59 protein-coding genes and 1 pseudogene are annotated in these 54,790 nt (G+C 67.5%); 33 read left to right on the forward strand and 27 right to left on the reverse strand.

Annotation, left to right across the window (positions count from 1 at the left end):
• The first annotated feature begins 2 nt into the window (after window positions 1–2).
• Complete coding sequence (gene msrA, locus J1M43_RS01840) at window positions 3–548, forward strand: peptide-methionine (S)-S-oxide reductase MsrA (RefSeq protein ID WP_084595680.1); 546 nt, start codon at window positions 3–5, stop codon at window positions 546–548.
• 25 nt (window positions 549–573) lie between these two features.
• Here the strand turns inward: msrA and J1M43_RS01845 are convergent, their stop codons facing one another.
• The 5 genes from J1M43_RS01845 to J1M43_RS01865 are packed head-to-tail and all read right to left on the reverse strand — an operon-like array spanning window position 574 to window position 5,600.
• On the reverse strand, window positions 574–1,548 hold the full coding sequence (locus J1M43_RS01845; protein WP_206475547.1) for a glycoside hydrolase family 130 protein: 975 nt from the start codon (window positions 1,546–1,548) through the stop codon (window positions 574–576).
• A 15-nt stretch (window positions 1,549–1,563) separates the two neighbouring features.
• Entirely contained in the window at window positions 1,564–2,406 is an 843-nt protein-coding gene (locus J1M43_RS01850; protein WP_206475548.1) for a carbohydrate ABC transporter permease, read from the reverse strand.
• Window positions 2,403–3,299: a carbohydrate ABC transporter permease gene (locus J1M43_RS01855; protein WP_206475549.1), complete on the reverse strand. Its 897-nt coding sequence runs from the start codon at window positions 3,297–3,299 to the stop codon at window positions 2,403–2,405. Before J1M43_RS01855 ends, J1M43_RS01850 begins: the two co-directional genes overlap by 4 nt.
• Window positions 3,300–3,303: 4 nt before the next feature.
• A complete protein-coding gene (locus J1M43_RS01860) occupies window positions 3,304–4,572 on the reverse strand; it encodes an extracellular solute-binding protein (protein WP_206475550.1) in 1,269 nt (422 codons plus the stop codon).
• Between the two features lie 23 nt (window positions 4,573–4,595).
• Window positions 4,596–5,600 (reverse strand): LacI family DNA-binding transcriptional regulator, encoded by a 1,005-nt coding sequence (locus J1M43_RS01865; RefSeq protein ID WP_206475551.1) that lies wholly within the window; start codon window positions 5,598–5,600, stop codon window positions 4,596–4,598.
• A gap of 186 nt (window positions 5,601–5,786) precedes the next feature.
• Here J1M43_RS01865 and J1M43_RS01870 point away from each other — a divergent pair, with 186 nt between their 5' ends.
• On the forward strand, window positions 5,787–6,281 hold the full coding sequence (locus tag J1M43_RS01870; RefSeq protein WP_206475552.1) for a hypothetical protein: 495 nt from the start codon (window positions 5,787–5,789) through the stop codon (window positions 6,279–6,281).
• A 28-nt stretch (window positions 6,282–6,309) separates the two neighbouring features.
• Here the strand turns inward: J1M43_RS01870 and J1M43_RS01875 are convergent, their stop codons facing one another.
• From J1M43_RS01875 to J1M43_RS01885, 3 genes are read right to left on the reverse strand one after another with little or no spacing between them, the layout of a single operon-like run.
• The gene (locus J1M43_RS01875; protein WP_206475553.1) at window positions 6,310–7,359 is read right to left on the reverse strand and encodes an NAD(P)-dependent alcohol dehydrogenase; all 1,050 of its coding nucleotides are present in this window, start codon (window positions 7,357–7,359) and stop codon (window positions 6,310–6,312) included.
• 52 nt (window positions 7,360–7,411) lie between these two features.
• On the reverse strand, window positions 7,412–8,218 hold the full coding sequence (locus J1M43_RS01880) for an alpha/beta hydrolase (protein ID WP_307823195.1): 807 nt from the start codon (window positions 8,216–8,218) through the stop codon (window positions 7,412–7,414).
• Between the two features lie 45 nt (window positions 8,219–8,263).
• A complete protein-coding gene (locus J1M43_RS01885) occupies window positions 8,264–8,812 on the reverse strand; it encodes a MarR family transcriptional regulator (RefSeq protein WP_307823196.1) in 549 nt (182 codons plus the stop codon).
• 66 nt (window positions 8,813–8,878) lie between these two features.
• Here J1M43_RS01885 and idi point away from each other — a divergent pair, with 66 nt between their 5' ends.
• The 13 genes and pseudogenes from idi (at window position 8,879) to J1M43_RS01945 (ending at window position 19,825) form a co-directional block, all read left to right on the forward strand.
• The gene (gene idi / locus J1M43_RS01890) at window positions 8,879–9,415 is read left to right on the forward strand and encodes an isopentenyl-diphosphate Delta-isomerase (protein WP_274607426.1); all 537 of its coding nucleotides are present in this window, start codon (window positions 8,879–8,881) and stop codon (window positions 9,413–9,415) included.
• Window positions 9,408–10,466, forward strand: coding sequence for a polyprenyl synthetase family protein (locus tag J1M43_RS01895; protein WP_206475554.1), 1,059 nt, complete (start codon window positions 9,408–9,410; stop codon window positions 10,464–10,466). The genes idi and J1M43_RS01895 overlap by 8 nt, the downstream gene beginning before the upstream one ends.
• The gene (locus J1M43_RS01900) at window positions 10,463–11,344 is read left to right on the forward strand and encodes a phytoene/squalene synthase family protein (RefSeq protein ID WP_206475555.1); all 882 of its coding nucleotides are present in this window, start codon (window positions 10,463–10,465) and stop codon (window positions 11,342–11,344) included. The genes J1M43_RS01895 and J1M43_RS01900 overlap by 4 nt, the downstream gene beginning before the upstream one ends.
• A pseudogene (locus J1M43_RS17135) lies at window positions 11,317–11,388 on the forward strand (hypothetical protein); the annotation flags it as partial. The gene J1M43_RS01900 and the pseudogene J1M43_RS17135, both read left to right, overlap by 28 nt.
• Window positions 11,377–12,900 (forward strand): phytoene desaturase family protein, encoded by a 1,524-nt coding sequence (gene crtI / locus J1M43_RS01905; protein ID WP_327036968.1) that lies wholly within the window; start codon window positions 11,377–11,379, stop codon window positions 12,898–12,900. The pseudogene J1M43_RS17135 and the gene crtI, both read left to right, overlap by 12 nt.
• Window positions 12,897–13,229 (forward strand): lycopene cyclase domain-containing protein, encoded by a 333-nt coding sequence (locus tag J1M43_RS01910; protein ID WP_206475556.1) that lies wholly within the window; start codon window positions 12,897–12,899, stop codon window positions 13,227–13,229. The genes crtI and J1M43_RS01910 overlap by 4 nt, the downstream gene beginning before the upstream one ends.
• Complete coding sequence (locus J1M43_RS01915) at window positions 13,226–13,585, forward strand: lycopene cyclase domain-containing protein (RefSeq protein ID WP_033105677.1); 360 nt, start codon at window positions 13,226–13,228, stop codon at window positions 13,583–13,585. Before J1M43_RS01910 ends, J1M43_RS01915 begins: the two co-directional genes overlap by 4 nt.
• Complete coding sequence (locus tag J1M43_RS01920; protein WP_152594840.1) at window positions 13,578–14,468, forward strand: prenyltransferase; 891 nt, start codon at window positions 13,578–13,580, stop codon at window positions 14,466–14,468. The genes J1M43_RS01915 and J1M43_RS01920 overlap by 8 nt, the downstream gene beginning before the upstream one ends.
• Window positions 14,465–15,967: an SDR family oxidoreductase gene (locus J1M43_RS01925; RefSeq protein WP_033105678.1), complete on the forward strand. Its 1,503-nt coding sequence runs from the start codon at window positions 14,465–14,467 to the stop codon at window positions 15,965–15,967. The genes J1M43_RS01920 and J1M43_RS01925 overlap by 4 nt, the downstream gene beginning before the upstream one ends.
• Window positions 15,964–16,443, forward strand: coding sequence for a pyrimidine dimer DNA glycosylase/endonuclease V (locus J1M43_RS01930; protein WP_206475557.1), 480 nt, complete (start codon window positions 15,964–15,966; stop codon window positions 16,441–16,443). Before J1M43_RS01925 ends, J1M43_RS01930 begins: the two co-directional genes overlap by 4 nt.
• Complete coding sequence (locus J1M43_RS01935) at window positions 16,440–17,699, forward strand: ferrochelatase (protein WP_206475558.1); 1,260 nt, start codon at window positions 16,440–16,442, stop codon at window positions 17,697–17,699. Before J1M43_RS01930 ends, J1M43_RS01935 begins: the two co-directional genes overlap by 4 nt.
• Before the next feature lie 140 nt (window positions 17,700–17,839).
• The gene (locus J1M43_RS01940) at window positions 17,840–18,220 is read left to right on the forward strand and encodes a hypothetical protein (protein WP_033105680.1); all 381 of its coding nucleotides are present in this window, start codon (window positions 17,840–17,842) and stop codon (window positions 18,218–18,220) included.
• A gap of 132 nt (window positions 18,221–18,352) precedes the next feature.
• A complete protein-coding gene (locus J1M43_RS01945) occupies window positions 18,353–19,825 on the forward strand; it encodes an MATE family efflux transporter (RefSeq protein WP_033105681.1) in 1,473 nt (490 codons plus the stop codon).
• Between the two features lie 114 nt (window positions 19,826–19,939).
• Here the strand turns inward: J1M43_RS01945 and J1M43_RS01950 are convergent, their stop codons facing one another.
• Complete coding sequence (locus J1M43_RS01950; protein WP_206475559.1) at window positions 19,940–20,404, reverse strand: Lrp/AsnC family transcriptional regulator; 465 nt, start codon at window positions 20,402–20,404, stop codon at window positions 19,940–19,942.
• 112 nt (window positions 20,405–20,516) lie between these two features.
• Here J1M43_RS01950 and J1M43_RS01955 point away from each other — a divergent pair, with 112 nt between their 5' ends.
• Entirely contained in the window at window positions 20,517–21,743 is a 1,227-nt protein-coding gene (locus J1M43_RS01955; RefSeq protein WP_206475560.1) for a PLP-dependent aspartate aminotransferase family protein, read from the forward strand.
• Here the strand turns inward: J1M43_RS01955 and J1M43_RS01960 are convergent.
• From J1M43_RS01960 to J1M43_RS01970, 3 genes are read right to left on the reverse strand one after another with little or no spacing between them, the layout of a single operon-like run.
• Window positions 21,694–22,557 (reverse strand): metal ABC transporter permease, encoded by an 864-nt coding sequence (locus J1M43_RS01960; protein WP_206475561.1) that lies wholly within the window; start codon window positions 22,555–22,557, stop codon window positions 21,694–21,696. The genes J1M43_RS01955 and J1M43_RS01960 overlap by 50 nt on opposite strands.
• Window positions 22,554–23,306 carry a metal ABC transporter ATP-binding protein gene (locus J1M43_RS01965; protein WP_206475562.1) on the reverse strand — a complete coding sequence of 251 codons (753 nt, stop codon included), beginning with the start codon at window positions 23,304–23,306 and terminating at the stop codon, window positions 22,554–22,556. Before J1M43_RS01965 ends, J1M43_RS01960 begins: the two co-directional genes overlap by 4 nt.
• Entirely contained in the window at window positions 23,303–24,256 is a 954-nt protein-coding gene (locus tag J1M43_RS01970) for a metal ABC transporter substrate-binding protein (RefSeq protein WP_374058506.1), read from the reverse strand. The genes J1M43_RS01965 and J1M43_RS01970 overlap by 4 nt, the downstream gene beginning before the upstream one ends.
• Window positions 24,257–24,477: 221 nt before the next feature.
• Between J1M43_RS01970 and J1M43_RS01975 the strand changes: the two genes are divergently transcribed.
• The 3 genes from J1M43_RS01975 to J1M43_RS01985 all read left to right on the forward strand — a co-directional run bounded on the left by J1M43_RS01975 (window position 24,478) and on the right by J1M43_RS01985 (window position 27,689).
• On the forward strand, window positions 24,478–26,283 hold the full coding sequence (locus J1M43_RS01975; RefSeq protein ID WP_206475563.1) for a hypothetical protein: 1,806 nt from the start codon (window positions 24,478–24,480) through the stop codon (window positions 26,281–26,283).
• 156 nt (window positions 26,284–26,439) lie between these two features.
• Entirely contained in the window at window positions 26,440–27,084 is a 645-nt protein-coding gene (locus J1M43_RS01980; protein WP_206475564.1) for a ClpP family protease, read from the forward strand.
• Window positions 27,085–27,098: 14 nt separating this feature from the next.
• Entirely contained in the window at window positions 27,099–27,689 is a 591-nt protein-coding gene (locus J1M43_RS01985; RefSeq protein WP_206477287.1) for a ClpP family protease, read from the forward strand.
• 8 nt (window positions 27,690–27,697) lie between these two features.
• On the opposite strand, the gene J1M43_RS01990 is transcribed toward J1M43_RS01985, so the two are convergent.
• From J1M43_RS01990 to J1M43_RS02005, 4 genes are all read right to left on the reverse strand, one after another.
• Entirely contained in the window at window positions 27,698–28,183 is a 486-nt protein-coding gene (locus J1M43_RS01990; protein WP_206475565.1) for a hypothetical protein, read from the reverse strand.
• A 99-nt stretch (window positions 28,184–28,282) separates the two neighbouring features.
• Window positions 28,283–28,645, reverse strand: a complete 363-nt coding sequence (locus J1M43_RS01995) for a helix-turn-helix domain-containing protein (RefSeq protein ID WP_206475566.1) — start codon at window positions 28,643–28,645, stop codon at window positions 28,283–28,285.
• A 72-nt stretch (window positions 28,646–28,717) separates the two neighbouring features.
• Complete coding sequence (locus J1M43_RS02000; protein ID WP_206475567.1) at window positions 28,718–29,188, reverse strand: acyl-CoA thioesterase; 471 nt, start codon at window positions 29,186–29,188, stop codon at window positions 28,718–28,720.
• A 58-nt stretch (window positions 29,189–29,246) separates the two neighbouring features.
• A complete protein-coding gene (locus J1M43_RS02005) occupies window positions 29,247–30,122 on the reverse strand; it encodes a helix-turn-helix transcriptional regulator (RefSeq protein ID WP_206475568.1) in 876 nt (291 codons plus the stop codon).
• A 100-nt stretch (window positions 30,123–30,222) separates the two neighbouring features.
• Between J1M43_RS02005 and J1M43_RS02010 the strand changes: the two genes are divergently transcribed.
• The 6 genes from J1M43_RS02010 to J1M43_RS02035 are packed head-to-tail and all read left to right on the forward strand — an operon-like array spanning window position 30,223 to window position 35,303.
• On the forward strand, window positions 30,223–31,704 hold the full coding sequence (locus J1M43_RS02010) for an MFS transporter (RefSeq protein ID WP_206475569.1): 1,482 nt from the start codon (window positions 30,223–30,225) through the stop codon (window positions 31,702–31,704).
• Between the two features lie 2 nt (window positions 31,705–31,706).
• Window positions 31,707–32,579, forward strand: coding sequence for an aldo/keto reductase (locus J1M43_RS02015; protein WP_206477288.1), 873 nt, complete (start codon window positions 31,707–31,709; stop codon window positions 32,577–32,579).
• Between the two features lie 5 nt (window positions 32,580–32,584).
• Window positions 32,585–33,043, forward strand: coding sequence for a hypothetical protein (locus J1M43_RS02020; protein WP_206475570.1), 459 nt, complete (start codon window positions 32,585–32,587; stop codon window positions 33,041–33,043).
• Window positions 33,044–33,060: 17 nt separating this feature from the next.
• Window positions 33,061–33,819 carry an SDR family oxidoreductase gene (locus J1M43_RS02025; RefSeq protein WP_206475571.1) on the forward strand — a complete coding sequence of 253 codons (759 nt, stop codon included), beginning with the start codon at window positions 33,061–33,063 and terminating at the stop codon, window positions 33,817–33,819.
• A 50-nt stretch (window positions 33,820–33,869) separates the two neighbouring features.
• Window positions 33,870–34,889 carry a zinc-dependent alcohol dehydrogenase family protein gene (locus tag J1M43_RS02030; RefSeq protein ID WP_206475572.1) on the forward strand — a complete coding sequence of 340 codons (1,020 nt, stop codon included), beginning with the start codon at window positions 33,870–33,872 and terminating at the stop codon, window positions 34,887–34,889.
• 12 nt (window positions 34,890–34,901) lie between these two features.
• Window positions 34,902–35,303, forward strand: coding sequence for a cupin domain-containing protein (locus J1M43_RS02035; RefSeq protein WP_206475573.1), 402 nt, complete (start codon window positions 34,902–34,904; stop codon window positions 35,301–35,303).
• A gap of 22 nt (window positions 35,304–35,325) precedes the next feature.
• Here J1M43_RS02035 and J1M43_RS02040 read toward each other — a convergent pair whose 3' ends face one another.
• Window positions 35,326–36,297, reverse strand: coding sequence for an acetylxylan esterase (locus J1M43_RS02040; RefSeq protein ID WP_206475574.1), 972 nt, complete (start codon window positions 36,295–36,297; stop codon window positions 35,326–35,328).
• Window positions 36,298–36,543: 246 nt separating this feature from the next.
• Here J1M43_RS02040 and J1M43_RS02045 point away from each other — a divergent pair, with 246 nt between their 5' ends.
• Window positions 36,544–37,944, forward strand: a complete 1,401-nt coding sequence (locus J1M43_RS02045) for a cell division initiation protein (RefSeq protein WP_234001052.1) — start codon at window positions 36,544–36,546, stop codon at window positions 37,942–37,944.
• Window positions 37,945–38,188: 244 nt separating this feature from the next.
• Entirely contained in the window at window positions 38,189–39,031 is an 843-nt protein-coding gene (locus J1M43_RS02050) for a sulfurtransferase (RefSeq protein WP_033105694.1), read from the forward strand.
• Between the two features lie 39 nt (window positions 39,032–39,070).
• Here the strand turns inward: J1M43_RS02050 and J1M43_RS02055 are convergent, their stop codons facing one another.
• The 7 genes from J1M43_RS02055 to J1M43_RS02085 form a co-directional block, all read right to left on the reverse strand.
• Complete coding sequence (locus J1M43_RS02055) at window positions 39,071–40,549, reverse strand: HNH endonuclease signature motif containing protein (protein WP_033105695.1); 1,479 nt, start codon at window positions 40,547–40,549, stop codon at window positions 39,071–39,073.
• Window positions 40,550–40,648: 99 nt separating this feature from the next.
• Window positions 40,649–41,587 carry a carbohydrate ABC transporter permease gene (locus J1M43_RS02060; RefSeq protein ID WP_200880970.1) on the reverse strand — a complete coding sequence of 313 codons (939 nt, stop codon included), beginning with the start codon at window positions 41,585–41,587 and terminating at the stop codon, window positions 40,649–40,651.
• Complete coding sequence (locus tag J1M43_RS02065; RefSeq protein WP_084595693.1) at window positions 41,577–42,551, reverse strand: carbohydrate ABC transporter permease; 975 nt, start codon at window positions 42,549–42,551, stop codon at window positions 41,577–41,579. Before J1M43_RS02065 ends, J1M43_RS02060 begins: the two co-directional genes overlap by 11 nt.
• 6 nt (window positions 42,552–42,557) lie before the next feature.
• Window positions 42,558–43,865: a sugar ABC transporter substrate-binding protein gene (locus J1M43_RS02070; protein ID WP_052166838.1), complete on the reverse strand. Its 1,308-nt coding sequence runs from the start codon at window positions 43,863–43,865 to the stop codon at window positions 42,558–42,560.
• A gap of 48 nt (window positions 43,866–43,913) precedes the next feature.
• The gene (locus J1M43_RS02075; protein ID WP_206475575.1) at window positions 43,914–45,539 is read right to left on the reverse strand and encodes an FAD-dependent oxidoreductase; all 1,626 of its coding nucleotides are present in this window, start codon (window positions 45,537–45,539) and stop codon (window positions 43,914–43,916) included.
• The gene (locus tag J1M43_RS02080) at window positions 45,526–46,671 is read right to left on the reverse strand and encodes a LacI family DNA-binding transcriptional regulator (RefSeq protein WP_206475576.1); all 1,146 of its coding nucleotides are present in this window, start codon (window positions 46,669–46,671) and stop codon (window positions 45,526–45,528) included. Before J1M43_RS02080 ends, J1M43_RS02075 begins: the two co-directional genes overlap by 14 nt.
• 197 nt (window positions 46,672–46,868) lie before the next feature.
• Entirely contained in the window at window positions 46,869–47,771 is a 903-nt protein-coding gene (locus tag J1M43_RS02085; protein ID WP_241245172.1) for a hypothetical protein, read from the reverse strand.
• Window positions 47,772–48,068: 297 nt separating this feature from the next.
• Here J1M43_RS02085 and J1M43_RS02090 point away from each other — a divergent pair, with 297 nt between their 5' ends.
• Both J1M43_RS02090 and J1M43_RS02095 read left to right on the forward strand, forming a co-directional pair.
• On the forward strand, window positions 48,069–48,728 hold the full coding sequence (locus tag J1M43_RS02090; RefSeq protein ID WP_033105697.1) for an acyl-CoA synthetase: 660 nt from the start codon (window positions 48,069–48,071) through the stop codon (window positions 48,726–48,728).
• Window positions 48,725–49,102 (forward strand): hypothetical protein, encoded by a 378-nt coding sequence (locus J1M43_RS02095; RefSeq protein ID WP_033105698.1) that lies wholly within the window; start codon window positions 48,725–48,727, stop codon window positions 49,100–49,102. The genes J1M43_RS02090 and J1M43_RS02095 overlap by 4 nt, the downstream gene beginning before the upstream one ends.
• A 23-nt stretch (window positions 49,103–49,125) precedes the next feature.
• On the opposite strand, the gene purB is transcribed toward J1M43_RS02095, so the two are convergent.
• Both purB and J1M43_RS02105 read right to left on the reverse strand, forming a co-directional pair.
• Window positions 49,126–50,508 (reverse strand): adenylosuccinate lyase, encoded by a 1,383-nt coding sequence (gene purB / locus J1M43_RS02100; protein ID WP_206477289.1) that lies wholly within the window; start codon window positions 50,506–50,508, stop codon window positions 49,126–49,128.
• 23 nt (window positions 50,509–50,531) lie between these two features.
• Window positions 50,532–51,068, reverse strand: a complete 537-nt coding sequence (locus tag J1M43_RS02105; RefSeq protein ID WP_206475578.1) for a low molecular weight protein-tyrosine-phosphatase — start codon at window positions 51,066–51,068, stop codon at window positions 50,532–50,534.
• A 129-nt stretch (window positions 51,069–51,197) separates the two neighbouring features.
• Between J1M43_RS02105 and J1M43_RS02110 the strand changes: the two genes are divergently transcribed.
• Window positions 51,198–51,461, forward strand: coding sequence for a hypothetical protein (locus tag J1M43_RS02110; RefSeq protein ID WP_206475579.1), 264 nt, complete (start codon window positions 51,198–51,200; stop codon window positions 51,459–51,461).
• On the forward strand, window positions 51,458–52,744 hold the full coding sequence (locus J1M43_RS02115) for a hypothetical protein (protein WP_033105702.1): 1,287 nt from the start codon (window positions 51,458–51,460) through the stop codon (window positions 52,742–52,744). Before J1M43_RS02110 ends, J1M43_RS02115 begins: the two co-directional genes overlap by 4 nt.
• Before the next feature lie 10 nt (window positions 52,745–52,754).
• Here J1M43_RS02115 and J1M43_RS02120 read toward each other — a convergent pair whose 3' ends face one another.
• Window positions 52,755–53,156, reverse strand: a complete 402-nt coding sequence (locus J1M43_RS02120; RefSeq protein ID WP_206475580.1) for a phage holin family protein — start codon at window positions 53,154–53,156, stop codon at window positions 52,755–52,757.
• A gap of 94 nt (window positions 53,157–53,250) precedes the next feature.
• Here J1M43_RS02120 and rhuM point away from each other — a divergent pair, with 94 nt between their 5' ends.
• Window positions 53,251–53,625 carry a RhuM family protein gene (rhuM, locus tag J1M43_RS02125; RefSeq protein WP_206475581.1) on the forward strand — a complete coding sequence of 125 codons (375 nt, stop codon included), beginning with the start codon at window positions 53,251–53,253 and terminating at the stop codon, window positions 53,623–53,625.
• A 17-nt stretch (window positions 53,626–53,642) separates the two neighbouring features.
• The gene (locus J1M43_RS02130) at window positions 53,643–54,710 is read left to right on the forward strand and encodes a histidinol-phosphate transaminase (RefSeq protein ID WP_206475582.1); all 1,068 of its coding nucleotides are present in this window, start codon (window positions 53,643–53,645) and stop codon (window positions 54,708–54,710) included.
• Window positions 54,711–54,790 lie beyond the last annotated feature (80 nt).

Below are 54,790 nucleotides of genomic sequence, written 5' to 3' on the forward strand. Positions count from 1 at the left end.
TCATGACCGATACCGGAACCATCACCCGCACACCAGGCACCGAGACGGCGGTCCTCGCCGGCGGATGCTTCTGGGGCATGGAAGACCTCGTCCGTCGCCAGCCCGGCGTGCTCGACACCAGAGTCGGCTACACCGGCGGCGAGAACGCCTACGCGACCTACCGCAATCACCCCGGTCACGCCGAAGCCCTGGAGGTCGTGTTCGATCCCACGAAGACGACGTACCGCGACGTCCTCGCGTTCTTCTTCCAGATCCACGACCCCTCGACGCTGAACCGTCAGGGCAACGACATCGGCACGAGCTACCGTTCGGCGATCTTCCCGTTGAGCCCCGAGCAGGAGCAGATCGCCCGTGAGACGATCGCCGACGTCGATGCATCCGGGCTGTGGCCGGCCAAGGCGGTCACGACGATCGAGCCGGAAGGTCCGTTCTGGGAGGCCGAACCCGAGCACCAGGACTATCTGATCACATACCCGAACGGGTACACCTGCCATTTCCCGCGCGCGGGATGGGTGCTGCCGAAGCGCGAACAGGCCGCGAGCGCCTGACCGGCCTCACCCCGCGCGACCGGCCTCACGCCGTGCGCAGCGCACGCCCCCACGGCTGAGCCGGGTCGTGGATCGCGACGGCCAGAGTCGTGTCGGACTGGCCGTAGTACGCGAACCATCGATCCTTGAACTTCACCAGCCCCTCCACGAACGTCACGTTCGAGACGAGACCGTTGGTGTCCTCGAACGTCTGCGGACGCAGCCATGGTTCCTGAAGCCGGGCGATCACCTTCGTCGGCTCATCGGGGTCGATGGCGATCTGGCCGCATCGGTAGTCGACGTCGACCGAGCCGTCGTCATTGACCGTGCGCGTCGCACCGTTGGTGAGGAAGACCAGCAGTCCGTTGTCGGCCAGCACGGGCGAGGTGCCGATCTCGACCAGGGCCTCGTCCCATGTGCCGGGAGTCGGGGAGTACATCGGATCGGTGTCGGCGGTGCCTGGCGTCCAGTGGATCAGATCGTCGCTGGTCGCCCAGTAGATCGCGCCCTCGCCGAAGTACATCCACCACTTGCCGTGCATCTTCACCGGCACGATCACGCCGGCCTTCGACCAGTTGAACCCGCGTGGATCCATCGTCTTGAACGTGTCGAAGCCCTCGAACAGCGGACCGTGCTTGGTCCAGGTGCGCAGGTCCGTCGACGTCGCGAGGCACAACTGTGCGCTGTGGCGATCCCAGCCGGTGTAGGTGAGGTAGTAGGTCCCGTCGATCAGCGCGATCCGCGGATCCTCGCACCCGAAGCGCTCGTAGTCCTCGGAGGGGGAGAGGATCGGCGCATCCTCGCGAGTGAAGTTCACGCCGTCGGCGGATCGGGCCATGCCGATGTGCGACACGATGTCGTCGGCGTGCGCGCGGTAGAGCAGCACGACCTCGTCGCCGTCGACGAGCGCGGCCGGGTTGTAGAGGTTGGCCGATTCCCAGCTGTCACCGCGCGGACGCAGGATCGGGTTGCCCTCGTACGGGGTGAACGGGCCGAGGGGGAAGGAGGCTCCGGTGAACATGGATTCCCTTTCTGGTCAGCCTTTGACGGCTGCTCCGAGGTCGGTGGCTTTGAAGAACCGCTGGAAGACGATGAACAGGATCACGACGGGGAACGCGAGCGCCGTGGCGCCGGCGAGGATCGCGCCGTTCGGGTTCGCAGTGGACTGCGCGACATTGGAGATGTAGTTCGCGAGCGACACCGCGAGTGGTTGGAGCGAGGCGTCCTTCGTGATGAGGAACGGCCAGAGGAATTCGTTCCACGGGCCTATGAAGGTGACGAGGATCACTGTCACGAGTACGGGACGGATGAGCGGGATCGCCACCGATGTCAGCAGTCGGATCTCGCCTGCACCGTCGATCCGCGCCGCTTCGAAGATCTCCACCGGCAGCGCCTTGAAGAACTGCACGAAGATGAACACCGCCGTCGTGTTGATGAGGAACGGCAGGATCATTCCGAGGTGCGAGTCACCCAGTCCGTAGTTGCGGGTGATCTGGACGTAGAGCGGGATCATCAGGAGCTGGAACGGCACCATCTGCACGAGCAGCATCAGCACCCAGATCACTCCTCGGCCGCGGAAGTCGAGGCGCGCGATGGCGTAGCCGGCCAGCAGCCCGAACACCACCGTGCCCAGCAGCACGCCCGCGGTGAAGATCAGCGAGTTGAGGAGCGATCCGGCGAGATCGATCCGCGAGTCGATCGCGACGAAGTTGTCCACTGTCCAGCCGCCGGTCGGGAACAGCTCGTCCGGCGCATTGGTCGGGTTCGTCTGGAACGCGCCGACCAGCATGAAGTAGAACGGGAAGGCGAAGGCGATTGCTGCGATCGTGAGCAGGATGATGCTCAGGATGCGGGGCGCCTTGCGTGTGCGCTTCATCATCTCTCCTTCGTGGCATGGTTGGCTGCCAGCGACAGCATCCCGACAAGGATCACGAGGATCATGCCGATCGCAGCCGCCGTGTCCGGGTTCTGCTGCTGGATGCCGAGCTGGTAGATGAGCAGCACCGGCGTGGAGGAAGCCCCGTCGGGGCCGCCACCGTTGGTCAGCAGGTACGGCTCGGTGAACAGGTTCGCGCCGGTGATGATCGACAGGATCAGCACGAGCGTGGTCGCGCTTCGCACACCGGGAACCGTCACGTGCAGGAAGCGTTTGAACGCTCCGGCGCCGTCGGTCTCAGCCGATTCGTAGAGCTCCTTCGGCACGTTCTGCAGCGCCGCCAGATACAGCAGGATGTAGAAGCCCAACTGCTTCCAGGTCACGTACAGCGCGATCATCGGCATCGCCAGCGCACCGTTCACGAGCCAGGACGGATCGGGTGCGAGCGGGCCGAGGATCGTGTTGATCAGCCCGTTGCCGGAGAACAGCAGCATCCATACGCCGACGAGGGACACGCTCGCCGTCAGATAAGGGACGTAGAACGCGACGCGATACGCGGCCACCCAGCGGATGCCGGTGTTCAGTGCCGCCGCGAGTACGAGCGAGAGCACGGCGGTCAGAGGAACGTTGATGACCAGGAAGATCAGCGTGTTCCGGAACGATCCGAGCACACGCGGGTCGGTCAGCACGGTGACGAAGTTGTCGAAGCCGACGAACGGGCGGTCGACCTCGGCGCCGGGGGCGGTGAAGAAGTAGTCGTGGAAGGCGATGTAGACCGCGAAGGCGAGCGGGTACGCGAAGATCGCGATCACGAAGACGAAGTACGGCAGCGCGAAGAGGCCGCCGATCGGCTGCGCGCCCAACCATCGGGCGCGCAGCCGCCGGTTGTCGGTCATGAGGTCACTCGGCGACGAGGTCGTCGATCTTCGCCGCTGCGTTCTTCAGGAAGTCGTCGATCGAGTTCTTGCCGAAGATCACGGCTGCCGAGTACTCGTCGCGGAACGCCTGCCACGCCTCCACCGAGTTCGGGATGCTGGGCACGTCGGCGGTCGACTCCGCCTGCTCGGCGAACGCCACGTAGTTCGGGTTCGCCTCGAAGTAGTCGGCATAGGTGTCCGTGAGGTCGGTGCGCATCGGCATCTGTCCGGTGAGTTCGAGCAGCTGCCCGTCGCTTTCCTCGCTGGTCGAGAACTTGAGGAACTCCCATGCAGTGGCCTGGTTCTCGCACGCGGTGAACATCGAGACGCTCTTGGAGTCGGCGAAGGTCACCGGATTCTCGCGCCCGTCGCTGGTCGGCACCGGCATGAAGCCCACGTCGACGGTCTCCGCGTAGGACGGGATCGCCCATGGGCCAGCGAGCTGCATGGCAGTGGTCCCGGCCGACATCGCGTCGTCGGTCGACGCCTCGTTGGGGGACAGCTTCTCCTCGTAGAACGTCGCCCAGAACTCGGCGACGGCTCGTCCCTCATCCGAATCGAAAGTGGACGTGCCGTCTTCGACGAGCATCGTCCCGTCGGTCTCGGCGAGATAGAGCGGGTAGAAGTCGAACCACGGCTGGAAGAACTCGCTCGTCGGTGCAGGCCAGATGGCGCTCTGCACGCCGGAGTCGACGATCGCTCGAGACTTCTCCAGGAACGCATCGTGGGATTCCATCTGCGGGTCCTCAGGGTCGATGCCCGCTGCCTCGAACAGCGCCTTGTTGTACATCACCATGACGGGATTCGACTTCCACGGCAGTTGATGGAAACTTCCGTCGCTCGAGTATGCCTCGACGTCTCCGCCCCGCTCACTGATGTAGTCGCTGCCGCCTTCGATGGCGCTGAGATCGACCAGTCCGCCCTGCTTGACCCAGCCGGAGACGGCGGCCGGAGCGACGTTGTACACGAGGCAAGGGGCGGTGCCGGCGGTGATCGCTGCCGTGATCGCCTCTTCCGAGGACGATCCGGCCGGGATCTCCTGCGCCGTCACCTTCTCGTCGGGATGCTCGGCGTTCCAGGCCTCGACCACGGCTGTGCCCCAGGCGACCTCCTGCTCGTTGTTCGACAGCCAGATGTCGATGGGGCCCGTGCCCTCGGCACCGCCCTCGCCACCTCCGCCGCCGCCGGACGAACATCCGGTCGCGACGAGTGCGACGGCGGCGATGACTGCTGCTGCGCGTGTCTTCTTCATGGTGTCCTCCTTGACACTTCGGGTTATGCGGGTGATGCAGGCTCGGTGCTCTCTCGGAAATGGACGACGTTGCAGTCGACGATCTCGGTGCGAGGCTCGGCGCCGAGGATGTCCTCCCGCAGAAGGCGGGCGGCCGCGCGGCCGCGAGCGGCGGGGTCGGACGACACGCTGGTCAACGCCGGCGAGAGGTGGGCGGACAGGTGGTCGTCGTCGAATCCGGAGATCGCGAGATCACGCGGGATCGAGAGGCCCTGCGAGCGGGCATAGGACAACCCGGCGATCGCCATGGTGTCGTTCGCATAGAGAATCGCGGATGGCCGATTCGGCGGGGCGAGCAGCTCGGCGGTGAGCCTGCGGCCGCTCGCAGCGGTGAAGTCGCCCTCGCGAAGCAGATCGCCGCCGCCCATCGCGTCTGTGTAGGCGTCTGCGCGCGCCTTCGAATGCACGTAGTCGAGCGGTCCGGACACGTGGGCGATGCGTTCATGCCCGTCGGCGCGGAGCTTGTCGATGATCTCCCGAATCGGCGCGGCATCGTCGGTGCGCACGCAGGAGAACCTGGTCGGCCGATCGTACGCGCCGACCAGCACGGTCGGCAGGTTCAGCCCGTCGAGGAGCGAGACGCGCCAATCGTCGGTGCGCAGGTCGAGCAGGAGCGCCCCGTCTGCCCGGCCGCGGCTGAGTGCGCGATACGCGCGTTCCTCCGCCGCGCGGTCGGGAACGACCTGGAGGATCAGTGCCGTCTCTGTCGGGGCGAGCACCGATTCCACACCGGCGATGAATGCGGGGAAGTACGAGTCGTTGGCGATGACTTCAGGGTCACGCGCCAGGACGACGGCGATCGCATTGGCCCGCCGGGTCGCCAGCGCGCGGGCACTCTGGCTCGGCACCCAGTTGAGGCGCTCCGCCGCCGCGAGCACCCTGTCGCGCGTCTCGGTCGAGATCGGCCGATTCCCGCTGAGAGCATGCGAGACGGTGGCTTTCGTGACCCCGGCCTCGCGGGCCACGTCTGCGATCGTCGTGCGAGTCATGCCACCTCCTCGTAGCTGTCGTCGGAGCACCCGAGTAAACTCGCGTGAACCGGTTTGACGAAAGTGTAAACCGGTTTGACTGCATGTGTCAACGGGATGCTGGGCACGGCAGATCGCACCGCCGATGGTTCATGCTGGACGAGAGCCGGCCCGCCGGCGACACTTGCAGCACGACGAACGGATGACATGACTCGAACTTCACGCGCGTGGGGTGTGATCGCAGTGGCCATCCTGCTCATCGGCTGCGCCCCGCAGCCGCTCGCACCCGGCCAGGCATCAACTCCCACACCGACCGTCGCGTGCCCTCAGGTGGAAGGTGCCGAGCTACCCGCGGAGTGCGCACCGTACGATCCAGATCAGGCGATGGCGCAGAACGAACGACATCGCGATCGGATGGAGATGTCAGCGGAGGCGGCCGCGGCGGCCGAGGCGCTCGCCGCACCGCTTCGTCAGGTCCTCGAGGAGCTTCGGGCGTCGGGCGGCGTCAGTGTCGACGCCGTCACACAGGCGATCGCAGCTGCCGGACTCGAGCTTCCACAGGTGCGCGAGGATCACGGCGACGTCCTGTTCGGCGTCGACGGACCGGAGGGCGGTTGCGTGTTCGGCGTCGTCACTGCGGCGGCGGTGTCCGTGGAGGTCGGCGGATACATCAAGGACGGCGGCTGCCTTCCTGCGCAGTGACCGTGCGGCGAACGCGGCCGCAGCCGCGTCAGCCCTTCAGGGTCTCGATGTCGATCACGAACCGGTAGCGCACATCGGATGACAGTACGCGGGCCCAGGCCTCATTGACCTGGTCGGCCGACGTGATCTCGATGTCGGGTGCGATGCCGTGCTCGGCGCAGAAGTCGAGCATCTCCTGTGTCTCCGCGATGCCACCGATGTTCGATCCGGCGAACGAGCGTCGCCCGCCGATCAGCGTGCCGGCGTTGACGGCCATCGGCTCTGCCGGTGCGCCCACGTTGACGAGTGTGCCGTTCATGGCCAGCAGGTTCAGGTGCGAGTTGATGTCGATCGCCGCGGACACGGAGTTGATGATCAGATCGAAGCTCGAGCGCAGCGAACGGAACGTCTCCCGATCCTCGGTGGCGAAGTAGTGGTCGGCGCCGAGTGCCAGCGCGTCGTCCTTCTTGCTCAGCGAGCGCGACAGCACGGTGACGTCGGCGCCCATGGCGTGCGCGATCTTGACGGCCATGTGGCCGAGCCCGCCGAGGCCGACGACGGCGACCCGCTTTCCGGGGCCGGCGTTCCAGTGCCGCAGCGGCGAGTACGTGGTGATGCCGGCGCACAGCAGGGGAGCCGCCTTCTCATAGGGGATCGCCTCGGGCACGCGCAGCACGAAGTCCTCGGTGACGACGACGCCGGTGGAATAGCCGCCCTGCGTGATCGTGCCGTCGACGTCGGTCGCGGCGTACGTGCCGATCGCACCATTCAGGCAGTGCTGCTCGTTGCCCGACGCACAGTTCTCGCACTCACCGCAGGAGTTCACGAGGCATCCGACGCCGACGCGGTCGCCGACCGCGAACTTCGTCACCTCGGAGCCCACCTCGGCAACGGTGCCGACGATCTCGTGGCCGACCGTCAGCGGGTACTGCTGCGTCCCCCAGTCGCCCTGCACCGTGTGGATGTCGGAGTGGCAGATGCCCGCCCAGCGGATGTCGATGCGCACGTCCTTCGCGCCGACGTCGCGACGTTCGATCGTGCCGAGGAAGAGCGGCTCTGTGGCGGAGGGCGCGACGATGGCGGGGATCACAGTGGTCATGATCCGAGCGTAGACCGGAAGCCGAGACGGTGGCGACTGCGCGGCTTCGAGGTCAGTCCGCGGCTTCGCCGAGGAACTCCAGCGCCGCATCCTTGAACGCACGAGAGCCCGGCGCGTTGAAGTGATTCCGATCCGGTATCTCGAAGAACCGGCCCTGCGGCGCGGCATCCGCGAGCGCACGCGAGCCCTCGATGATCGCATCCTTCGACCCTGTCGCGAACAGGATGGGGCTGGTGGGCGCGTTGGACGGATCGGGGTCGACCGTCCGCGTGAGGCGCATCCCCTCCGCCAACGCCAGGAGCGAGTTCAGGTCGTTGCCTGCGACGCGTTCGGTCAGGGCGATGTAGTTCCTGGTCGTCTGGTCCTGCACCGGCTCACCGCGATCGACATACGCACGCACCTGATCGATGTCGAGACGCTCGAGCGGGATGCCGTCCGGCACGCCGCCGAGCACGGCCCTGGTGATCCGCTGCGGAAGATCACGCACGACCTCCCAGCCCACCCTGGCGCCGAGCGAGTATCCGACGTAGACCGCCTCCTCGACGAGGTAGACGTCCATGACCGTCTCCACATCGGTGGCCAGCGTGCGGATCGCGTACGCCGACGCTTCGTGGGGCTTGTCACTGGCCCCGTGGCCGCGCTGATCGATCGCCAGCACGCGATAGCCGGCGCCGGTGAGATCGCGCACCCACCCGGTGAGCACCCAGTTGTCGCGCGCGTTCGAAGCGAAGCCGTGCACGATGACGACGACAGGGGCGTCGATGTCGCCCCAGGTGTAGGTCGCGAGCCGCGTGCCGTCAGCGGCGTACACGAGCTGTGGATTCGGCATCCGGGTCAGTTCAGCGAGAGGGGCAGCCACTCCTCCATCATGGCACCCGAGGCTCCACCGGGGCCCGGCTGCGCGTCAGGCGAGCTCGCCCTGCGGCTCGTCGGCCTCGGTGAGCGCCGTGAGGAAGCGGATCACCGCTTCGCGGTCGCCGGGAGGCATTGCGGCGGCGGCGGCGAATCGACGTGCGTGCTGGCGCCCGATGGTCTCGTGCGCCGAGATCCGCGTGGATTCCGTGACCTCGATGCAGACCGTTCGACGGTCACTCGGATGCTGCGCGCGAACGAGGTGACCACCGGCGACGAGCCGATCGACCAGTTTCGTCGTGGATGCGCTGGAGATCCCGACCTCGCGGGCGATGTCCTTCGGGGTGACCACGCGCCCCTGCTGCTGTGCCCGGATGATCATGCGGATCGCGCGCATGTCGCTCTCGTTGAGCTTCATGTACTTCTTCGACGCCTCGGAGAGCGTGCGGGCGGCCTCCTGCCAACCACGCAGCGCCTCCATGACCCTCACGCACTGGTCGATGTCGGCTTCGGTGAGATCCGAACGGTCGACAAGGTCCGAGTCGCGGGAGAAGTAGCGCATGCCAGCGTCATCGTAGACGTCGCGCTTCGGATCTGGCACTGTCTCAGCATACAGTTCTTATGATAAGTTGAACTCTCGCTTAGCTAACGAAATGAGGTGCGTGCGATGGAGATGGTCGTTCTGGTCGACGACGCGGGCACTCCGGTCGGCACGCGCAGCAAGGCGACGACGCACGGGCCTGCGACTCCTCGACACCTGGCGTTCTCGTGCCATGTCATCGACGGCGATGGTCGCCTTCTCGTCACGAGGCGGGCCCTGACGAAGCAGACCTGGCCGGGTGTGTGGACGAACTCGTTCTGCGGTCATCCGGCACCGGACGAGAGCCTCGAGGATGCCGTGCGACGCCGCGCGGCCTTCGAACTCGGCCTCGCGGTCGATGCGATCGAGTGCGTCGCACCGGAGTTCAGTTACGTCGCCCGCGATGCGTCCGGCATCCAGGAGAACGAGTACTGCCCGGTCTTCATCGCCACCGCCGCGTCCGCACTGTCTCCGAATCCCGACGAGGTCGCCGAAGCGCGCTGGACCACGGCGTCCGAACTGGCACTCGCTGCCGGTGCGGTCCCGTGGGCGTTCAGCCCCTGGCTCGTGGAGCACCTCCCGCAGGTGCTTCCGCATCTTCCCGGCGGGAACGAGCATGCGTGACCCAGCCGTCGATGGCGCCGTCGCCGTGTTCGACGCGAGACTCACCGAGATCCTCGCTCTCAGGAGGGAACGGTCTCGAGCGTTCTCCGCGACGTACGAGCAGTTGTGGGATGCCCTCGAGCGACTGGCGTCGGGCGGCAAGAAGGTGCGGCCGCGACTGCTGCTGGACGCGTACGCGGCCCTCGGGGGCACGGATGAACGCGCGGCCGTCGACGCCGCCTGCGCGATCGAACTGCTGCACGTCGCGCTCGTGATCCATGACGACGTGATCGACCGTGACCTGGTCCGCCGCGGCGAGATGAACATCACCGGTCGATTCGCATCCGAGGCGCTGCTGCGCGGAGCGCCGAGACGAGAGGCACACGCGTGGGGAGAAGCATCCTCCCTGCTCGCCGGTGATCTCATGCTCACACTCGCGCATTCCGTGCTCGCCAGGCTCGACGTGGACGAGTCGCGCCGGCAGGCCGTGCTCGACATCTTCGACGACACCGTCTTCGAGAGCGCAGCGGGCGAGCACCACGACGTATGGCTCAGCCTGCATCTCGAATCGGCGACGGCCGACGATGTGCTGGCCATGGTCGATCAGAAGACCGCCGCCTACTCGTTCCAGGCCCCGCTCACCCTCGCTGCGGTGCTCGCCGGCGCGCCGTCGAGCCTCCTCGAGGAGCTGACGCTGATCGCTCGTCGCATCGGCGTGATCTACCAGCTCAGAGACGATGTCCTCGGGGTGTTCGGCGACGAACGCGAGACCGGCAAGTCCGCTCTCGGCGACCTGCGGGAGGGAAAGGAAACTCTCCTCGTGTCGTATGCGCGCGCGGACCCGGCCTGGGCCACCGTCGAGCCGTACTTCGGTGACGAGGGGATGAGCGCCTCGGAGGGGGAGAGCCTTCGGCGCGTCATCGAGGAGTCGGGTGCCTTGCTGTTCGTCGAGTCGCTCATCTCCGAACGCTGCACGGAGGTGCATGCACTCATCCGGGAGTCGCACCTGCCCGCGCCGATGGTCGAGCAGCTGATCGACCTCGTCTCGACCTGCGGCACGCGCACGTCATGAAGTCGACCGACCTCGCCCTCTACACCGCGACCGCTGACGCCAGCGCCCGCGTCGTCATCCGCCGCTACTCGACGTCGTTCGGGTGGGCGAGCCGACTCCTCTCCGGATCGATGCGCGACCACATCGCCCGCATCTACGCACTCGTGCGCATCGCCGACGAACTGGTCGACGGTCCCGCCGAGGCCGCTGGCGTCGACCGCGAGAACCGCGCGGAGATGCTGGACGACCTGGAGGCCGAGACGGCGCGGGCACTGAGGCTGGGCTTCAGCACGAACCTCGTCGTGCATGCCTTCGCTGCGACCGCCCGTGCGCACGGGATCGGCATGGACCTGTGCGAGCCGTTCTTCGCGTCGATGCGCCGAGACCTCGATGCGACCGTGTTCGACGACGCAGAGCTCGACGAGTACATCCACGGATCAGCCGAGGTCGTCGGACTCATGTGCCTCGCGGTCTTCGAGGCCGGGGCCGTCCGCGACGTCAGCGAGCGCGAACAGCTCCAGGAGGGTGCGCGCCGCCTCGGAGCGGCGTTTCAGAAGGTCAACTTCCTGCGCGACTTCGCCGGCGATCACGACGATCTCGGACGCACCTATCTCCCGGCCGTGGCTCCGACGAGCCCTGCACCGGCACTCACCGAGGCATCCAAGTCCGAGGCTGTCACGTCCATCCGCGAGGATCTCCGCGTGGCCGATGAAGCCATCCCGCTTCTCGACCCCGCGTGCCGACCTGCAGTCTGGGCCGCCAGGGCGATGTTCGGCGAGCTCACCGACCGCCTCGATGCGGCACCCGCGTCGGCGCTGATGACCACCAGAGTCAGGGTGCCAGACCCTGTCAAAGCCAGGATCCTGGTGCGCGCCCTGGCGATGAAGGCGCGTCCGTGAGCGGCAAGAGGGTCGTCGTCGTCGGAGGCGGCGTGAGCGGCCTGGCCACCGCATGCCTGCTCGCACGCGACGGGCACGAGGTGACGGTCCTCGAGAAGAACGGTGCGTTCGGCGGACGGGCAGGCGTCTGGGAGAGGGACGGGTTCACGTTCGACACCGGGCCGTCGTGGTACCTCATGCCCGAGGTGTTCGAGCACTTCTACCGGATGATGGGCACCACGACCGCGGAGCAGCTCGACCTCGTGACGCTGCAGCCGGGGTATCGCATCTACGGCGAACCTACGGAGGCCGAACCGGAGGCGCCCATCGATGTGCCGGCGGGCGAGCGTGCCGTCGCCGCTCTCTTCGAGAGCCGCGAGAGCGGCGCCGGAGGACGGATCAGCGCGTATGTCGCATCCGCCACGAAGACGTACCGCGCGGCGGTGCGCTCGTTCCTCTACAACCCGTTCTCGTCCTGGCGGGATTTCACCTCGCGAGCTGTGCTGACTGCCGCGCCCGCCGTGCTGCCGCTGCTGTTCCGGTCGCTGTGGTCGTTCGCCGCGCGCCGCTTCCAGGACCTGCGGCTGCGGCAGATCCTCGCGTACCCCGCCGTGTTCCTCGGCACTTCACCGTTCGACGCTCCGGCGCTCTATCACCTGATGAGCCACATGGATCTCATCGACGGCGTGAAGTACCCGCGGGGAGGATTCCGCGCGTTCGTCACCTCACTCGTCGACATCGCGCGAGAGAACGGCGTCGAGCTTCTCGCCGACAGCGATGTGCGGGCGATCTCCAGTGCGAACGGTGCCGTGCGGTCGGTCGAGTTCACCCGCAACGGCGAGGCGCACCGGCTCTACGCCGACGTCGTCGTCTCGGCGATCGACGAGCATCACACCGAGACAGTCCTGCTCGAACCAGCCGACCGCTCGTATCCGCAGAAGCGCTGGGACGCGCAGGTCTCAGGGCCCAGCGCCGTGCTCGTCATGCTCGGCGTGCGAGGCGCCCTGCCGCAGCTGCGTCACCACACGCTGTTCTTCTCGAACGACTGGCACGACAACTTCGACGCGATCTTCGGCTCGCCGACCCGCATCCCTGAAGCGCCGTCGCTGTACGTGTGCAAACCGAGCGCGACCGATGATGACGTGGCACCCGAGGGGCACGAGAACCTGTTCGTGCTCGTGCCGCTCCCGGCCGACACGGAGATCGGGCGCGGCGGCGTGGACGGTTCAGGCGATGAGCTCGTCCGCCTGGTCGCCGACAGAGCGATCGCGCAGATCGGCGCATGGGCGGGTATCGACGATCTGGAGTCGAGGATCGTCGTGCAGCGCACTTTCGGACCGGCCGACTTCGAGGCGGAGTTCAACACCTTCCGCGGCAGCGCACTGGGGCCCGCGCACATCCTCGCCCAGAGCGCCTTCTTCCGCGGGGTGACGCGGTCGCGCAGAGTCGACGGTCTCTACTACACGGGCGCGACGTCGGTGCCCGGCGTCGGACTGCCCATGTGCCTCATCAGCGCCGAACTCGTGCTCAAGCACGTGAGGGGCGAGCATTCCCCAGGCCCGCTGGAGGAACCGTGAATCTCGTCTACGCGGCGTCCTTGTTGCTGACCCTCGCGTGCCTCGTCCTGCTCGATGTGCGCTTCCGGCTCGTGTTCGCACGCACACCGGCGCGCTCCGCGGTCGTGCTGCTCGCCGGGCTGGCGTTCTTCACCGTCTGGGATGCGGTCGGCATCGGCCTTGGTGTGTTCCGTCATGTCGACTCGCGGTGGGCCACCGGCATCCTGCTCGCCCCGCAGTTCCCGATCGAGGAGCTGCTCTTCCTCGTCTTCCTCTGCTACCTCACGCTCGTGCTGCTCAGCGGGTTGCGGCATCTGCGGAACCGGCACGCGAAGCGGAGGAGCCGATGACCTACCTGCTCATGTCGCTGCCCTTCATCGTCGTCGCCCTGCTGGTGTTCGTACTCGGTGCTGTGCACGCGAGGCGACACGGGTCGTTCGCCGGCTACCTGTCGGCCTGGGCAGTGGCCACGGCATCCCTCGTCGTCCTCACTGTCATCTTCGACAACGTGATGATGGCGGCCGGCTTCTTCGACTACGGCGTCGCGCAGATCTCCGGCGTGCGCCTCGGACTGATACCGATCGAGGATCTGCTGTACCCGATCGCCGGCGCCCTGCTGCTCAGCGGCGCGTGGCAGATGCTCGGCGGCGAGGGCGGCACCCGCCGGACTCGTAACGCTCACCGCGAGGAGAGCCGCGGTGTCTGAGATCCTCTCGACGAGCCGCACGCTGCTCACGGCCTCGCGCCCGTTGAGCTGGATCAACACGGCTTACCCGTTCGCCGCCGTCTACCTGATCACGACCGGACGCGTGGATGTCGCGCTGGCGATCGGGACCCTGTTCTTCCTCGTGCCCTACAACCTGGCGATGTACGGCATCAACGACGTCTTCGACTACGAGTCCGACCTCGCCAACCCCCGCAAGGGCGGAGCAGAAGGGGCGAAGCTGCCGCCTCGGCTGCACCGCGTCACTCTGCTCGCCTCCGGTCTGCTCGCCGCACCCTTCGTGATCGCACTGCTGATCCTCGGGGCGCATCGGCCGATGTCGTGGGCGGTGCTCGCGGTGAGCCTGTTCGCGGTCGTCGCCTACTCCGTGCGCGGCCTGCGGTTCAAGGAGATTCCGTTCCTCGACTCGATCACCTCCAGCACGCACTTCGTGACGCCCGCCCTGTACGCCATGGCGCTCGCCGGCACCGACGTCACTCCGCCGATCGTCGTGACGATGATCGCGTTCTTCTGCTGGGGGATGGCGAGCCACGCGTTCGGCGCCGTGCAGGACATCGTGCCCGATCGTGAGGCCGGTATCGGGTCGATCGCGACGGTGCTCGGCGCATCGAAGACCGTCTGGTTCGCGTTCGCGCTGTGGGTCGTCGCCGGCGTGCTCATGCTCCTCGTGCCGTGGCCGGCGAACCTCGCGGCGCTCGCCGCGCTGCCGTACCTGCTAAGCGCGGCGCCGTACCTTCGCGTGGACGACGCGCGCTCCGGAGACGTCAACCGCGCGTGGCGGCGTTTCCTGTTCATCAACTACGCCGTGGGGTTCGCGATCACCCTGCTGCTCATTCTCTGCACGACGAGAGGATTGTTCGCATGACCCGTGTGCTCGTCACCGGCGCGACCGGATACATCGGCGGCCGCCTCGTTCCCCAGCTCCTCGCCGCAGGTCACGAGGTGAGCGTGTACGTGCGCTCGCCATGGAAGCTGCGCGACGTGCCGTGGCGGCAGCAGGTCACGGTCTTCAAGGGCGACTTCTCGGATGCCGTCGCCACCCGCCGCGCGCTGAACGGTGTGGACACGGCGTTCTACCTGGTGCACTCGATGAGTGCCGGTCGGGCTTTCGTGGATGCCGAGAAGCGCGACGCAGAGCAGTTCGCCGAGGTCGCCACGGCTGCGAAGGTGGGCAGGATCGTCTACCTCGGCGGCTTGCACCCCGACGGTGCGCAGCTGTCGAAGCACCTCTCGTCGCGGGCCGCCGTCGGCCAGACCTTCCTCGACAGCGAGGTGCCGGCCATCGTCTTCCAGGCAGGCATCGTGATCGGCTCCGGGTCGGCGTCGTTCGAGATGATCCGCCACCTCACCGAGGTGCTGCCGTACATGCCTGCGCCCCGCTGGGTGCGCAATCATGTGCAGCCCATCGCCATCCGCGACGTGCTGCGATACCTGGTGCGAGCCGTCGACCTACCGGACGGCCTGAACCGCACCTTCGATATCGGAGGGCCCGATGTACTGCGCTACGGCCAGATGATGAACGGATACGCGGTCGAGGCGGGGCTCCCGCAGCGCGGGATCGCCGCGCTGCCGGTGCTCACGCCGTGGCTCGCGTCGCAGTGGGTGAGCCTGGTGAGCCCCGTTCCGCGTTCGATCGCGGTGCCGATCATCGCCTCGCTGCAGAACGACTGCGTCATGAGTGAGCACGACATCGACGAGCACATCGAACCACCAGAGGGAGGGCTGCTGCCGTACCGGACGGCCGTGCGGCTGGCGCTGAAGCGCGAGGAGGAGGGCCAGGTCGAGACGAGCTGGCAGAGCGCCACAGTGCCCGGCGCGCCGAGCGACCCCCTCCCGAGCGATCCGGACTGGGCAGGGCACACCGTGTTCACCGACCTGCGCGAGCGGCGCACCGCCGCCTCCACGGCAGCCGTGTGGGACGTGATCGAGTCGATCGGCGGCGAGAAGGGCTGGTATTCCTTCCCGCTGGCGTGGGCCGCGCGTGGCTGGATAGATCGGCTCGTCGGCGGCGTCGGAATGCGGCGGGGCCGCCGGCATCCGACCCGGTTGCACACCGGCGACGTGATCGACGTCTGGCGGGTGGAGGCGGTCGAGCACGGGCGCACACTGCGCCTTCGAGCGGAGATGCGGATGCCGGGGCGAGGGTGGCTCGAACTCGGCGTCGAGCCGGCCGACGGCGGGAGCCTCTACCGCCAGCGCGCCGTGTACTTCCCGAAAGGGCTGACGGGCCGGTTGTACTGGGCGATGCTGCTGCCCTTCCACGGCGTGATCTTCAACGGCATGGCGCAGAGCATCCTGCGGGCGGCCGAGCGCACTCCGGCCGAGCGTGCGACGGCGGAGCGCACTCCGGGGGAGGCGGCATGAGGCTCTGGTCGGTGCATCCGAAGTACTTCGACCGCCAGGCGCTCACGGCGTGCTGGCGCGAGGGTCTGCTCGCGCAGGCCGTGATCTCCGAACCGGGCAAGGGCTACTCCCGGCATCCGCAGCTGAGAAGGTTCCAGGAGACCGACGAGCCGCGTACGGCCATCGGCGACTACCTCAGTGCCATCGTCGACGAGGCGGATGCGCGCGGGTACCGCTTCGCCAGGGACAAGATCCGCGCCACCGGGTACGGCAGGGCGCTGCCCGTGAACGACGGCCAGCTCGCCTACGAATGGACGCACCTACTGGCGAAGCTCGAGAGGCGCAGTCCGTCGGTGTGGGAGCGATGGCGCGGGGTGCCGATCCCCGACCCGCATCCGGGCTTCACGGTCGTCAGCGGTCCGATCGCCGAGTGGGAGAAGGTCGCGATGGCAGACCCCGGTCGCAGCAGCACAGGTCAACAGGAGGCAGGGACATGAGCACCGAATCAGAGCAGCAGTACGATCCTTACGCCGAGGCGGTCGAGTCCGCAGCATCCGGCCGTCGCGAGCTCAAGCCCCCGAAGGCGTCGGGAGTGCATCTCGAGCAAGGCGCGAAGGTGCCGTCCGCATCCCCGGCGGCGCAGTCCGGGCCGGAGCATGTCGTCGAACCGGTCGCCTATGACGCGATCCTGCTGTCGGGTTTCGGCGGCCCGGAGGGACAGGACGACGTGCTGCCCTTCCTCCGCAATGTGACACGGGGACGCGGCATCTCGGACGAGCGCCTGGAAGAGGTCGCCCACCATTACCGCCGGTTCGGCGGAGTGAGCCCGATCAACGACCAGAACCGCCTTCTTCGCCAGGGGCTGAAGGCCGCTCTCGCGGAAGCCGGCCTGGATCTGCCCGTCTACTGGGGCAACCGCAACTGGGCGCCGTACCTGGATGAGGCGCTCGAGAGCGCGGCGGACGACGGCATCCGCCGGATGATCGCGATCCCGACCAGCGCGTACTCGTCGTACTCGTCGTGCCGGCAGTACCGCGAGGACTGGGCCGACGCGCTCGAGGCGAGTGGCACGCAGGGGATCATCCAGATCGACAAGGTCAGGCAGTTCTTCTCGCATCCCGGCTTCATCCAGCCCTTCATCGAGGGTGTGCGCGACGGCATCGCGGCCGCGGCGCAGGCCGGGCATGACGCATCGAACGTCGAGGTGCTGTTCTCCACGCACAGCATCCCCACTCAGGATGCGGAGCTGTCGGGTGCGGGCCTGTTCACCGATGTCGACGGCGGAGGCTACGCCGCGCAGCACCTGGCCGTCGCCGAGGAGGTCATGGCCGCCGCCGCACCGGGCGTCTCGTGGCAGCTCGTCTACCAGTCGCGGTCCGGCCCGCCTTCTCAGCCGTGGCTCGAGCCAGACATCAACGACGCGCTCGAGGCGCTCGAACACCGCAGCGCGGTGCTGATCGTGCCGCTCGGATTCGTGAGCGACCACATGGAGGTCATCTGGGATCTCGACACCGAGGCGATCGAGACGGCGGACCGCCTCGGTCTGTGGAGCCTTCGAACCGCGACGCCGGGCACGCATCCGGCGTTCGTCGGCGCGCTCGTCGATCTCGTGCAGGAGCGCATCGTCGGACGGCCGGTCGAGGCTCGCGCGAACGCGACGACGCTGGGGCCGTGGTTCGATGTCTGCCGACCCGGATGCTGCGCGAACAAGCGGCTCGGATTCTCTCCGGCGATCGCGGGTCTGCAGCCCTGACCTCGAACGGAGCACGACCCGGGTGTCGCCGGGACCGATTGAGTAACATCATCCTCGAGATGGATGCGGGCGCCGCGGAAGCTCCGTATCTTTGGAACATACGGAGGCTGAACCGGGGGGGTTTGGACGATATGTCGTCAATGAGTGCGTTACGTGAACTGGCAGCTTTCTTCCTGCCGGTCGGATTCGTCGGAGCGGGCATCGCCGTTCTCTGCGCGATCATCGCCGGAGTCGCGCTCGCGCGCGGAGCGGTGGGGTTGAGCGGCGGGGCGACTGCCGTCTGGATCGTCGGAATGATGCTCAGCGTCGCTGCGGGTTTCTCCGGGCAGTGGATCCCGACCGCCGCCGCAGGCGGGGCATTGGTCGCGGCGCTCGTGATCGGAGCGCTCGTGCGGCTGGTGCTGGACCGGCGGCCGGCCCGGCCCGAACGTCCGGAGTCGGCTGCTCCGACTCCCGCTCGCCCGCGCCGCGCAGAGGGCATCGGCGGCGCAGGCCTCGGCACGGTTCTCGTTCAGCGCTAGACCGAAGGTGCGCAGGCGGCGTCTTCTTTCACGAAGGTCTTCCGTTGCCGAATCGATTCGATAAGCTGGTCGCTTCGCCGTTCCCGGCATCCGATCCCCCATCCTCCCCGCGTTCCGGAAGTTCTTCTCCGCATGGCCACCTCCCTCACCACGGGCCGCCCCTGGCGTGTCATCCTGTCGTTCTCCGTCCCGCTGCTCATCGGCAACGTCGTGCAGCAGCTCTACCAGGTCGTCGACACGATCGTGGTCGGCCGCGAGCTCGGCGTGAACTCGCTCGCCGCCGTCGGAGCGACCGGGAGTCTGCTGTTCCTGCTGCTCGGCTTCGCCTGGGGCATGACGAGCGGGTTCGCGATCCCGACGGCGCAGGCGTACGGTGCGAAGGACCATGCGGCCGTCAGGCGTTCGGTCGCCACCGGCACGCTGCTGTCGGCGGCGGCCAGCATCCTCATCACGATCGGCGGACCACTGCTCGCCGAGCCGGTGCTGGTGCTCATGCAGACGCCACCCGAACTTCTCGCCGAGGCCACGCTGTTCACGCAGGTGAGCTTCCTCGGCGGCGGCGCGACGATGTTCTTCAACTACCTCTCCGCGATCATCCGCGCGATCGGCGACTCGAAGACGCCGCTGGTGTTCCTCACGATCGCGTGCGCGCTGAACGTCGTGCTCGTCATCGTGCTCGTCGGCCCCGTGGGCTGGGGCGTCGCGGGCGCCGCGCTGGCGACCGTCGTGTCGCAGGCGGTGTCGGTGGTGCTGTGCCTCGAGTTCGTCAGGCGCCGGATGCCGATGCTGCACGTGCGGCGCGCGGACTGGAAGGTCACCCGCGACGACATCGCCGATCACCTCCGGCTCGGCCTGCCCATGGGTTTCCAGGCCTCGATCATCGCGATCGGCACGCTGGTCGTGCAGGTGGCGCTGAACATGCTGGGGGCGGAGGCTGTCGCGGCGTACACGACCGCGAGCCGCGTCGACAGTCTCGCGACGGCGCTGCTCGCCTCGCTGGGCCTCGCCGTGTCGATGTACGTGGCGCAGAACTTCGGCGGTCGCCGGCCCGACCGCATCCGCGCCGGCGTGAAGCAGGCGACCTGGATGGCCGTCATCGCGTCGGTGATCCTCGGCGTCGTGCTCATTGCGTTCGGAACCCGCCTCGTGCGGCTGTTCGTCGGCGAGGGGTCGGACGAGGTGGTCGAGCTCGCGCACCTGATGCTCATCATCAACGGTTCTTCGTACGCGCTGCTGGGCGTACTGTTCGTTCTGCGCGGCGCTCTGCAGGGACTCGGGCAGGCGATGATCCCGACGATCACCGGCATCGTCGAACTGTTCATGCGCGTCGGCGCAGCCGTCGTGCTCGGTGCCGTCTTCGGCTTCGGCGGCGTCGCGGCGAGCAACCCGCTGGCGTGGGTCGGCGCGGTGGTGATCCTGATCCCGGCCTATGTGAAGGCGCACCGCGCGCTGGCGAAGATGCCTGTGGATCCCCTCGAGCCGACGCTCACCACGCCCATCGCGCTCGTGGGACCGGACAACAGCTCGCTGACCGTGGATGCCGTGGTCACCCAGCCCGTGCCGATCGTCGTGCAGCGGCGATGGAAGAAGCTGCTGCGCCGCTGACCCGGCTTCGGAATCCCGGGTGGGCGCGGGCTGCGGGTCGTTGAGCGACACTTCGACTCGCTTCGCTCGCTCAGTGCGGGTCTCCGCGAGACGAACGGGTCGAGCCCGCGTCCGCTACCCGAGCACCCCGCGGCCGTCGCGCAGCTCGAAGACCAGCTGAGTCTCCGTGCCTCGTACGACCGGATGCACGGTGATGTGCTCGAGGACGATGTCGCGGAGGGCCACGGCATCGCGCACCGCGACGTGCACGAGGAAGTCGTCGACGCCCGCGACGTGGAACACCTGCTGCACCTGCGGCGTCGCGACGAGCGCGTCGAACAGGGCGTTGACCTTCTCGCCGGTGTGGTTCGCGAGGCGCACTTTGATGATCGCCTCGAGCGGGTAGCCGAGCGCAGCCGCATCGAGTCGGACGCGGGTGTCACGGATGATCCCGCGATCACGCAGGCTCCGCACCCGGTGCGCACAGGTCGATTCCGCGAGCCCCAGCTGCTGCGCGAGCGCCTTGTTCGTGAGGTCGGCGCGGGCGCTGAGCGCCGCGAGGATCTCCAGGTCGACCTCGTCGAGTTGTGCTTTCGTCAACTCGGCCTCCTCTTCACCGCACCCGTTTGCTGGAAATTGTGGATTCTGCCGCATCGTCGGCGGATGCTGTCGAATTCTCCCATTTCAATTGGGATTCGGGCAACGTGGAAGCATGACCGACCAGCAGCTGCATCCAGACACCGTGGCCGTGCACAGCGGCAGAGCCGGCCTCACCGAGCTCGGCGTGCACGCCCTGCCGATCGACCTGTCGACGACGAATCCGTTGCCGGACATCGAGCGCGGCGGCGACTCGTACGAGGCGATGGCGACGGGCGGTCGCCCGATCGAGGGCGGCAGCATGGTCTACGCGAGACTGTGGAACCCGACCGTCGCCCGCTTCGAGGATGCTCTTGCCGAGACGGAGCACGCCGCAGCCGCGGTCGCGTTCTCGTCGGGGATGGCGGCGATGACCGCGGTGATCCTCGCCCACACGAGTGCGACGGGCAAGCATCACGTCGTCGCAGTGCGACCGCTCTACGGGGGCACCGACCATCTGCTCGGCTCCGGCCTGCTCGGCACCGAGACCTCTTACTGCCATCCGTCCGAGGTGCGATCGGTGCTGCGGGCGGACACCGGGCTCGTCGTCGTGGAGACCCCGGCCAACCCCACCCTCGAGCTCGTGGACATCGCCGAGATCGTCGCTGCGGCAGGGGAGGTGCCGGTGGTCGTCGACAACACGTTCGCGACTCCGCTGCTGCAGAATCCGCTCGATCACGGCGCCGCGATGTCGCTGCACAGCGCGACCAAGTACCTTGGCGGCCACGGTGATGTGATCGCCGGCGTCGTGGCGTGCAGCGAGCAGACCGCCGAGGCACTGCGCCGTGTGCGGGCGGTGACCGGTGGACTGCTGCATCCGCTCGGCGCTTATCTGCTGCACCGAGGGCTCACCACGCTTCCGGTCAGGATGCGCCAGCAGCAGCAGAACGCGAAGCAGATCGTGCAGTGGCTGATCGATCAGCCCGAGATCGACGAGGTGTTCTTCCCCGGGCTGGACGGCGACCCGCAGGGCATCCTGGAACGCCAGATGCGCGGCCCAGGGGCGATGGTCGCGATGCGGATGAGCGGCGGATACGCCGCGGCGAGCGCCGTCGCCTCGTCGGTGACGCTGTTCACGCACGCCGTGTCACTGGGCGGAGTCGACTCGCTCATCCAGCATCCGGCCGCGCTCACGCACCGACCGGTGCCGGCTGACGCGCGTCCGGACGCCGATGTGCTTCGGTTGTCGATCGGACTGGAGTACGCGGGCGACCTCATCGCCGATCTCGCCCAGGCGTTCGCGGCGTCGACCGTTATGCGGCCGCACCGACCGGCGAACGCCGCCGCAGCCTCTTCCCGATGACCCCCTGGCGCGGGCTGAAGAGGTAGACCAGGGCGAACACGCACCCCTGCACGACGACGACGAGACCTCCGGATGCCGCGTCGATCCAGTAGCTGAGGTAGATCCCGATCACGCTGCACACCGCCGACATCACGGGTGCGATCACCAGCATCCGTCCGAAGCGGTCCGTCAGCAGATACGCTGTCGCGCCGGGGATGATCAGCATCGCCACCACCAGCACCACGCCGACGACCTGCAGAGCGACGACCGAAGTCAGCGCGAGCACGCCGAGCAGCAGGGCGCCCAGCAGGCGAGGCGAGAGCCCGATCGCGAACGCATGCGTCGGATCGAACGCGTACAGGGTGAGGTCTCGGCGCTTGATGATCAGCACGCCGAACGCGATCACCGCGAGCACGGCGATCTGCAGCAGGTCACCCTCGGAGACACCGAGAATGTTGCCGAAGATGATGTGGTTGAGATCGGTCTGACTGGGAGTGACCGAGATCAGCACGAGCCCGAGCGCGAACAGCGTCGTGAAGACGATGCCGATCGCGGCATCCTCTTTGACCCTGCTCGTGCCGCGGATGAGGCCGATCAGGCCGACGGCGAGAAGCCCGAAGACCAGGGCGCCCAACGCGAACGGCGCTCCGAAGATGTACGCGAGCACGACCCCGGGCAGCACCGCGTGCGAGACCGCATCGCCCATCAGCGACCAGCGCACCAGCACCAGCCAGCACGACAGCACCGCGCACACGACAGCGGCGACGGCGGTGGTGACGAGCGCCCGCACCATGAAGTCGTACTGCAGCGGCTCGAGGATCCAATCCCAGATCATGGCGCCTCCTCCTGATTGGCATCGCTCTCCAGCCCGAACGCGCGCGCGAGATTTCCGGGTTCGAGCGCCTCTGAGACAGAACCGTGGAAGAGCACCCGTCGCAGCAGCAGCACGGCCTCGTCTGCGAGAGAGGGGAGCGCATGCAGGTCGTGGGTCGAGACGAGCACCGTGCTGCCGGCCGCTGCGAGCTCACGCAGCAGCCGCACGATCGTGGCCTCGCTGCGCTTGTCGACGCCGGCGAACGGCTCGTCGAGAAGCAGGATGCCGGCGCGCTCTGCCAAACCCTGGGAGATGCCGCGGGCGACGAAGGCGCGCTTGCGCTGCCCCCCGGAGAGCTGCCCGATCTGCCGGTCGGCGAGGTCAGTCAGCTCGACGCGCTCCAGCGCTTCGTCGACGGCATCCCTGTCCGCAGCACGCGCTCGCCGCAGCAGACCCTGCTGTCCGTAACGGCCCATCATCACGACGTCGCGCACCGATACGGGGAAGGTCCAGTCGACGTCCTCGCTCTGCGGCACGTAGCCGATGAGCCCGCGCCGACGAGCGGACGCCGGATCCGCTCCCTCCAGTCGCACCTGTCCTGCGGCCGGTCGCACGAGGCCGATGATCGACTTGAACAGTGTCGACTTCCCCGATCCGTTCATGCCGATCAGTCCGGTCACGCGTCCGGGCTCCACCGTGAGCGAGACATCGTCGAGTGCGAGCACGTCGCCGTACCGCACGGTGATACCGCTGACGTCGATAGAGCTCATGATCCGCTCCCCGTCAAGCCTGCGACGATCAGGTCGGCGTCGTGGCGGATCAGATCCAGATACGTCGGCACCGGGCCGTCGGCCTCGGACAGCGAGTCGACGTAGAGCGTTCCGCCGAAGCTCGTACCCGTCGCCTGCACCACCTGCTGCATCGCCTTGTCGGACACGGTCGATTCGCAGAACACCGCCGGCACCTCGTTGTCGTCCACGAACTCGATCGCGGCGGCGATCTGACGCGGCGTCGCCTGCTGCTCGGCGTTCACGGCCCAGATGTACGCCTCGGTGAGGCCGGCATCTCTGGCGAGGTAGGAGAACGCACCCTCGCAGGTGACCAGGGCGCGTTCGTTCTCGGGCAGCGCCGCGAGTTCGTCGGTCAGATCGTCCTGCACCTGCTGCAGCTCTGCCTTGTATGCGCCGGCGTTCGCGGCGAAGTCATCGGCGTGCGCGGGGTCGAGGTCGCTGAACGCCGAGACCATGTTGTCGACGTAGAGCTGCGCGTTCGCCGGACTCATCCAGGCGTGCGGGTTGGGCTTGCCGGCGTACGCGTCTTCCGTGATGTCGATCACGTCGATGCCGTCCGAGACCACCACGTGCGGCACCTCGACCGATTCGACGAACTGCGCGAACCACACCTCGAGATTGAGCCCGTTGTCGAGGATCAGATCGGCGTCCGCAGCCTTGCGCACGTCGCCCGGCGTCGGCTCGTAGCCGTGGATCTCGGCGCCCGGCTTCGTGATCGATTCCACGCGCAGGTGGTCGCCCGCCACGTTCTCGGCGATGTCGGCGAGCACCGTGAAAGTGGTCAGCACGACCGGGCGGTCATCGTCTGACACGGCATCCGGACCCGCGCAGCCGGACAGCGCGAGGGTGACACCGGCGGCGAGTGCCACGGCGCGCGCGACCGACCCGGCAGACGGCGCGGCACTGACGACGCTGCGAGATTTAGGCACACCGAAAACCTACCTTTTAGGCACACCGAAAACAAGCGCGCACCGATAGGCGGCCGGAACTATTGTTGACTCCAGGTCAATGGGTTCTGTCGAGTCGCCACAGAAGACCGAGTATCGCGACCACTGAAACTTGGTTTCAATGATCAAAGTAAGCGAAGGCGCAAGGACGACGTACTTACACTGCGGGTGGCAACGACGCCACTGACCCTGGAGCCCCAATGATGAGTTCTACGACCCACGCGCACGGCCGAGGCATGCGCATCACCGTCATCGTCCTCAGCCTGCTGCTGACCGCGATGGTGATTCTGTTCTTCCTGACGACAGGCAAGATCTCCGCAGGTGCAGCCGAGCTGTCCGACGGCACACTGACGGCAAAGGACGGCTCGACCCAGCTCGCCGCCGGCGCAGCCGATCTCTCCACCGGAGCCGGCACGCTGGCCGACGGCACCGAGAAGCTCGCCGAGGGCGCAGCGAGTGCGCATGCCGGCTCGCAGAAACTCGCCACCGGCGCGCAGAGCGCATCGACAGGTGCAGCCTCGCTGGCGGCGGGCGCGGACGCGTTGGCTGCCGGCGCATCGGATGCGGCAGCGGGAGCAGGGAAGCTGAGCGAGGGCGCACTGAATGCGCTGGTCGGCGCTCAGAAGCTCACCGCCGGGCTGGCGTCGGCTGACTCGGGTGCGCAAGCCGCGCTGAACGGTGCGCAGAGCCTGTCGACCGGTGCGGCGCAGGTCGACGCCGGTGCGCAGGCGGTGCTCGATGGCGCGACCCGGCTTTCCACCGGAACCCAGCAGGTGGATGCCGGTGCGCAGAAGGCGTTGGAAGGCGCACAGCTCCTGTCTGCCGGCGCACAGCAGACGGATGCCGGGGCGCAGGCAGTGCTCGACGGCGTGACCGGCCTTGCCGCCGGGGTCGCCGGAGCCCACCAGGTCGCCGGACAGGTGCTCGCCGGCGCCGGTCAGCTCAACGCCGGCCTCGCGGCAGCCGTCACCCCCGAGCTGCAGTTCCTCGCCAGCGAGGGGACCGCTGCAGCCATCACCGCCGCGGCCGGCAGCGCGCCGGGCAACTCGCAGCAGTTGGCCGATGCACTCGCGCAGCTCGCCGCCGCCAATCCCGACAACGCGCAGTTCCAGCAGCTCGCGGCACTCTCGGCGGGCGTCGACGCACAGGTCGACGGCATCGCCGGCGCGGCTGCTGCCGCACCCGCGCTCGCCGCAGGAACGCTGAACGCCGCAACCGCGGCCGGACAGGTGGCGGCCGGTGCCAACGCGCTGGTCAACGGCAATGCCGCGCAGGGGTGGCCGGGGACGGTGGCTCTCGTCGATGCGGAGAGAGGGGCACCCGCTCTGCTCGTCGGCACGCAGGCGCTGAAGGCCGGTACCGCGCAGGTCTCCACCGGCGCTTCCGACCTCGCCGCAGGGATCGTCCCCTTGACGGATGGCACGACGCAACTCGCCGCCGGTGCATCGCAGCTCGCAGACGGCGCGCAGCCGCTCAAGGAGGGAACCGCTCAGGTCGCCACCGGTGCGCAGCAGCTCTCCACCGGTCTGCAGCCGCTGAAGGACGGCACGGCTGAACTGGCCGCCGGTGCGGACACTCTCGCCGGGGGCATGGACACCCTCGCTGCGGGTGCGACTTCGCTGCACGCCGGTTCGATCAGGATCGATTCCGGCGCGACCAGCCTCGACGAGGGCGCAGCGGCACTCGCGACAGGCACGGCGACGCTGGCCACCGGCGCCTCGACGCTCGACACCGGCGTCGGCGCGCTCTCAGACGGAGCGGCCACGATCTCGGACGGATCGGGCGAGATCGCAGACGGCGGCGAGACTCTCGCGGCCGGTGCTGCCGACCTCGCGGCGGGCAACGGTCTCATCGCCGACGGCTCCGGCACGCTGGCCACAGCTACGGCCGGAGCGGCACCCTCGATGCTGCCGTGGATGCTCGGCGCAGTCCTGGTCGGCCTGATCGCGATCGGCTTCTGGATCGGTCACCGCGTGCAGCACCGTCGGTCTCTCGCACTGGCGGCCTGAGGCCCTGAACGACTGAACCGCCCCGGCGCATCGCTCGCGCCGGGGTGGTTCGCTGTCGGGGCGGCGGTGGGCGGGACTGGAGTCTCTCTGCCCACGGCAGAACCGCCGTGAGCGGATTCCCGCGCCGGCTACGCTCCCACCGCGCAGGCTGAACTCATGAGCGAAGAGACCCCCATCCCGCAGTTCGGCCCAGAGGCCAGACGCGCACTGTTCCACGACCGCATCCTGGTGCTCGACGGCGCCCTCGACGACGACAACGGCACGCTGCTGATGACGCAGCTGCTCACGCTCTCCGCTGAGGATCCGGCCGCCGACATCGCCCTGTGGATCCACTCGCCCGGTGGTTCTGTGCCGTCAATGCTGGCGATCCGCGACATCATGCGCCTCATCCCGAACGATGTCGCCACCCTCGCCCTCGGGACAGCGGCCAGTGCGGGGCAGTTCCTGCTCTCCGCCGGCACGAAGGGCAAGCGACGAGCACTGCCGCACGCCCGCATCCTCATGCATCAGGGGTCGGCGGGCATCGGCGGGTCCGCCGTCGAGATCGAGGTGCAGGCCGATGACCTGCGGCAGATGCGCGACACCGTGCTCGGGCTCATCTCCGATGACACCGGGCAGCCGGCCGAGCGCATCTTCGAGGACTCGCTGCACGACCGCTGGTACACGACCGCCCAGGCGCAGGAATACGGATTCATCGACGCGATCGTCAGTTCGGTCGCTGAGGTCATGCCGCGTCGGCGTGCGCGGGTCGGGCTGGGGACGGATGCCGCGGCATCCGCTCAGGAAGGAGCACGCTCATGAACGACTACAAGGCCATGAGCAGTTACACGATCCCGAACGTCATCGCGCAGCATCCGCGGGGTGAGCGCGTCATGGACGTCTACTCGCACCTGCTCGCGGAGCGCGTGATCTACCTCGGCACCGGAATCGACGCCGGGGTCGCGAACGCCCTGATCGCGCAGCTGCTGCATCTCGACGCGGACAGTCCGGAGACCGGCATCCAGTTCTACATCAACAGCGAGGGCGGCGACCCCGGTGCGGCGCTCGCGATCTACGACACGATGCAGCACATCCGCCCCGCCATCGCGACGACGGTCGTCGGCCAGGCGATCGGCCCTGCCGCCCTCCTCTCGGCAGCCGGCGCGCCGGAGCAGCGCGCCGCGCTCGAGCATGCGCGCATCGTGCTGCACCAGCCCGCAGGCCAGTCCCGCGGGGCGATCCCCGACCTCATCCTCGCTGCCGACGAGGTGGTCAGGGTGCGCGCCGACATGGAGGCCGTGCTCGCCAGGCACACGGGTCGCACCGTCGAGGCGCTGCGCGCCGACACCGACCGCGATCGGGTGTTCACGGCATCCGCCGCTCTGGAGTACGGGCTGATCGACACCGTGCTGGGGGAGCGAGGGTAGGGCTGCCGTCACCCACGACGCGGGACGCCGCGCCGCGACCTGAGGCTCGCGATGAGCAGCAGTGTGGCGGGAACCAACAGCAGCAGGAAGCCGCTCGGGCCGACCATCCAGACGCACAGGAGCGCCCAGACGCCGAGGACGATCGGGACGTGGATCGGCACGTTGTCGCCGCGGCGGCCGGCCCGGAGGATGAGCAGCGCGAGAAGCACTCCGGGAACGACGAAGCCGCCTGGAAGTGCCCAGAACTGCACCGCCGCATCCGCCGGCAGCTGGGCGGTTCGGAACGGTCCGGCCATCCAGGGGCCCCACCATGGGTGGAGGGTGAACACCAGGGTGTGCAGCACCGAGATCGTCAGCAGGGCGATCGCGCCCGAGACAGTGAGCCTGTTGGGACGGATGGGTGCGTCGCGCTGGTCTCGCTGATTGCGCTCGTCTCGCTGATCGACTGCGGGTTCGGCGGAGCGGATCGATGCGGCGGGGTCGGAATGAGTCATGCCTCCAGCCTGAGACGGTTCCGAGCTGCGGCCATCCCTCCGCAGGGCGAACCCTCTCACCCGGGTGGGTGAGACGCGCGACTCCGGCGAGAAAGCGTGTCAGGCGGCGAGGGCGAACGCCCCGCGGATGCCTGCCGACACGAGCGCGGATGCCGGTGCCGAGGCCATGCGCAGTTCGTCGGCCACGCTGCTGGCGAGTTCGATGAGCGTCGTGTCGAGGGCTCCGGCGACCGCGGCGATCATCTCGCTGGACGGCTCCTTGAGTCCTCGCTCGATCTCGGAGAGGTACTGCGGTGAGACACCGGCCTTGTCGGCAGTCTCAGTGAGTGTCTCTTCACGCTCGTGCCGCCGACGCCGGAGCTGATCGCCGAGCAGATCGCGCCAGAGCGGCTCGGGTCCGTTCTGCGGGCGCGGAGCGCGGGGCGAGTGAGGCGTGCGGGGGAACGGGACGATCTCGGCCATGGTTCACGGTAACCCCGCCGTTCGCCGGTGTCACCGCTGTTCTGCTCAGAGCAGAACGCGCCCGACCCGATGTCAGGCGGATGGGAGCCTGATCGTCCCGGTGCCCGGGTGCTCGTGCGGCATGCGGTCACGGTCATAGGTGATGTCCGAATAGCCGTGCGGCACGGGATGGCCATCTTCATCGAGACTGACGAAGACGATCTTCTCGATCGTGAGGATGCGCTTGCGCGTGATCATGTTGCGCACCACAGCGCGCATCGTGAGCGACGTGCGCCCGAAGTGCGTCGCGGTGAGACCCATCTCGATGAGATCTCCCTGCAGGGCGGAGGCCTCGAAGTTGATCTCCGAGATGAGCTTGGTCACCACGCGGTAATTGCCGAGTTGCACGATCGCGTAGATCGCGGCCTCCTCGTCGATCCACTTCAGCAGGCTTCCGCCGAACAGCGACCCGTTCGCGTTGAGGTCCTCCGGGCGCACCCATTTGCGGGTGTGAAAGTTGATGCCGTCGTCAGAGGGGTTCCAACCGGATGCGTGCTTCGCCATTCCTCGACCGTAGAAGGTCGATGATTCCAGAATGTTTCGCGGTTGGGACTGCTCACGCTCACGCCTCCGGACGCACCGGCACCTCTTCCGCGGCATCCGTCGCCGCCCAACTGGCGAGCATCTTCAGCTTCTCCTCGGACGGCGTGCCGAGCTCAGCGGTGTAGGTCGACAGCTGCAGTCCAGGGTCTGCGGGCAGTTCGAATGCTTCGTACGTCAGCTCGAACTCACCGAACGTCGGGTGATTGATCCGCTTCACCCCGGTGCGGTGATACCGAACATTGTGCGCAGCCCACAGGGTGCGGAATCGCTCGCTGCGGGTGGAGAGTTCGCCGACCAGATCGGTGAGTCGCTTGTCGTACGGGTTACGACCGGCCTCGCCGCGCATCGTGGCCACGAGTTCCTGAGTGTTTCGCTCCCAGTCGGGGTAGAAGTCCTGCGCCGCAGGATTCAGGAACGCGAAGCGCGCGCTGTTGGGCGCGTGCTCGGCGAACACCGGTGCGTAGAGTGCGCGGCCGAGCGCGTTCGCGCCGAGATAGTCGAAGTAGTTGTTGCGCACGAGCGCGGGCGCGCCCGTCATCGCATCGAGCAGACGCTGGATGCTGGGGCGCAGACCGTCCGCCTTCTTGCGGGGCTTGCGCCCCACCGGCGACGCCTTCGCCGTGCGGGCGAGATCGAACAGGTGCGCGGTCTCGGCGTCGTCGAGCTGCAACGCCCTGGCGAGCGCATCGAGCACGCTGTCGGATGCTCCGGAGAGATCGCCCCGCTCGAGCCGGGTGTAGTAGTCGACGCTGACCCCTGCGAGCATCGCGACCTCTTCACGCCGGAGGCCCGGCACCCGGCGGTTGCCGCCGTATGCGGGCAGTCCTGCCTGGTCGGGGGTGATGCGTGCGCGCCTCGTGGAGAGGAACTCGCGCACTTCGCTACGGGTGTCCATGCTCCGAAGGTACGCCGTCCCGCCGCGATGAGGGAGGCACTGGCAGTACTGGGAACACGCGCCACTGCCTGGAATGTGCGGGCGCGAGTGGAATGGATCCATGACCAGAACGCGGAACCCCGGCACCAAGAACGCCGGCTCGAGGAACACTGCAGCGATCCTGACGATCATCCTCGTCAGCTACTTCATGATCCTGCTCGACAACTCGGTGATCTTCACCGCGCTGCCCTCCCTGGCAGTCGACCTCGCTCTCGCACCCGCGGAGCTCGCGTGGGTGCAGGACGCCTACACGCTCGTCTTCGGCGGGCTTCTGCTGCTCGGCGCCAGGGCCGGCGACATCCTCGGTCGCCGTCGGGTCTTCGTCTTCGGCCTGGCCGTCTTCTCGATCGCATCCCTGCTGATCGCCCTCGCCCCGATGGCGTGGTTGCTCATCGCTGCTCGTGCGTTGCAGGGAGTGGGTGCGGCGATCGTCGCTCCTTCGGCACTGTCGCTTCTCACCGCGAGTTTCGAGGGGGCGGCACGTGACAGGTCGGTCGCCTGGTACGCGGCCACTGCCGGAATCGGTGCAAGCCTCGGGATGTTGGTGGGCGGTGCCGCCGCGACGTTACTGAGCTGGCGCGCTGGATTCTGGATCAACGTGCCCATCGGGATCGCGATGATCGTGCTCGCCCCTCGGTTCCTGCCCGAGACGCGGACATCTCCCGGTCGTTTCGATGCCACCGGCGCCATCACCTCCACACTCGGCATCGGCGGGCTGGTGTTCGCTCTGCTGCGTGGGGCAGAGGCAGGCTGGGGCGACCCGCTCACGCTCGCGTCGTTCGCTGCGGCGACGGCGCTCATCATCGTCTTCGTTCTGGCTGAATCGCGCGCCGCCCAGCCGATCATGCCGCTGCGCCTGTTCCGCAGCCGCATCCGCATCCGCACCGGTGCCTACCTCGTGCGCCTGACATATCTCGGCGCGATGATCGGGTTCTTCTTCTTCACGACCCAGTTCCTGCAGGGCGTGCTCGGGTTCACCGCGCTTCAGGCAGGGTTGGCCTTCCTCCCGATGACGCTGGTGAACTTCGTCGTCGCGCTGGCGATCCCCCGGCTCGTCGCGCGCGCCGGGAACTGGTGGCCGCTCGTCGTCGGCGTCGCGCTGACTCTGGCCGGGATGCTGTGGCTCAGCCGGCTCGCGCCCGACAGCGCCTACCTCACCGGGGTCGCCCTCCCCATGCTCCTCATCGGCGCAGGCCAAGGCCTGGCGTTCGCCCCCATGACCACGTTCGGCATATCCGGCGCGACGACGGCGGATGCCGGCGCGGCCTCCGGTGTTGTCAACACCTTCCACCAGGTGGGGATGTCGCTGGGTCTCGGCATCCTTGTGGCGGTCGCCGCCGCATCCGACACCGGCACCGCCTCAGCCGAGGTGGCTCTCGCCGGCGAGGTGGCGGCCGCTCTCACCGCTGCCACCGTCCTGCTCGGCATCGCGTTCGTCCTCGCCATCGCCTTGATCGTCCCGTCGAGACCCCGTATTCCCGCCGTGGGAGGCACTATCAGCCCCTCCCTTTCCACCCGAACCACGCGCACACTGGAGGCATGACCATGAATCTCACCCTCAACAATGGCGTCACGATGCCGGCACTCGGCTTCGGCGTTTTCCAGGCATCACCCGATGAGACGGTGGATGCCGTCAGCTCCGCCCTTGAGACGGGCTACCGCCTGATCGACACCGCCGCCGCCTATGGCAACGAGCGCGAGGTCGGCGAGGCCATCCGTCGCTCCGGCATCGCGCGCGACGAGATCTTCATCGAGACCAAGGTCTGGATCAGCGACTTCGGCTACGACGAGACGCTGCACGCCTTCGAGAAGTCGACCGGCAAGCTCGGCCTGGATCAACTCGACCTGCTGATCCTGCACCAGGCTCTGCCATCGCGCTTCGACCTGACCACCGGGGCCTACAAGGCGCTGGAGACCCTGCTCTCCGACGGCCGCGTCCGCGCCATCGGGGTCAGCAATTTCATGGAGGCGCATCTGGAGAAGCTCGCGGCAGAGACAAGCATCGTCCCGGCGATCAACCAGATCGAGGTGCACCTGTACTTCCAGCAGCGCGGCGTGCAGGCGGCGAATGCGGCGGCAGGGACCATCACGCAGGCATGGTCGCCCATCGGCGGAATCACCAGTTACCGCGAGGGTGGACCATCCGCGTTCGACGATGAGACGCTGAAGGCGATCGGCGCCTCGCACGGCAAGTCCCCCGCACAGGTGATGCTGCGCTGGCACCTGCAGCAGGGCCGCTCGGCGCTGCCGAAGTCGGTGCGCCCCGCACGCATCGCCGAGAACTTCGACGTCTTCGACTTCGAGCTCACGGCAGAACAGCTCGCATCCATCGATGCTCTCGACACCGACGCGCGTCGTGGTCCAGAGCCCGAGGACATCACGCTCGAGACGTTCGGGCGGGAGATCCCGGACGCGTGACCCGTATGACGGCCGACACCTTGCGGGCATCCGTTCGACTCGCCCCGGCTGCTGTCGGCGTCGCGATGCTCGGTGCCGGGGTGGTGGGTTGCGCTGCCGGGCCGTCGACAGAGCCGGCGTCGCCGGTTTCGTCGCCGCGCCCGTCGACCGTGACTCCAGCCGACCCGACCGCCGAGTACATCGACGGGACCTATGAGGCGACGGGCTGGTACGGATCGCTCCCGTCGCACCAAGACGTCACCCTCACCCTCGAGGGCGACCTTGTCACCGCCGTCACCCTCACCACCCCTGCCGAGAATCCGACATCCCTCGGGCATCAGCAGCGTTTCGCAGAAGCGATCAGCGCAGAGATCGTGGGCATCGACATCGACACCATCGAAATCGACCGGCTCGCCGGCGCCAGCGGATGCTCGGAGGGCTTCATGAACGCCCTCGCCGAGATCAAGTCCGCAGCCGAAGCCTGAGACACCCAAGGAGAACCATGACCACCCTGAACATCGTCCTCGTCGGTGGAACCGGAAGCATCGGCCGCCTCGTCGCCCGCGTCGCGCAGGCGGCCGGCCACAGCATCCGCATCCTCAGCCGCCACGATGGCGAGAACGTCGTCGTCGGCGACCTCACCGACGCGTCGACCCTCACCGATGCCGTGCGCGACATCGACGCCGTCATCTTCACGCACGGCACGCACGGCGGCGAAACAGGATTCCGTGACGTCGACTACGGCGGGGTGCGAAGCGTCCTCGAGGCGATCGGCGACCGCCCGGTCCGCATCGCGCTGATGACGGCGATCGGCGTGACCTACCGGGAAGGGTCGAACAGCCGCGCCACCGTCTCTCACGACTGGAAGCGCCGCTCCGAGCGACTCGTCCGCGCGAGCGGGCATCCCTACACGATCGTCCGTCCCGCGTGGTTTGACTACAACGACGACGATCAGCACGAACTGCACTTCCTGCAGGGCGACACGCGCCACGCCGGGAGCCCGGCCGACGGCGCGATCGCACGCTCCCAGATCGCAGAGGTGCTCGTCGCCTCGCTCACGTCGGATGCCGCGAAGTCGAAGACCTTCGAACTCAACGCGGAACACGGTCCTGCCCAATCCGACCTCGATCCGTTGTTCGGTGAGCTCGCCGCAGACGTGGAGCTCGATGGCGCGAAGGATGCGGAGAACATGCCAGTCTCCGCAGAGCCGGCCGACGTCGTCGCCGACCTCGAGCGGATCCGCGCACTGCGGGCTGAGTAAGACCAAGACCAAGTGAAAGACCAACAACTGCCCGTAAGAAGGAGAACCACATGCGTGGAGTAGTCATGTACGGGCCCGGCGACGTCCGGGTCGAAGAGCGTGAGAAGCCGACCATCACGCGGTCGACGGATGCCGTCATCAAGATCGCGGCGACCTGCATCTGCGGGTCCGACCTCTGGCCGTACCGCGGCACCGACGCAGTGCACGAGGCTCCGATGGGTCACGAGTACGTCGGCGTCGTCGAAGAGATCGGCGCAGACGTCAAGACCCTCAAGGTCGGCGACTTCGTCGTCGGGTCATTCATGGCATCCGACAACACGTGCGAGATCTGTCAGGCCGGATACCAGTCCCGCTGCGTGCACGTCGTGCCGATGGGCCAGTTCGGAACACAGGCCGAGTACAGCCTCGTCCCGCACGCGGACGGCACGCTCGTCGCGACCCCGGGTCAGCCGGATGTCGACCTGATACCGGCGCTGCTCGCCGCGTCCGACGTGCTCGGCACCGGCTGGTTCGCCGCGGTCGCCGCCGAGGTCGGACCGGGCAAGACCGTCGCGGTCGTCGGTGACGGAGCCGTCGGGCTCCTCGGCATCCTGGCCGCGAAGGAACTCGGCGCGGAACGGATCATCGCCATGAGCCGGCACGCCGACCGTCAGGAGTTGGCGCGAAAGTTCGGCGCGACGGACATCGTCGAAGAGCGCGGCGATGAGGGCGTGGCGAAGATCAAGGAGCTCACGAACGGACTCGGCGCGCATTCCGTGATCGAAGCCGTCGGCACCCAGGAGTCGATGATGCAGGCCATCCGCTCCACCCGCGCCGGCGGCCACGTCGGTTATGTCGGCGTCTCGCACGATGTGGCGCTCCCCGGCGTGGAGCTGTTCTTCTCCGGTGTGCACCTCCACGGCGGACCAGCCCCGGTGCGCCGCTTCCTTCCCGAACTCATCCAGCTCATCTGGGACCGGAAGATCGACGCAGGTGCGGTGTTCGACCTGACGCTGCCGCTCGAGGATGCGGCCGAGGGGTACAAGGCGATGGACGAGCGCCGCGCGACCAAGGTGCTGCTGACGGTCTGAAGGAAAGACGACATGAACATCGAACCCCGCACCCCGACCATCAAGAATCCGCCGGAGCAGTTCGCCGGCGACGTCTGGTTCGACCCGATCATCGCTCCGCACGATGCTGATCAGCGGATGTCCGGGGGCCTGGTGCGCTTCGCGCCGGGTGCCCGGACGGCGTGGCACTCGCATGCGCGGGGCCAGTATCTTCGGGTGACAGAGGGTGTCGCGCTCTGCGGTACCAGGGACGGCACAGTCGTGGAGGCCGTACCGGGTCAGACCATCTACACCCCGCCAGGGGAAGAGCACTGGCACGGTGCGACAGAGGACTGCTTCATGCAGCACCTTGCGCTGCTGGAGGGCGCCGACGATCCGTCCGTGACCACGACCTGGCTCGAGCACGTCACCGACGAGGAATATCGGCGGCGCTGAACAGTCTCAGCCGGCGAGTTGCTCAGCCGGCCAGCTGCTCGGCGAGGAAGGCGGCCTGCTTCTGCCACTGCACGCCCTGCCCGCCCTCATGCTCGTTGAAGGCGTACTCGGTGATCTCGGCGACCCCGCCCCAGCTGTTGCGTGCGGCGAAGACCGTCGACGGCGGGCAGACCGGATCCATCAGGGCGACGGAGAAGAGGGCAGGGGCGGTGGCGCGGCGCGCGAGGTTCACGCCGTCGAAGTACGACAGGGTCTCGAACACGCGATCTTCGGTGCCGCGATGGATCGAGAGGTACCTGACGATCTCGTTGTAGGGGTCGCGTCCGGTCAGCCCGACGGCGCGCTCGAACTGGCACAGGAAAGGCACGTCGGGCATCGCCGCGATGAGGCCGGTGGAGAGAGCGGCGGCGGCGATCGCGATGCCGCCGCCCTGGCTTCCGCCGCACACGGCGACACGCGTCGCGTCGACCCGGTCCAGCGAGCGGATGGCGTCGATCGCGAGCACGGCATCCGTGTACACACGCCGGTAGTAATAGCTGCTCGGGTCTTCGATGCCTCGGGTCATGAACCCGGGTGTGGCAGGGCCCGAACCGTGTGGATCGGCGGTCACTCCGCCCGTGCCCCACGCGCTGCCCTGCCCGCGGGTGTCCATGAAGAAGTGCGCGTAGCCCGACGACGCCCACCCCAGGCGCTCGTGCGGCAGGCCGCGGCCTCCGCCATAACCGTTGAACTCCACCACCGCGGGCAGCGGCTCATCGGTGTCGGACGGGAGAAGCAGCCATCCGCCCACCGGATCGCCGCCGAATCCGCTGAATGTCACGTCGTAGACCTCGACCGATTGCAAGGGGGAGTCGATGCGGCGCAGCTCGATCGGCTGTGCTGCCGCGCGTGATTCCTCAAGCGTCTGCTCCCAGAAGTCGTCGAAGTCTGCGGGCTCCGCGACGTCGGGACGATAGGAGCGGAGCTCCTCCAGCGGCAGATCGAAACGCGGCATTGCGGAATCCTTCTCTCGGGGGTCGGCGGCAGTTTATCCGTGCGATCCGCCGTCGTCGTGGCGGCGCACCTCATGCCGTCACAGACGGGGACATCTCACGGTTCCGCAGGACAGGCGAACTCATTAGGCTGAGTACCGAGTTCGCAGCTCGATCCTCCCCCCAATTTCTGCAAACCGTCACCTTCCCTCTCCGGTGCTGTGCGTCGCGAGGGCCGCTCGGTGAGCACCTCCAGAAAGGCATTCCCTGTGAGCAACTCCGCCGAGAACAACGTCGACGAGCACGGGGCCGACTTCTTCGACCAGCTCGCGCAGGGCCAGCCCAGGGAACAGGGCAACTTCACGATCGGGTTCCGCGGGTACGACCGCGGAGAGGTGGATGCTGCGCTGGCCGGACTGCGGATGCAGGTGCAGCGGGCGGATGCCGACCTCGCGGACGCCCGTGCGGGTGTGAGCCGCGACGTCGAGTCCGCGCGATCCGATCTCGAGGCAACGATCGCAGAGCGCGAAGCCCGCATCGCCGAGCTCGAGGCGCAGAACGATGAACGCATCGCGGCATTGGAAGCCGATCTCGCTGCCGCTCGCGCTCAGGCCGACGATGCCGAGCAGCAGGTCGCCACCCTCACGAACGAGCTTGTCGAGTCGCCCAAGACCGGAGCCGAGACCGAGGGGTCGCGCCTGCAGTTCGAAGCCGTCCTCCGGGTCGCCGAGGAGCAGGCATCGGTCCTGATCCAGAACGCGGCCGTGCAGGCCGAGCGTCTGCTCGAGGCCGCGCGGGAAGAGGCCGAGTCGCGCCGGGTCGAGCTCGCCGCGGAGGTCGACCGCATCACCGCACAGGCGCAGCACGACGCCGATCAGGTGCGCCTTCGGATCGACACCGAGTACACCGCGCACGAGGCGACCATCCAGCGCGAGGCTGCGCACGCATCCGAGAAGGTCATCCAGGCCGAGCAGGAGGCAGCGACCGTCCGCACCGAGGCCGAGAAGGGTTCGGCGGCGCTGCGTTCGATGGTCACCCGTGAGACGAGCCAGCAGCGGTCGGATGCCGAGCGCGAAGTGCGCGAGATGAATGCACGGGTGCTGGAGTTCGAAGAGACCCTCACCCGCCGGCAGGACGACGCGCAGCAGGAGTTCCTGCTGCTGCACAACCAGGCCGTCGCCCACGCCGAGCGCATCACGACCGACGCCAATGAGCAGGTCGCGTCATCCCTTGAGCACTCCAAGCGCATCTCGGCGAAGGCCGACGACTACGAGCGCCTGATGCGCTCGCAGGCTCAGGCGATCGAGGCCGACGCCCAGGTGCGCGCCCGCGAGACGCTGGAGCGCGCACGCGTGAAGGCGCAGAAGATCGTCAGCACGGTGACGGGTCACACGACCGAGGTGCTGCGCGACGCCGAGGACCGCACCCGTCAGCTGCGCTGGCAGCAGCAGCAGCTCAACAGCTTCATGGCTGAGGTGCGCGAGCTCATCCGCCCCGACGGCGTGCTCGGATCGGATGCCGCGGAAGAAGACAGCACAGATGACGCAGACGACGTGGACGTGCTCGAAGAGGGCGACGAGATCATCGAGCTCGCGCCCGAGGGCGAGGGCGACGACGACTTCGACGAGGACGACGACCTCGACGAGGACGAGAACGACGCCAAGGCCTGACTCGTCCCGAGGCTGAACTCTCTGGCACCCGTCGCACCCGTCGCGCCCGTCGCACCGTCGCGCCCAGCGCGTCAAAGGAGGAAAGTGTCGGTTGCCTCGATCGGGGCCGACACTTTCCTCCTTTCACCGCGTTCCGCAGGGCCCGATCAGCGGCTCCTCGCCGGCAGGTCCGAGTCCCCACTGGAACGTGCCTGTGAGTGGACCAGTGCCGCTCGACGACCTCGGGCCGCCGTAGCCTGGAACCATGTCTCATCTGGTGAGTGTGAACGAGCTGGCCGACCTGATGCGCGACGGCGCCGTGCGCGTGATCGACGTGCGTTGGCGTCTGAGCGTTCCTGGCGGGAGCGTGCAGCCGGAGGGTGTGCAGGAGTACCTGAGGGGCCACATCCCCGGAGCGGTGTTCGTCGATCTCGAGAGCGAGCTCACCCGGCACGGCCGGCCTGACGAGGGGCGGCATCCGCTGCCGTCGACCTCGCAGGTGCAGGATGCTACGCGCCGATGGGGGGTGAACGACGGTGACGTGGTCGTCGCGTACGACGATGCGGGCGGCCTTCCTGCGGCACGCGCGTGGTGGCTGCTGCGTCAAGGCGGCGTCGATGTGCGGGTGCTCGATGGCGGATGGCAGGCCTGGAAGGATGCCGGCGGAGACACAGAGACGGGCGATGTGACCCCCGAACCGGGCACGGCGACCCTCGCGGATGTCTCGCGCGACAGCCTCACGATCGACGAAGCGGCTGAGGTCCCAGCATCCGGTGTGCTGCTCGACGTGCGCGCGCCGGAGCGCTTCCGCGGCGAGACCGAGCCGCTCGATCCGATCGCCGGGCACATCCCGGGTGCCGTGAACCTGCCGACCGGCAGGCACGTCGCGAGTGACGGAACACTGCTCGACCTGAAGACGCTCAAGAAGAATTTCGCGGATGCCGGCATCGGCGATGGCACGCCGGTCGCCGCCTATTGCGGCTCGGGTATCACCGCAGCACACACCGCGCTTGTGCTCGCCGAAGCGGGCATCGACGCGAAGATCTTCCACGGCTCCTGGAGCCAGTGGTCGAACACGCCTGGTCGCCCGGTAGCCACAGGGGAGTAGCCGCGTGGTCGAGCACTCGCTGACTGCAGTCCGCCTAAGTCAGGTGGTGGCAGATCTTCGACCGCGTTGATGTGCGCGTCGGCGGCTATCAGCGGGTGATCCGCTTCTACCCGCCCGTCGCCAGACCTGATCCGGATCCCACCACCGCGGTCCGCGCACCTCAGGGACTCCGTCACGCATGCGGATCCGCCACTCCGACAGGTGCAGGTTCCGGTGATGCCACCAGCACAGCAGCACGCCGTTATCGGTATGCGTCGGTCCACCGTCGGCATGTTCTTGGACGTGATGGACCTCGCACCAGGTGGCGGGGATCGTGCAGCCGGGGATGATGCATCCGCCGTCGCGCAGCGTGATCGCCCGTCGCTGGAGGGCGTTGAAGATGCGGGCCGAGGTTCCGATCGACACAATACGGCCGTTGTCATCGAACAGCACTCGCTGAATGCCGCCGGCGCAACCGGTCTGTGCTGCCACGCGCGCGGGGATGAGTGCGCCAGTGTTCAGCACCTGCGCCCAGCCGTTGCCGGTCGCATAGTCGGCGGCGTCGACGGAGACGACCAGCGTCGGCGCCGCGCCGCCCAAGGTAGGCATCTGGTCGGAGCGTGCGGCGACATTCAGGATCGCCGCGAATGCATCGTGCTGCTTCTGCGTACGAGTGCGCTCGTCTGTGCGCGCGAGCTCTTCGTCGGGCAACTCGCCGGATGGTACGAAGTGCACTCCCGACGCGTCCTCCGGTGCCTCCACACGCGGGTTCAGCTGCGCATCGAGCAGCAGCTGCAACTGCCCCGCGACCTCAGGCAGCAGTTCGCCGCGTACAGGCACTGTGCCCTCGCGCACCTTCCCGATCGAGAGACCGCGCTTGCGTGCCGCACGCTGGTCCTCGGGTTCTGCGCCGTCCTGATCGAGGTACGCCACCAGTGCCTGAGACAACAGACCGAGCTCTTCCGGCGTGGGAAGAGGGCCGGCGGTGACGGCATCAGAATCGGAATCGGTCACCGAGTCGATCCCGCGGGCAAACGCTCCGAGCTGTCTGTCGGCCTCCAGCAGTTCTGCCTCGAGGATTCGCGGTCCGGACTGCTCCAGCGGCGCGATCGCTGCCACCAGGCCCGCGACGCCGAGGTCGCCCGAGACCATCGCCTCGCGCAACTGCGGGTATTTCCCCGGAAGGAAGCAGCCCTCGGTGATGCTGCGCTCTCGACGCATCCACCGCGCAGCGCGCACCAGGCGTCGTGCCGCGTGATTGTCACACAAGGTCAGCATCCGCAGTAGATCGGTCGGACTGGAACATCCGTAGGTGAGCGTGATCCGATCGTCGTGCATAGGTGCCGATCGCTCGACCACTGTCACTGTCGATTCGACCTGCATGCCCTCGATCCGGCGCTGCATCCGCCCGCAGGCCACCAGCAACTCGGCGAGATCGGCGTTCGAAAGATCGGGGATGATCTCAGCATCGAAGGCGCCGCGCACCACGGCGTCGAGGGACTCCTCGAGACCTTTCAGCTGCTCCACGACCTTGTGCATACCTCCATTGAACACCCGACCTCAGACATTTGAACGATATTCATCAGGTTGTGGATAAGAAAGTGGGGAACATATATACGAGTATCGCAATGGGACCGTTCACCCCTTCAGCCCGCTGTGCGCCAAGCCCTGGACGAACTGCTTCTGCGCGAACAGGAACACCAGCAGCACGGGCACGACGGTCAACGTCGTTGCGGCGAGCTGTACATTCCACATCGGCCCGCCGTACGCATCGACGTACTGCGTGAGCGCCTGCGGCAGCGTGAACATGTCCTTGCTCGAGAGGTACACGATCGGCTCGAGGTAGAGGTTCCACGACTTCAGGAACGTGAAGATCGCGACCGCAGCCAGAGCCGGGCGCGACAGGGGGAACGCGATCCGCCAGAAGATCCCCCACCGACCGAGGCCGTCCATGCGTCCGGCTTCCTCCAACTCGGTCGGGAGCCCGAGGAAGAACTGACGCATGATGAAGATCGACAGCACGGCGGGTGCGCCGAAGATCGGGATCACGATGAGCGGCCAGTGCGTGTTGATCAGACCCAGGCCGTTCACGAATCGGAACAACGGCACGATCGTCACCTCGCTGGGAACCAGCAGTCCGACCAGCACCACCAGGAACAGTGCGTTCGCGCCGGGGAAGCGGATCCGCGCGAACGCGTATCCGGCCATCGCCGCGACCAGCAGAGTCCCGACGGTTACAATCACCGCGATGTAGAGACTGTTCCAGTACTGCTGTGCGAACGGCTGCAGACGGAACACCTCGCCGTACGCGTCGAAGCTCGGATTCTCCGGCCACAGCGTCGGCACCTTGCGCAGGATCTCGCTCATCGGCTTCAGGCTCGATGTCGCCATCCACCAGGTCGGGAAGATGAACGGGATGCTGATGATCGCGAGCAGTACGACGAGCCCGATCGAGACCCACCGGCGCTTGGCGCGCGAACTGCCGGCACGCATGCGGCGCGGCGGGATGGCCGATCCGGTCACGACGGTCGTCGTGTCGATCGGGTCGACGTCGGCCGGGGGAGCGTCAGGTCTCATTGAAGACCCACCTCTTTCGTGTCTGCCACTGGATGAGTGTGAGCACCAGAACGATCATGAACAGCAGCACGGAGATGCCGCTCGCGTAGCCGAAGTCGTTGAAGCGGAACGCCTGCTGGTACAGGTAGTACACGAGCACGGTCGTGGAGTTTCCCGGTCCGCCGCCGGTGAGTACGGCGATCTGGGCGAAGACCTCGAGCGAGCCGACGATCGTCAGGATGGAGACGAGCAGGATCGTCGGGCTGATCATCGGTAGCGTGATCGAGCGGAACCGGCGCCACGCGCCTGCGCCGTCGATGCGGGCCGCGTCCATGATCTCCTCCGGTACGCCCTGGAGCGCGGCGAGGAACAGGATCATATTCATGCCGACGTTCTTGAACACCTGCACGATGATCACGGACACCATTGCCGTGAAGTCGTTGCGCAGCCAGTTCGGTCCGTCGACGCCGACGAGCGAGAGGAATCCGTTGATACCGCCGTCCGCCTGCAGCAGGAAGCTCCAGACGATGGTCCATGCCACCAGCGACACGACCACCGGCGAGAAGAAGAAGGTGCGGAACGTGGTGGTCCCGGGCAGCTTCTGATTGAGTAGCACGGCGAGGAACAGTGCGAGCGTGATGTTCAGCACGACCAGGCCGATCGAGAACCACAGGCTCGCGAGCAGCGAATCATGCAGACCCTGATCGCTCAGCATCCGCTCGTAGTTCTCCGTTCCGGAGAACACGAACGTGTTCGCCAGGACGTTCCAGTCGTGCAGCGAGAACCAGAACACGGCGACGAGCGGTGCGATCACGAAGGCGAGCGCCCCGAGCACGGCCGGGGCGACCATCGTGTAACCGACGATCCAGTCGCCGCGGGTGGCGGCCGAGCGGCGCCGGCGCACACCCGCGGGGCGGGGAGAACGCTCTGTGCGTCCCCTCCGCTCCGTGGTCTCGGCCGCGCCGCTGGCGGCGGTGGTGGTCATGCGGTATCAGCCCTCCAGCAGTGGTGAGATGGCGCCGCAGGTGTCTTCGAGAACGGCCTCGACATCGGCATCCGCCGTCCACAGCGCGTCGAGCTCAGCACGCACGGTGTCCTGCAGCTTCGCGAAGTTGGCGTGCGTCGGCTTGGTGACCGCGTCCTGGATGCCGTCGACGACGACCGCCTGCAGCTGCTCTTCGCTGAGCTTCGGGTTGGCGGCGCCCAGCGTCTCGGCGTTGAGGAGCGATTCCCGCGGCGGTGGGAAGTACGTCGCGAGCTTCTCGGCGTTCTCCGGCGCGGTGAAGTACGCGAGGAAGTCGGCCGCGATCGTCGGATGCTTCGCATTCGCGAAGACGCCGATACCGGCCTGGCCGATCACGTTCTGCTGGCCCTCGGGCCCCGCAGGCAGCGGAACGATGTCCCACGCGAATGAGTCGTCGAGAGCGGATGCGCGGCTGATCTGGGTGATCGTCATCGCCGCGTCACCGGCGAAGAAGTCGGCGGTGACTCCGGGCCCAGGCATCGCAGCATCCGTGAAGACCGCGTCGTGGATCCACGTCATGGCGTCGACCATCTCCGGATCGGTGAACGTGCACTGCGTGCCGTCCTCGCTCCATGGCGCCGCATCCCATCCGTTCCATACCGAGGCGAGCACCTCCCAGGCCTTGTAGTCGAAGTCGCGGACGACGAGACCCTGCTTCCCCGAAGCAGCCGCTGCCGCGGCCGCCATGTCGCGCGCGGAGTCGAAGGTCCAGTCTCCGGATGCGACGAGGTCAGCCGGGTTCGGCTGACCTGCTGCGGCGAGCTGGTCGGTGTTCACGAACATCGCGAACGGGCTGTTCGAGAACGGATAGGCGAAGAGCCCGTCATCCTTCTGCCAGAGCGCGAGCGACGAGTCCAGCAGGTCGTCGTACTCGTAACCCTCGGCCTCCTGCAGCGTCGGCGCGATGTCGACCAGCGCACCGCTCTGCACGAACTCCGGTGCATAGCTCTCGAGGATCCAGCCCAGATCGGGCGCGTTACCGCCGGCGAGCTGCGTGGTCAGGGTCGTCGTGTACGCGTCGAACGGGATGGGCTCGAACGTCACGCCCGACACCAGCTCGGGGTTCTCGGCGACGTACGCGTCGGCGATCTCCTGGAACAGCGCGAGCTGTGTCTCATCGGCCGTCCAGACCGTCATGCGCAGTTCGACCGGTTCGTCCGGCGTCTCGGTCTCGGGGGTTCCTCCGCCGCTGCATCCGGCGAGGGTGAGGGCGGCGGCTGCGATGCCGGCGCCGACCGCGAGGTGTGCACGTCTACGTGATTGCGGGTGACTCATGTGTCTCTCCATTCTGTGAATCGTGGTGTTCGGGTGGGTTGTCGCATCTCAGTACGCGTGGACGCGGCCCTCTGGCCAGTGCCGCTCGACCCCCGTGGCGTCGAGTTCGCCCTGATACGCCTCGCGCTGCGCGGTGTCGGAGTGCACGGTGTGCGGGGTGGTGCTGTTCGCGACGCAGAACGCGGCAAGATGCCCGGCGGCCTCGCCGATGTTCCACTCCACCGGGTGCAGCCGGTAGCAGCCGTTCGTGATGTGCGTCGTGCCGATGTTCTTGTTGGCTGCGAGCAGGTTGGTCACGCGTCGGGGAATGAGGGCGCCCAGCGGGATCTCGAACGGCGTGGATGCCACATCGATGTATGTGTCGCCGCCCGTGGACGGGTGCAGGTCGATCCGGTACATGCCGACCCCGACCGACTCCTCGTAGCGGGTCGCGCCCTCGTCGCCCCGGATCGCGTAGGAGACGTCGTTCTCGGTGATCGTCGTGAGCGCGCGGATGCGGCGGGATTCGCGGTGATACGGAGCCTGGGCCAGGCCGTCGGAGGAGCCCATCACGTCGGGGCGCAGCCTCAGCCCGGGGAAGCCGGTGCCGCCGTCCGCCCGGGGAGCCTCGGTCTGCATCCAGTACAACATCGACAGGCTCAGCTGCCTCGCGTCTTCGTAGCGCTCGAGTTCGGTCTCGCGCGGGACGTCGAGCACATGATCGAGGAAGTAGTCGATACTCGGCCAGTTGACCAATGAGATGTCGCTCTCGTAGAACCCTGGCGCGAATAGGTCGCGCGCGGCGATGCGGCGGAAGAACCACAGATTCTGATCGCCGGCGTTCTTCGACTGGTCGGCGTCGACGCCGAGGGCATCATCGCCCGGGTTCGGGCTGAAGGCGCGGGTGTCTGTCTCGAGCGTGCGGGGGTTGGGCGCCGTCCACGACAGGAGCGGATGGCCTTGCCAAGCGGACGGCGTGTAGTCGCGCCAGAAATCGTAGCGCTCGGGGCGCTCGATCGTGTGGTCGCCCTCCACATGCTCGACGGCGAAGCAGACGCTGAGAGCCTGCACGTTGTCGGGCTGGGCGATCTCGGGAGCGCTGGGCTCTCCAGTCTCGGCCCTGGACTCGAACCCAGTCACGTACTCGGTGCCGGTGAGCGGCAGAAGCTCACCCGTCTCGGTCGCATCGACCACGTAGGAGGCGTATATCGTCACGTCGTCCTCCCCGATCTCGGACGTGAGCGTGACGGAGGTCACCCGGTTGCCATCGGTCGTCGCGGCGATGGGGCGGCGGCGCTCCAGCAGTGCGATCCGGCCGGCAGAGCGGTGTGGCGCGAGCATCTCCTCCAGCACACCGACGGCGATGCGCGGCTCATGGCACAGCTTCGACACCCAGCCGGCGCCGGGGTTGAGGTCGGCGCGATCGCGGGCTCCGTCGATCAGCGGATAGCGCCGCCGGTAGACGTCGCGGATGCCGTCGCGCAATGCGCGGTAGCGGGCGGTGATGCCGAACTCCTCGACCCAGGGGTGCTCGTCCGGCGGCACCGCCTGAGAGGTCAGCTGGCCACCGATCCACGGGAACTCCTCGGCCAGGATCACGTGCGACCCGCGGTCGGCGGCGGCAAGGGCGGCGGCGACGCCTCCCAATCCTGCTCCGACGATGAGGATGTCGGTGGTCAGTTCACGCGTGGTCACTGAAGGTCCCTTCGGGGGTCGCGGCCGGAGCCGTGTCGGTGGAAGTCGTGAGCGCCTGCGCCCGATCGTCGACGTCGCGTGCAGGCGCCAGCGAATCGCCGTCGATATCGGGGCAATCGAGGATCTGGTGAAGGTCGTCGTCGTCGAGATCGGTCGCGGCGGGAGTGCGTCCGGTGGCGGCCTCGCGTTCGACGATCCGGGAGAGGAGCACGAGGGCGCGGGCGCCCATCTCCTCTCGCGGAACAGTGAACCCCGACCAGCGCCGCGCCGCGCCGCCAGGGTGGATCGGCTGCCCGAGAAGCAGCATCGACACATCGCGGGGCACCTGCAAGCCGCGCGCCTCCAGCGCGAGTGCGAGTTCGTCCGGTGTGTTCTCTGGTGCGACGAGGATCGCGGTGAGCCGACGCTCCGCGATCTCCTCCGCTCCGACGGGCACATCGTGCACGTCGACGAAGCGCAATGGCAGACCATGTGCTCTCATCGCCTGCCGGTAGCCTTCCACTCGGTCGAGCGTCGATTGGTCCGCGCCCTGCGGTCCGGCGTAACCGATGCGCCGGTGACCGGCTGCGATCAGGCGTTCGACCTGCCGCGCCGTCGCAGCGATGTAGTCGGCGCCGACGTACGGGAGCATCCGTCCCTCGCTGACGCGCTTGCCGACGAACACGAACGGGTAGTTCGTGTCGAGGAGATGCTGCAGTTCCCCCTGATCTTCGTGCTGTCCGAGGAGCAGACAGCCGTCGGCGATTCCGAGCCGTTGCCATCCGTCGCGTGACAGTCGACGCTTTCCGTCCACGACGCGGGCAGATGTGAACAGGAGAATGTCGACGCCGACCTGCTCAGCGGCATGCTCGATGCCGACCAGGAAGGGGCCGTAGAAGTCGCGGCCGCCGCGGGGGAACGTCGTCTCGTAGGTGAAGACGCCGAGGATCTGATTCCGTCCACCTGCGAGGCTCTGCGCGACCGGGTTCGCGGAGTAGCCCGTGATCCGGATGGCGTCGAGTACGCGCTTGCGGGTCTCCTCGGAGATTCGGACGCCGACAGGGGCGTTCCCGTTCAGGACGAAGCTCACGGTCGACTGGCTGACACCGGCCATCGCGGCGACGTCGGCCTGGGTGAAGCGGTGACGCGGCATCGATCCTCCTCGATCTGCTGGATTCCTGTCGAACGCATGGGACTCACGACTGGCAGGTGACGAGACAGAAGTCTGACTGTGGAGCGCGCACCGGTCAATCAGATAATGCGCATTATTAGTTGGACGACATGAGTCAGCGCCGTCACAGCGCGTGAGCGCAAATCCGTATTATCCGGATGCCGCCGGCCGGATCGCGATCACTCGCGCGCGCCGAAACCCCAGCGCAGCACGAGCATCCCCGGTCCCCAGGCCTGACGGACCTGATGGATGGTCGTGGCGCCGTCGAGGAAGAGCGGGGTCACGATCGCCTGCGTCGGCGTCTCCTCGACCTCTTCTATCCAGTCGGGCAGCGCGTCGGGGTGAAACCTGGTCCGCAGAACCAGTTCACGGGCGCGACGTGCGACGCCGTGGCCCGTCTCGGTGTTCGGCGGATACTCGGGCGGAAACTCCAGCTTCCATTCCAGCATCGTCGTCTGCGCCGGGCCCAACGGCCGTTCGAGTTCGAACATCGCCCCATGCACCTCGCCGCTGGGGTGCGAGTGGACTCGTGAGATGCGACCGCCCGCGACGACGCTGAAGATCGGAGCAGGTGTGCGAACTCCGGGCGTGAGGTCGAGGTAGGGCACGTTGGTGATCGTGCCGGCGGTGCTCTGCAGCAGCGTGCGGGTGGTGCGCGAGATCACGAATCCGTCGGCGCCCACCTCTGTCACGGCCGTGGTGGAGACATCGCGTCCCGGGTCCATGACCGGAGCGCCCAGTGCGATGAACGTCTCGGCGGTCGCACTCTCGAGCAGCGCGGCCGCAAGCGGATACTGCGGCGTGCCGATGGGGCCGACGCGCTGGCTCGGACCGACGAGCCGGCGCAGCGATCCGGCATCCATGTGCAGCAGCGACTCGATCTCATCGACGGCCGCGAGCGACTGCGGGCCTTCCGGACGCCTGGCTCCGGAGCGCCAATAGCTCAAGGTGGCTGCGGAGACAGGATTGCCGCTGGCGGTCAACCGCTCCCGCAACCGTGCGAGAGTGATGCCTCGCGCGGTGATCGCGTCTCGCAGAGCCGTCGCGAAATCAATCGTGCCTGTTGAATCTTCTTCGTACATCACAGACCTCCCCCAGGTATGTGAAGAAGCACTCGGTACCTTGAGCTTAGGACCAGTCGCAGACACTCCGGGCCCGGGGCGTCATGTGCAGGGTCACGGGTCAGGTCTTCGCAGGCGGAGTCCGCTTCTGCGCTGAAGGTCGGACCCGACGCAGGGCCCCCTGCGTGAACTGTCGGGTTCGGTGAGCGTTCTGGGGACGCCGCCGAACCCGACAGCAGCACCGCGGGCGGTCGGGCACGCCGGCTCCTCCCTCACGCGTAGACTGGACATACCACCCCGGAAGACCGAGGAACCGTCATGTCTGCCCCAGCTCGCACATTCACCGTGCGCAACATCCAATTGCTGCGCGCGCTCTTCGCGGCGGCGTCGGCGCTCATGATCACGTTCTCGCCCGATCACTCGGCTGCCGTCGGATTCGCCGTGTTCGGAGGATTCGTCGCCGCGAGCGGCTTCATCTTCGTGCTCGGCGCGTGGCTCGCCGTCCCCTCCGGCTCGCGTTGGCCCCTCATCCTGCTCGGCGTCATCGATCTGCTCACGGCGGTCGTCAGTGGTATCCCCACCTGGCGCACCGACGGAGCCTTCTTCATCGTGGTGATCATCTGGGCCGCCGCGAGCGGTCTCGTCGAGCTCGTCGCCGGACTCCGTGCCCGGCGTACCGATCCGACGGCGAAGGATGCCATCACCATCGGCGCGCTCGGGCTCGTGCTCGCGGTGGTCCTGCTCTTCATCCCGGCAGGCTATTCGCTGCAGTACTCGGTCGAAGGCACGGATGCACTGACGCTCACCGGGATCATCCTGGCCGTCGGCATGTTCGGCGGCTACACCGCCATCGTCGCCGTGTTCCTCGGGATCGCCGGTTTCTCGCCCGATCGCACTGGCGCGACGGAAGACGAGACGAAGGATGCCGACACCGATGACGCCACGAGCGCCTCGGTCGAGAATGGAGGAGCCTCATGAGCGAGAAGAAGGCCGAACGTCGAGAGCTGCTGCGCCCGCTGCACCTGCTCGGGATCGCGCTCGCCTGCGGCATCTTCGCGGCCGTGGTCACACTGGTGTCGACCGGTGCGTTCACCTCTCGAGTCAACGTGTCGATCGCGAACGGCTCCTATCAGGGCCTCACTCCGATCGTCCTCGGCCTCGTCATCGGCGGTGGCGCCTTCATCGTCACGCTGCTCATCATGTCGATGCTGATCCTCGCGGTCGACCCGCGCGATTACCAGGACAAGACGCTCGACCGGCCGGTTCTGTATGACGAAGAGCCCGGCATGGACGGCTCGAACGCGAAGCCGAACTCGGACGGCTCGGACGGCTCGGACTCCTCGAAGTCCTGAGCCGCGCCGTCCCGCCCGGCGCGCTACTTCGCGAGGCGCTCGGCGATGCCGATGTACGTCGCCGGCGTGAGAGCGAGCAGACGCCGCTTCGCAGCATCCCCGATCTCGAGACCATCGACGAAGGATGCCAGCTCCGCGGCCCCGACGCGGTGACCGCGGGTCAGCTCCTTCAGCAGTGCGTACGGGTCGCTGATCGTCGAACGTCCGGCGACGACCTCGGCGCGGATGACGGTCTGGATGGCCTCCGCGAGGACTTCCCAGTTCACATCGAGGTCGGCGAGCAGCACGTCGCGGGCCAGCGATATCTCGTTCAGGCCGCGACGCAGGTTGTCGAGCGCGAGCAGCGAGTGCCCGAACGCGACGCCGATGTTGCGCTGCGTCGTCGAATCGGTGAGGTCGCGCTGCATCCGCGATGTCACCAGCGTCTGCGACAGTGAGCCGAGGAGCGCCGCCGACAGCTCGAGGTTCGCCTCGGCGTTCTCGAACCGGATCGGGTTGATCTTGTGCGGCATGGTCGACGATCCGGTGGCGCCGGCGACCGGGATCTGCGTGAAATAGCCGATCGAGATGTAGGTCCAGATGTCGGTGGCGAGGTTGTGCAGGATGCCGCCGGCATGACGCATGCGGTCATAGAGTTCGACCTGCCAGTCGTGCGACTCGATCTGGGTGGTGAGGACGTTGAAGCCGAGGCCGAGACCTTCGACGTACTCGCGGGCGATCGTCGGCCAGTCTGCATCCGGATCCGCGGCGAGGTGGGCCGACCAGGTGCCCGTCGCGCCAGAGAACTTCGCGAGGAACTCGGATGCCGCGATCTGGGCGCGCACGCGCTCAAGGCGCCATGCGAAGACCGCGAGCTCCTTGCCCATGGTCGATGGCGTCGCTGGCTGACCGTGCGTGCGGGACAGCATCGCAGCATCCGCATGCTCGACCGACAGCTCCCGCAGCTTGGCGATCAGGCCGTCGAATGCCGGAAGCCACACATCCTCGACGGCGCGCTTCACAGTGAGCGCGTATGAGACCGAGTTGATGTCCTCACTGGTGCACGCGAAGTGCGTCAACTCGGCGATCGAGTCGAGACCCAGCGACTGAAGGCGGTCGCGCACGAGGTACTCGACGGCCTTCACGTCGTGACGCGTGACGGCCTCCTTCTCAGCGAGCCAGTCGATCTCGTTCTGCCCGAAGTCGCGGTAGAGGCCGCGCAGGCGCTCCTTGTCGGCATCCGCCAGCGGCGACGTCTCGAACAGCGACCGGTCGGTGAGGGCGATGAGCCACTCGACCTCGGCCTCGACGCGAGCGCGGTTCAGACCGGCCTCGGAAAGATAATCACCGAGGGGTGCGACGGCCGGCCGGTAGCGCCCGTCGAGGGGGCTCAGCGGCTGGACGGGGAAGGAGTTCGGGGAAGTCAGGGGAGTCCTCCTGATCGGGCCCCTCAGTTCCGGGGCAACGTGCGCGGCATCATGCGGCTGAAGCGCAGGGCGGGTTCGAGCTGGCGGAACAGGCCCCTGGTCGCGGTCTCAATCATAGCCAGCACCGAGTCGAACATCGCCGCCTCCGCATAGTACGGGTCGGGGACGTCGAGGTTCTCGGCATCGCGGTCGAACGACAGCAGCAGCGTGACCTTGCCCTCCTGGTCCTCATCGCGCGCCCATTCGCGCAGGATGCGCTCGTGGGTGCGATCCAGGGCGACGACGAGATCGTTGTCGGCGAAGGATGCCGCGGTGAAGGGCTTCGCGCGGTGCAGGGATCCGTCGTACCCGCGGCGTTCGAGTGCGTCGATGGTCCGGGCGTCTGCACGCTCGCCCACATGCCATTCCCCGGTGCTGGCGCTGCTCGAGGTGATGCGAGCTCCGAGCCCCTGTCGTTCGGCGAGGTCGCGGAACACCACCTCCGCCATGGGAGAACGGCAGATGTTGCCCGTGCACACGAAGATGACGCGGAAGGGCTCGGGCGATGTCACGCGTTCCATTCTGCCTCTCGGCATCCTTCCTGCACAGTCGTACGCTCTCTTTCTGCACCATCGCGTCAGTCGGTCGGCTCTGCACGCTTCGCGCCTCAGCCCGCTTCGCCGTAGGGCGGCTCGCGGCATTCTTGGCGCATGCTGAACATCATCGCGGCCTCGTCCCCGGCCTCCGACGACCTCTGGAGGTGGTTCTCGGCGCAACGCGCCGTCAATGAGGCGATCGCCGCCCTCGACGATGCCGGAGCCGGGCTGCTTCCCCTCGTGGAAGCGAGTGATTGGCAGGCCGACGGCGTGCGTGCCCTGCATGCCCTCATCATCGACCTGAGAGACCGCGCCACGGCCGAGCTGGGCGTGCTGCGCAGCCGGCTGTGGGAGCTCGAGGCGGCGGGCCGGTCATGAGCGACGGCATCGACATCACCCACGGCGGTGCGATCGCCGTCGACCCAGAGGCGCTACGAGCGGTGGCCGAGGCCATGGGCAGAATCGCGCCGAGCCTCGCGGATGCCGCTGCCGCGATCCGCAGCGCCTACGGCTTCATCGTCGGCACACCGAATCTCAGCGGTCAGGTCGACACCGTGTCGCTCTGGGCGAGCGCGGCGCGGGTGGACGTGCTGCACGACGAGTGCGGAACCGCTTCGTCCAACACCCTGTTGATGGCCGACGTCTACGAACTCGTCGAGCTCAGGGCGCAGCTGGCCGCGCTCGCGATTCAGGACACGGCGCAGGCGTTCGCGCTTGATGCGCGCATCGCGCAGCTCGAGGCGTCCGATCCTCGGGTGGCCGAGATGGAGAAGTGGCTGCTCGCCGGCTGGAAGGAGAAGCGGTTCGCGGGGCTGGGCGAGCAGCTCTACCTCGGCCCATCCGCCTTGTCGGGAGGATCCGGCCTGAATCTGGGTGGGGTCTTCCTCCTGGCTGCGTCGATCGCAGCGACCGGTACCGGCCGGCTTGCACCGAACGCGACACTGTCCGGAAGCGGCGGGCCGGTCTCGGTGACGCCTGTGAGGACGGGCGCGGCGATCGCCCCTCCGACGAGCCTGGCTGAGGCGTTCCGACGATTCCCGGATGCCACCGGTGCGCAACTCAAGGTCGAGAAGTACACGATGGCCGACGGCACGAATCGTTTCGTGCTCTACGCGAAGGGGACGCAGTCGAGCCTGGATCCGAAGGAGCCGTTCGATCTGAAGTCGAACCTGGACCTGTACACCGGCCGGGAATCGGCATCGTACGCTGCGACCGTCGAGGCATTGGAGGCGGCAGGAGCGCAACCCGGTGACGAGGTGCACGTGTATGCGCACTCGCAGTCGGCCATGAACGCCGCCTACTTGTCATCGCAGAGCGAGTTCGACGTGACGGTGCAGGTGACCGCCGGCAGCCCGGTGCATCCGACGGCCCGAGAGGACCAACTGCTGATCGAGTTCAGGCACACCGACGATGCGGTCAGCAGCCTCGCCGGTGGAGGGTCGCCCGGTGGTACAGGTTCACCGGACAGCCTGGTCGTGACCAGGGACGGCGATCCCTTCGACGTGCTCCTCCCCGCGCATCTGATGAAGAGCTATATCGAGACGGCCGAGATGGTCGACGAGTCCGGAGACGTACGGCTCGACGCGTGGCTCGACAAGGCACGCGAGCTCAACGAGGCGGTGGCGATCGAATCGACCGAGTACGTCGCGCGGCGGGAATGACGCGCAGCGATCAGTCGCGGCGCTGCTTCCTCTGCGGGCGGAGGATCCCGCCGAACACGGCGTTGATGATCGAGATGATGATCGCCGCGAGCACGCCCCACCAGAAGTTGCCAACGGTCAGGCCCCAGCCGAAACCGGATGTGATCCACGCGGTCAGCCACAGCAGGAAGCCGTTGATGATGAGGCCGATGAGTCCGAGCGTGAGGATGTAGAGCGGGAACGCCAGGATCTTCACGACCGTGCCGATGATCGTGTTGACCAGCGCGAAGATCGCGCCGACGGCGAGCAGCGTGAGCACCAGCTGCAGCGTTTCGCCAGGGGGGAACGCGATGATCGCGACCTGCAGCGCAGGGATCAGCGTGACGACCCACAGGGCGAACGCGTTGATGACGACTCTGATGATGAAGCGCATTGTGGATTCAGTCTCGCATGATGGGTGTTGGTTGTCACCGGATGTGCGAGCGGAACTCCTCGGCGCTGTCGGTGGCAGCAGTTAGCGTGATGTCATGAACGCCAACCGCATGCCAAAGGTGGAGATATACACAGCGCCGGATGGCGCGACGCGCCTTGAGGTTCGTGCCGACGGTGAAACGGTCTGGCTGACGCGACAGCAGCTTGCGTCGTTGTTCGGCCGCGACGTCAAGACCATCGGCAAGCACGTGAGTAATGCACGGCGCGAGGAGTTGGAGGGGATTCCAACTGTCGCAAAATTTGCGACAGTTGCCACCGAGGGCGATCGAATTGTCGAGCGACAGGTCGAGCACTACAACCTCGACATGATCCTGTCGGTCGGGTATCGAGTGAAGTCGCCAGAAGGTGTGCATGAGCGACCCCAAGGAGAAGGATCTGATGATCGCTCTCATCACCCGCATGATCGCTGAGTCCTTAGACTGACCTCGTGACCGAGCCGATCCTTCCCCGCATCCGCCCAGAGATCGCCGCCCTCGCGCCGTACCGGCAGGGCAAGCAGGCGGGCCCCGATGCCTTCAAGCTCTCCAGCAACGAGAACCCGTTCGAGCCCCTGCCGTCGGTGCTCGAGGCGCTCGCGCACACCACGCCGATCAACCGCTATCCGGACGCCACTGCCACCCGTCTGCGCGAGCGTCTCGCGGCGCGCTACGGCGTCGAGCTCGACCAGGTGCATGTCGCCAGCGGAAGCGTCGCCATCCTGTATCAGCTGGTGCAGGCCGCGGCATCCGTCGGCGATGACGTCGTGTACGCCTGGCGCTCTTTCGAGGCCTATCCCGGGCTGCCTCTCGTCGCGGGCGCGACCGGCGTACAGGTTCCGCTGACCGCCGAGGGTCGCCACGATCTCGACGCGATGGCGGATGCCGTCACCGATCGCACCCGCGCCGTTCTGCTGTGCACGCCGAACAACCCCACCGGCCCGATCATCACGAGCGCAGAGTTCGCGGCGTTCATCGCAAGGGTGCACGCCGACGTACTGGTCATTCTGGATGAGGCGTACGCCGAGTTCGTCACGGCGGAGGACGCGGTCGACGGCCTCGGCGCCCGCGTGTTCGAGCGGCACCCGAACGTCGTGGTGCTGCGCACGTTCTCCAAGGCGTACGGCCTCGCCGGCCTCCGGGTCGGGTATGCGATCGGCCACGCCAAGGTTCTCGATGCGGCCAGGGCCACCGGCATCCCGCTGTCCGTCACGGCCGCTGCTGAGACCGCCGCGATCGCCAGCCTCGACGCCGAGGCCGAACTCCTCGACCGGGTCGCGGTGATCGTCGAGCGCCGCGTGGCGTTGGTGAGCGCGCTGCGCGCGCAGGGCTGGGCCGTGCCGGAGAGTCAGGCCAACTTCGTGTGGCTGCCCACGGGGGAGCGCACCGACGAGATCGCCGCTGCGTTCGTGGCCGCCGACATCGTCGTCAGGCCGTTCTCGGGTGACGGCATCCGCATCTCCGTCGGCGAGGAGCCCTCCATCGACCGGGTGCTCCACGTCGCGTCCACCGTCCGCTGACCAGCGGCTTCTCCGGGCTCCGGGCAGATACGAGGGCGCCCTAGGTATGCGTGACGGGGCATGCCGGCTCGGATAGCGTA

Source organism: Microbacterium sp. KRD172 (genome assembly GCF_017168295.1).
GTDB classification, from domain to species: Bacteria; Actinomycetota; Actinomycetes; order Actinomycetales; family Microbacteriaceae; genus Microbacterium; species Microbacterium profundi.

Excerpts from the sequence above, each read along its gene's own strand:
- msrA (WP_084595680.1), top strand. The coding sequence starts at position 3 with ATGACCGATACCGGAACCATCACCCGCACACCAGGCACCGAGACGGCG.
- J1M43_RS01845 (WP_206475547.1), bottom strand. The coding sequence starts at position 1,548 with ATGTTCACCGGAGCCTCCTTCCCCCTCGGCCCGTTCACCCCGTACGAG.
- J1M43_RS01850 (WP_206475548.1), bottom strand. The coding sequence starts at position 2,406 with ATGATGAAGCGCACACGCAAGGCGCCCCGCATCCTGAGCATCATCCTG.
- J1M43_RS01855 (WP_206475549.1), bottom strand. The coding sequence starts at position 3,299 with ATGACCGACAACCGGCGGCTGCGCGCCCGATGGTTGGGCGCGCAGCCG.
- J1M43_RS01860 (WP_206475550.1), bottom strand. The coding sequence starts at position 4,572 with ATGAAGAAGACACGCGCAGCAGCAGTCATCGCCGCCGTCGCACTCGTC.
- J1M43_RS01865 (WP_206475551.1), bottom strand. The coding sequence starts at position 5,600 with ATGACTCGCACGACGATCGCAGACGTGGCCCGCGAGGCCGGGGTCACG.
- J1M43_RS01870 (WP_206475552.1), top strand. The coding sequence starts at position 5,787 with ATGACTCGAACTTCACGCGCGTGGGGTGTGATCGCAGTGGCCATCCTG.
- J1M43_RS01875 (WP_206475553.1), bottom strand. The coding sequence starts at position 7,359 with ATGACCACTGTGATCCCCGCCATCGTCGCGCCCTCCGCCACAGAGCCG.
- idi (WP_274607426.1), top strand. The coding sequence starts at position 8,879 with ATGGAGATGGTCGTTCTGGTCGACGACGCGGGCACTCCGGTCGGCACG.
- J1M43_RS01895 (WP_206475554.1), top strand. The coding sequence starts at position 9,408 with ATGCGTGACCCAGCCGTCGATGGCGCCGTCGCCGTGTTCGACGCGAGA.
- J1M43_RS01900 (WP_206475555.1), top strand. The coding sequence starts at position 10,463 with ATGAAGTCGACCGACCTCGCCCTCTACACCGCGACCGCTGACGCCAGC.
- J1M43_RS01915 (WP_033105677.1), top strand. The coding sequence starts at position 13,226 with ATGACCTACCTGCTCATGTCGCTGCCCTTCATCGTCGTCGCCCTGCTG.
- J1M43_RS01925 (WP_033105678.1), top strand. The coding sequence starts at position 14,465 with ATGACCCGTGTGCTCGTCACCGGCGCGACCGGATACATCGGCGGCCGC.
- J1M43_RS01930 (WP_206475557.1), top strand. The coding sequence starts at position 15,964 with ATGAGGCTCTGGTCGGTGCATCCGAAGTACTTCGACCGCCAGGCGCTC.
- J1M43_RS01935 (WP_206475558.1), top strand. The coding sequence starts at position 16,440 with ATGAGCACCGAATCAGAGCAGCAGTACGATCCTTACGCCGAGGCGGTC.
- J1M43_RS01940 (WP_033105680.1), top strand. The coding sequence starts at position 17,840 with ATGAGTGCGTTACGTGAACTGGCAGCTTTCTTCCTGCCGGTCGGATTC.
- J1M43_RS01945 (WP_033105681.1), top strand. The coding sequence starts at position 18,353 with ATGGCCACCTCCCTCACCACGGGCCGCCCCTGGCGTGTCATCCTGTCG.
- J1M43_RS01955 (WP_206475560.1), top strand. The coding sequence starts at position 20,517 with ATGACCGACCAGCAGCTGCATCCAGACACCGTGGCCGTGCACAGCGGC.
- J1M43_RS01960 (WP_206475561.1), bottom strand. The coding sequence starts at position 22,557 with ATGATCTGGGATTGGATCCTCGAGCCGCTGCAGTACGACTTCATGGTG.
- J1M43_RS01965 (WP_206475562.1), bottom strand. The coding sequence starts at position 23,306 with ATGAGCTCTATCGACGTCAGCGGTATCACCGTGCGGTACGGCGACGTG.
- J1M43_RS01975 (WP_206475563.1), top strand. The coding sequence starts at position 24,478 with ATGAGTTCTACGACCCACGCGCACGGCCGAGGCATGCGCATCACCGTC.
- J1M43_RS01980 (WP_206475564.1), top strand. The coding sequence starts at position 26,440 with ATGAGCGAAGAGACCCCCATCCCGCAGTTCGGCCCAGAGGCCAGACGC.
- J1M43_RS01985 (WP_206477287.1), top strand. The coding sequence starts at position 27,099 with ATGAGCAGTTACACGATCCCGAACGTCATCGCGCAGCATCCGCGGGGT.
- J1M43_RS01990 (WP_206475565.1), bottom strand. The coding sequence starts at position 28,183 with ATGACTCATTCCGACCCCGCCGCATCGATCCGCTCCGCCGAACCCGCA.
- J1M43_RS01995 (WP_206475566.1), bottom strand. The coding sequence starts at position 28,645 with ATGGCCGAGATCGTCCCGTTCCCCCGCACGCCTCACTCGCCCCGCGCT.
- J1M43_RS02000 (WP_206475567.1), bottom strand. The coding sequence starts at position 29,188 with ATGGCGAAGCACGCATCCGGTTGGAACCCCTCTGACGACGGCATCAAC.
- J1M43_RS02005 (WP_206475568.1), bottom strand. The coding sequence starts at position 30,122 with ATGGACACCCGTAGCGAAGTGCGCGAGTTCCTCTCCACGAGGCGCGCA.
- J1M43_RS02010 (WP_206475569.1), top strand. The coding sequence starts at position 30,223 with ATGACCAGAACGCGGAACCCCGGCACCAAGAACGCCGGCTCGAGGAAC.
- J1M43_RS02015 (WP_206477288.1), top strand. The coding sequence starts at position 31,707 with ATGAATCTCACCCTCAACAATGGCGTCACGATGCCGGCACTCGGCTTC.
- J1M43_RS02020 (WP_206475570.1), top strand. The coding sequence starts at position 32,585 with ATGACGGCCGACACCTTGCGGGCATCCGTTCGACTCGCCCCGGCTGCT.
- J1M43_RS02025 (WP_206475571.1), top strand. The coding sequence starts at position 33,061 with ATGACCACCCTGAACATCGTCCTCGTCGGTGGAACCGGAAGCATCGGC.
- J1M43_RS02030 (WP_206475572.1), top strand. The coding sequence starts at position 33,870 with ATGCGTGGAGTAGTCATGTACGGGCCCGGCGACGTCCGGGTCGAAGAG.
- J1M43_RS02035 (WP_206475573.1), top strand. The coding sequence starts at position 34,902 with ATGAACATCGAACCCCGCACCCCGACCATCAAGAATCCGCCGGAGCAG.
- J1M43_RS02040 (WP_206475574.1), bottom strand. The coding sequence starts at position 36,297 with ATGCCGCGTTTCGATCTGCCGCTGGAGGAGCTCCGCTCCTATCGTCCC.
- J1M43_RS02050 (WP_033105694.1), top strand. The coding sequence starts at position 38,189 with ATGTCTCATCTGGTGAGTGTGAACGAGCTGGCCGACCTGATGCGCGAC.
- J1M43_RS02055 (WP_033105695.1), bottom strand. The coding sequence starts at position 40,549 with ATGCACAAGGTCGTGGAGCAGCTGAAAGGTCTCGAGGAGTCCCTCGAC.
- J1M43_RS02060 (WP_200880970.1), bottom strand. The coding sequence starts at position 41,587 with ATGAGACCTGACGCTCCCCCGGCCGACGTCGACCCGATCGACACGACG.
- J1M43_RS02065 (WP_084595693.1), bottom strand. The coding sequence starts at position 42,551 with ATGACCACCACCGCCGCCAGCGGCGCGGCCGAGACCACGGAGCGGAGG.
- J1M43_RS02070 (WP_052166838.1), bottom strand. The coding sequence starts at position 43,865 with ATGAGTCACCCGCAATCACGTAGACGTGCACACCTCGCGGTCGGCGCC.
- J1M43_RS02080 (WP_206475576.1), bottom strand. The coding sequence starts at position 46,671 with ATGCCGCGTCACCGCTTCACCCAGGCCGACGTCGCCGCGATGGCCGGT.
- J1M43_RS02085 (WP_241245172.1), bottom strand. The coding sequence starts at position 47,771 with ATGTACGAAGAAGATTCAACAGGCACGATTGATTTCGCGACGGCTCTG.
- J1M43_RS02090 (WP_033105697.1), top strand. The coding sequence starts at position 48,069 with ATGTCTGCCCCAGCTCGCACATTCACCGTGCGCAACATCCAATTGCTG.
- J1M43_RS02095 (WP_033105698.1), top strand. The coding sequence starts at position 48,725 with ATGAGCGAGAAGAAGGCCGAACGTCGAGAGCTGCTGCGCCCGCTGCAC.
- J1M43_RS02105 (WP_206475578.1), bottom strand. The coding sequence starts at position 51,068 with ATGGAACGCGTGACATCGCCCGAGCCCTTCCGCGTCATCTTCGTGTGC.
- J1M43_RS02110 (WP_206475579.1), top strand. The coding sequence starts at position 51,198 with ATGCTGAACATCATCGCGGCCTCGTCCCCGGCCTCCGACGACCTCTGG.
- J1M43_RS02115 (WP_033105702.1), top strand. The coding sequence starts at position 51,458 with ATGAGCGACGGCATCGACATCACCCACGGCGGTGCGATCGCCGTCGAC.
- J1M43_RS02120 (WP_206475580.1), bottom strand. The coding sequence starts at position 53,156 with ATGCGCTTCATCATCAGAGTCGTCATCAACGCGTTCGCCCTGTGGGTC.
- rhuM (WP_206475581.1), top strand. The coding sequence starts at position 53,251 with ATGAACGCCAACCGCATGCCAAAGGTGGAGATATACACAGCGCCGGAT.